Source organism: Azospirillum sp. A23, assembly GCF_042938965.1.
GTDB lineage: Bacteria > Pseudomonadota > Alphaproteobacteria > Azospirillales > Azospirillaceae > Azospirillum > Azospirillum melinis.
The window spans coordinates 447,887-504,151 of sequence record NZ_CP170664.1; the positions used below are offsets into that span (position 1 = coordinate 447,887).

The following is a 56,265-nucleotide window of genomic DNA, read 5'->3' on the forward strand; positions in this document are numbered from 1 at the left end:
CACCGCATCGTCCATGAGATCAATGCCGAGCCGGCGGGCCGCGAATATGCCCGGCTGGTCGGGCTGGAGGGCGAGCCGCTGACCCCGATGATCTTCGCCTCCCACCCGGTCGTGGTGCGGGTCGGCGGCCAGTATCATGTCCGCTCGATCCAGAAGGTGAACGACGACGAGAGCCTGACCTTCTTCTGCGCCATCGACGAGGGCATCGTCCTGACGGTGGCGGAGGGGGTCGATCCGGTTTCCAACTTCGACGGGCTGATCGAGGGCATCGAGGCGGAGGTCGGCGCCCCTGACCTGATCCTCGGCTGCGACTGTATCCTGCGCCGGCTGGAGATGGAGCAGCGGCAGCTGAACGCCGTGATGTCCGACCGGCTGGCCCGTCACCGCGTCGTCGGGTTCTGTGCCTATGGCGAGCAGGTGAACGGCATGCACGTCAACCAGACCTTCACGGGCGTCGCCATCGGAGGACGCTAAGCCATGGCCGGCATGCAAACCCGCAACTGGACACTCGACCCCGCCGACCGCATCGCCGAGCTGGAGCGGGAGAACGCCAAGCTCCAGCGCATCAACAAGGTGCTGATGGACCGCGTCGAGCGGTCGATGGACTTCCAGGGCGGCGCCTTTTCGCTGTTCCAGACCGCCATCGTGCTGGAGCAGAAGATCCGCGAGCGCACGCTGGAGCTGGAACGCGCCCTGCACAAGCTGGAGGACAGCAACCGCGACCTCGCCCGCGCCAAGGAGCTGGCGGACACCATGCGCACCCGCCTGTTCGAGGCGATCGAGTCGGTGAACGAGGGGTTCGCCCTGTTCGACTCATCCGACCGCCTGGTGCTGTGCAATCGCAAATACCTGTCCTACTGGCCGTCGGTGGCGGGCCGCATCCAGGCCGGCATCCGCTTCAACGATCTGGTGGCGATGGTCGCCGCCGCCGGTGCCGTCGCCGAGCCGCCGCCCGACGTCTGGCTGCGCGAGCGGATGGAGCACCGCCACGACCTGAAGGGCGTCTTCCTCAACCGGCTGTCCGACGGGCGCTGGATCCAGGTGAACGAGCGGCGCACCCGCGACGGCGGCATCGTCGGCGTCTACACCGACATCACCGTCATCAAGCGGGAGGAGGAACGGCGGCGCGCGTCCGAACAGGCGGAGAAATCCGCGCTGATGATGCTGAACGACCAGCTTCAGCAGGCGAAATCCCAGGCCGATCAGGCCAACCTGTCCAAGACCCGCTTCATCGCCGCCGCCAGCCACGACCTGTTGCAGCCGTTGAACGCTGCCCGGCTGTTCGTGTCGGCGCTGGCCGATCTGGAACAGCCGGCCGCCAATGCGGAGCTGGTGGACAACATCGACCTCGCGCTGGCGTCGGTGGAGGATCTGCTGTCGGCGCTGCTCGACATCTCCAAGCTCGACGCCGGGGCGGTGACGCCGGAGGTGAGCGACTTCCCGCTGCGCGGCATCCTGGCGCCGCTCGCCACCGAATATGCCGCCGTCGCGGCGGAGCGCGGCATCGACCTGAAGGTGGTGGGATCGGGGGCGGTGGTGCGCAGCGACATGCGGCTGTTGCGCCGGATCGTGCAGAATTTCCTGTCCAACGCGCTGCGCTACGTCCAGGGCGGCCGGGTGGTGGTCGGCTGCCGCCGGACCGGCGACGGCGGCATCCGCATCGAGGTGTGGGACAACGGTCCCGGCATCCCGCGCGACAAGATCGCCGAGATCTTCCAGGAATTCCGCCGCCTCGACACCCCCGTCACCAAGGGGCGCGACCGCGGCATGGGGCTGGGGCTCGCCATCGTCGACCGCGTCGCCCGCATGCTGGACCACCCCATCACTGTGCGCTCGGAGCCGGGCAGGGGCTCCGTCTTCGCCGTCACCGTGCCGCGCGGCACCGAGCGCCGCGCCGTCCGCCCGGCCAGCATCGCCGCCCGGCCGATGACCAACCGGCTGGCCGGCACCTCGGTGCTGGTGCTCGACAACGAGCCGGCGGTGGTGGCGGGGATGGAGGCGCTGCTGCGCGGCTGGGCCTGCGACGTGGTGTCGGCCACCAATGGCGACGAGGCGCTGGCGTTGTTGTCCGGCATGCCGCAGCCGCCGGATCTGCTGATCGCCGACTATCACCTCGACGACGGGGCGTTGGGCGTCAACGAGGTGGCGCGGCTGCGCGCCGCCTGCGGCCGCATCCTGCCCGCCGTGATCGTCACCGCCAACCGCACGCCGGAACTGGCGGACGAGGCCAAGGCGGCCGGCTGCCTGGTGCTGAACAAGCCGGTGAAACCGGCGCAGCTGCGCGCGGTGATGTCGGGGCTGGTGGGGTAGGGCTCTGTGGAAAAGAGAGCGCGATGATTTACCGGTAACGCCTTACCGGTTCGGCTGTTGTCGGTTTTCATGACCGACCCCGCTGCGTTGCGCGACAAGGCGCTCGAAATCCACCGGCTGCTGTGCACCGTCTACGGCTGCCCGGTCGCCTATTTCCACAGCCTCGATCCGCTGAGCGAGCTGGTGTCGTCGCTGCTGTCGCACCGCACCCGCAATGCGGCCTCCGGCGCCGCCTTCAAGGCGCTGCGGCGACGCTGGCCGGATTGGCAGTCGGTGCGCGACGCGCCGGTTGCCGAAGTGGAGGCGACCATCGCCGGCGTCACCTGGCCGGAGCAGAAGGCGCCGCGCATCCAGGCCATCCTGCGCCGCATCACCGAGCGGGTCGGCAGCCTGTCGCTCGACCTGCTGTCCGGCATGCCGGTGCCCGACGCCCGGGCGTGGCTGGAGGAATTGCCGGGTGTCGGACCGAAGACCAGTGCCGCGGTGCTCAGCTTCTCCACTTTGCGGCAGGCGGCGTTGCCGGTGGACAGCCACCATCACCGCGTCGCCGTACGCACTGGACTGATCCCCGCCAGTCTCGCCGTCGGCCCGTCCCACGCCGTGCTGTCGGCGCAACTGCCGGAGGGGTGGGACGCACAGCAGGTCTATGACAACCACGAGGTCATGATGCTGCACGGCCAGCGCTGCTGTTACCACCATGCGCCGGCCTGCGACCGCTGCGTGCTGCTGCGGCTCTGCCCGACAGGACAGGCGCTCCGCCCGCCCGAGGAGGAGCGGGAGAGGGCGTGAAGCCATCCGTTTTGTGCATTGCAACACGCAGCCATTCCCAGAATGCAGGGCCGTTCACCGGCAGCCGGGCGCATAAAAGATTGTGAGGGCGACGAAGACGCCGCTCCGATCTTCATAAGACGAGGCCTGAGGTGATTCACAAGATTTTGGACGCGATCGATGCCATCGTCGCGGAAAAACGGCAGAACGGCCAGCTTGAGGACTGGCTCAAGAGCGGAGCTGCACGCCGTTTCTGCGAGAAGATTTCGTCCGAGCGCAAGCACTATTACCCCGCCCTGCTTCTATACTTGGAGCGCAATAGCGGGCAGCATGTCTGACAGCATATGAGTAACGGGAACGGGCCGCGGCATTCCGCGGCCCGCCCGTTTTTGAGGGGTCCTATTCGGCCGCCAGCGGCGCCGGCATCATGCTGCCGGTCTGCTGGAAGCGGGTGTGCCAGGCGAAGGCTTCCTCCAGCAGGTGCGGGGTGTGGCCGCCGCGCTGAAGCGCCCGCCGGTGATAGTCGGCCGCCAGTTCGCGATAGCTGGGATGGACGCAGTTGCGGATGATCGTCTCCGCCCGTTCGCGCGGCGCCAGCCCGCGCAGGTCGGCCAGCCCGACCTCCGTCACCAGCACATCGACGTCATGCTCGTTGTGGTCGACATGGGTGACCATCGGCACGACGCTGGAAATGGCGCCGCCCTTGGCCAGCGACTTGGTGACGAAGATGGCGAGGTGGCTGTTGCGGGCGAAGTCGCCGGAACCGCCGATGCCGTTCATCATCTGCGTGCCGTTGACATGGGTGGAATTGACGTTGCCGTAGATGTCGCACTCCAGCGCCGTGTTGATGCCGATGACACCCAGGCGGCGGATCACCTCCGGATGGTTGGAGATCTCCTGCGGCCGCAGCAGCAGCCGGCCCTTGTAGGAGCCGATCTTCGGCAGCACCTCGGCATATTTCCCGGCGCTGAGCGTGATCGAGGAACCCGAGGCGAAATTCAGCTTGCCGGCGTCGAACAGCTCGAAGGTGCTGTCCTGCAGCACCTCGCTGTACATGGTCAGGTCGTGGAACGGCCCGTCGATCAGCCCGTGCAGCACCGCGTTGGCGATGGTGCCGATGCCGGCCTGGAGCGGCGCCAGCGACCGGCCGAGCCGGCCCTGCCTTACCTCGCGGCCGAAGAACCCGATCAGGTGGCCGGCGATGGCGTTGGTCTCGTCATCGGGCGGCAGGATGCTGGCGGAGCTGTCCTGTTTGCGCGTTACCACGATGGCGGCGATCTTCGACGGATCGATGGGGATGTAGGGCAGGCCGGCCCGGCTCTCCGCCGTCACCACCGGGATCGGCTCGCGGAAGGGGCGGCGCGTCGGGATGTAGACGTCGTGCATCCCCTCCAGATCCAGCGGCTGGGTCAGATTCAGCTCGATGATGATCTTCTCGGCCAGGATGGCGAAGGTCGCCGAATTGCCGATGGAGGTGGTCGGCACGATCCCGCCGGTGTCGGTGATGGCGCAGGCCTCGATCACCGCGACATCGACCGGCCCCATCTGGCGCGAGCGCAGCAACTCCACCGTTTCCGACAGATGCTGGTCGACGAACATCACCTCGCCGCGGTTGATCGCCTTGCGCAGCACCGGATCGGCCTGGAAGGGCAGGCGGCGCGACAGCACCCCGGCCTCCGTCAGGATCCTGTCGACGTCGTTGCCCAGCGAGGCGCCGGTCATCAGCGTGATCTTCAGCTTCTCCGACGCGGCGCGCTCGGCCAGCGCCAGCGGCACCGCCTTGGCGTCGCCGGCGCGGGTGAAGCCGCTCATGCCCACGGTCATGCCGTCCTTGATGAGAAAGGCGGCTTCCTCCGCCGGCACCACCTTGCCCCACAAGGATTTCAGGCGGATGCGATCTCGGTACATCGGGCGTTCCTTTTATGAGTGTTTTTTGTCGGATGACGAACGATCCGTGCCTTGGCGGTCGTTTTTCTTATTTGAAAATACTCATAAAGACGGGCTGTCCGATGCCGCAACTGTTCGTCCGGAATGTCAGATCACGGTGAAGTGAATGGGTGGGCGAATATCGCCATATCCGTTCGAAATGCGGACAAAGACTTCATTCGACTGCTATCGGGATTTGTCGAAACTCAGTTTCGCAAATCGGTATTTGGCGAGCCTTGTCCGGCAACAGGGTGGTTGCCGGCGGAATGGTCGAGGGCGTACCATCGGTCCCTCGAACCGATTTCAGGAGTCCGTCGGCGTGGCGTCCCCGCATCGGCCGACCGTCAGCACCCGCAGTTACGACGGGCACGAACGGCGGCACGCGCATGACCATCACCAGATCGTGCTGCCCATCGTCGGCACCCTCGACATGGAGGTCGGTGGCGCCTGCGGCCGGGTGGGAGACGGGCGCGGCGTTCTGGTGGCGGACGGGGTGCCACACAGTTTCCGCAGCGGCGGCGCCAACCGCTTCGTCGTGCTGGATGTGCCGGCCGCCGGGCTGGTGCCGGAGGCGGCGGTGCGCGCCTGCGATGCCTTCTTCGCCATCGACGGGGCGCTGGATGGGCTGGTGCGCTATCTGGCGGCGGAGGCGGCCGACCGGCCGCTCGACCCTGTGCTGGCCCATCACTCGGCGGGGCTGCTGCTGCGCGCCCTGGAGGCGCGCCAGCCGCCACCTCCCGTATCGCCCGTATCGAAGGATCCCATCGACCGCGCCCTGGCCCTGATGGCGGAGCGCTGCGGCGAAGCGCTGACGGTGGCGGAACTGGCCGCGGCGGCCGGTCTGGCGCCCAGCCGGTTCCATGAACGCTTCCGGGCCCGCACCGGCAGCACTCCGGCCCGCCTGCTGGCAGATCTGCGGCTGGACCGGGCGGAGGCGCTGCTGCGGGACGGTCGCCTGCCGCTGGCGGAGGTGGCGTTGGCGGTCGGCTTCTCCGATCAGAGCGCCCTGACCCGCAGCCTGCGGCGGCGGCGCGGTACCACGCCGGGGGCGGTGCGACGGTCTAGATAGCGCGGGCCGCTTCGACGATCACCGCCGCCACCGCATCGGGGCGCGACAGGTGGGGGGCGTGGCCGCTTTCGACCTCGACCGTCCGTGCGCCGATGCGCGAGGCGGTGGCGCGCAGGAAATCCGGCGGCAGCATGCGATCCTGGCTGGCGACGACATACCAGGCGGGTTTGGTCTTCCAGGCGGCGGTGCCGACCTTGCTGGCGAAGCAGGCTGCCGCGACCGGCCCCTGGGTGGCGGCCAGCAGGGCAGCCTCCTCCGCCGGCAGGTCCTGGGCAAAGTTGCGGGCCATGCCCTCCGGCGTCAGGGTCAGAAAGCGGCCCTTGTCCACCGACACGCCCGACAGGCCGGCCGACGGCGGGAAGGGCTTCAGCGTGTCGTTCGGCGACTGTCCAACATCGGGAGCGAAGGCGGCGACATAGACCAGGGCCTTCACCCGCTCCTGCTCGCCGATCTGGGTGATGACCGCCCCGCCCCAGGAATGGCCGACCAGCACCACCGGCCCCTTGGTCCGGTCGATGGCGCGCTGGACATGGGCGACATCGTCGTCGAGCGAGACCAGCGGGTTCTGCACCGCGACCGCCGCGAACCCTTCCGCCTGCAAGCGGGAAATCACCTGGCCCCAGGAGGACCCGTCGGCGAAGGCGCCATGGACGAGGACGATGGTCGGGTTTGGACTCATGGAAAGGCTCCCATAGGCGGTCGGACCGGCCAGTCAGAGCATAACGGGAACCGGACCGTCCAGCCGCGGAGATCCAGTTTTCCTCTGTGCGGAAAAGGGCTTGGCCGTTATTCCGCCGGCTGGCGGGCCGACCGCCGGCCGAAGGTGGCGACCCGGTAGACGTACCAGAGGGCGATCCCGGCGGCGACGATGTTGGACACCGGGTTCAGCCAGCCGGAGACCTGCTGGTACCGGTCCTCCAGCAGATAGCCGGCGCTCGCCAGGAAGGTCGTCCAGATCGCGGTGCCGACGGTGGTGTAGAGCAGGAAGGGGACCAGCGCCATGTTCGACACCCCGGCGGGGATGGAGATCAGCGTGCGCACCGCCGGGATCATCCGGCCGATCAGCACCGCCCGGCCGCCATGCTCGCGGAAATGGGCGGCGGCTTCATCGACCTCCTCCGGTGCGATGGTCAGCCAGCGGCCGTGGCGCGCGGCCCACTGCTTCAGCCGGCGGCTGCCGACCCAACGGCCGATCCCGTACCAGAACAGCGCCCCCAGCACGGCGCCCACGGTGCCCGAGACGATGATCATCGGCAGGCCGAGGTCGCCCCGCGCGGCGGTGAAGCCGGCCAGCGGCAGGATCAGTTCGGACGGAATGGGGGGAAACAGGTTCTCCGCGAACATCAGCAGAGCGACGCCGAGATAGCCCGTCTGCTCCACCATACCGACAATCCAATCGAACACGTTCTTCTCCTCGCGCCTGCCGACCCGCTACCCACCGCCGGAGCAACACCGGGACGGGGGGATTGGTTGCATGGAAGGGCTCGCACCCGATGTCGGCTCTGCTTATGTTTGCAGATGCAACGATTGGACGGACGGAGAGGATGCCAATGGCGGCGATCAAGCTCGACCGGCATGAGAAGGGGATCCTGGCGGCCCTGCAGGAGAATGCCCGCCTGACCATGCAGGAGCTGGGCGACACGGTCGGCCTGTCGGCCTCCCCCTGCTGGCGCCGGGTGCGGTCGATGGAGGAGATCGGCGTCATCCGCCGCTACACGGTGCAGCTCGACCCGCGCAAGCTGGGGCTCGGCGAATGCGTCTTCGCCCATGTCACGCTGGAGCGCCACAAGGAGAATGCGGTCGACCAGTTCGAGACCGCCATCGCCGGCATGCCGGAGGTGCTGGAATGCTTCGCGGTCACCGGCGACGCCGACTATCTGCTGCGCATCGTCGTGCCGACGACCGAGGATTACGGCCGCTTCCTCAGCGAACGCATCTTCTCCATCCCCGCAGTGTCGCACGTGAAATCGAGCGTCACCCTGAAGGAGGTGAAGTTCGAGACCCGGCTGCCGCTGGACCATCTGGAGTGAGCAAGAAGCTTTCCCGAACAGCACCAATGAAAAAGCCCCCGCTCCGGTGGAGCAGGGGCTTTTTCACATCACAACGACCGATGAGAGATCAGGCCATCTCGACGCGCTGAGCCTCGGGGCCCTTGGCGCCCTGGCGGATCGTGACGCGGACCTGCGCACCGTCGTCCAGACCGTTGATGCCCGACCGCTCCAGCGCACGGATGTGCACGAAGATGTCCTTGCCGCCGGTCGACGGGGCGATGAAGCCGAAGCCCTTCGACACGTTGAACCACTTCACCGTGCCGTCGACGACTTCGCCGCCGTCCGAATCGCCGTAGCTGTCGGCGCCGTAGCCGCCGCGGCTGCCGCCGCCGTAGCTGTTGCCGCCGCCGTAGCCACCGTCGTTGCCCCAGCTGTCACGCTCGCGCGGGGCGCGCGACGGACGGCTCGGAGCGGCGGTCGAGGTGTCGACCGCGTGGATGGTGGCGACCTGCGGGCCCTTCGGGCCGCGCGACAGATCGCAGGTGATGGTGGCGCCTTCGGGCAGGCTGTCGTGTCCGCAGAACTGCAGAACCGTGGAGTGCAGGAAAGCGTCGGGCGACCCATCGTCGGGGGTGACGAAGCCGAAGCCCTTGGTGGCGTTGAACCACTTGACGGTGGCACGGATGTCGCGCTGGGTGATTTCAGGAGCGCGGAAGGAAGAGCGCTGCGGACGGTCGAACATTAGTTATCGTCTCATCTGTCGTGTTAAACCCCATCCCGGCAAAAACCAAAGAAGGGACACCCGGAACAGGGCCAGCGAAGGATGATCGGTTCCGACCCATAATTCAATCGGGATTGCGAATTTTCACCATCCGCGCACAACAAAAACTCCGCCGCCGCCTATGGAGCAGGCGGGGGCGGGGCGATTGGGCCGTTTTTTTCGCAGATGCAGCGTGACGATTCAGCCGCGACTCAAGAGCCGAACCGGTCAGGCGCCGTGGCACTTCTTGTACTTCTTGCCGCTGCCGCAGGGGCAGGGGTCGTTGCGGCCGACCTTGGGGCCGCTGCGCGGACGGGCGCCCAGCTGGCCCTCGACATAGTACCAGCGACCGTCCTGGTGGGCGAAACGGCTGGTCTCGTGGTGGGTCATCGGCTTGCCGTTCATGCTGAAGCGGGCGACGAACTCGACGATTCCCTCGCTGTCGCCCGGCTGGCCGTCCTCGGTCGAGCGGATCTCCACGCCGGTCCACTGGCTGTTCTTGGCCCAGGTCTCGATCTCTTCACGGTTGAAGTCGTCGCGGGTGCTGGGCAGCAGCGTGTCGTGCAGATAGTCGATGTTGCCGGTGGCGAAGGCGGAATAGCGGGACCGCATCAGCGCCTCGGCCGTCGGGGCGGGCATGCCGGCCAGATAGGGTCCGCAGCAGGCGTCCAGCGGCTTGCCGGAACGGCAGGGGCATTCGGCGGCGGTCTGGGTCGTGTCGGTCATGGCCTGCTCTCGGGTGATGGCGGGGCGGGTTGCGGCAGAATCGCTGATGGTGGGGTCCGGCTTCGCGGGGCGCATCCATAGCGCAGCCGTGCGCCGCTTCTCAAGAGGCTGGTTGGCGCACATGGCCGCAATCTGCGGCTCGATCCGTGTCGGCCGCAATCCGCGGCGGCCTTGCGCGCGGACTCCGCCGCCGCTATCAAGCGGCCCCATCCCGATCCATAATCCACTGCTGCCCGGAAGGCTGTCCGCTCCCATGCCTGCCAAAGCGCCCCGCAAAGCCGCCATCCCCCGGCAACGCCCCGACCTGTCGCTGGAGGCCGGCTTCGGTCCCGGACGCCGCGTCTGCGGCATCGACGAGGTCGGGCGCGGCCCGCTCTGCGGCCCGGTGGTCGCCGCCGCCGTGGTGCTGCCGCCCGAAGGGCTGCCGCCGGAGATCGCCGGCCTGATCGACGACAGCAAGGCGGTCAACCGGCGCCTGCGCGAGGAGATCGAGCCGGCGATCCGGGCGCATGCGCTCGCCTTCGCCATCGCCGAGGCGTCGGCCGCCGAGATCGACGAGCTGAACATCCACAAGGCGACGCTGCTGGCGATGAAGCGGGCCTATCTGGCGCTGCCCGGTCCCGCCCCCGACGCGGCGCTGATCGACGGCAAATTCACCCCGGACGTCGCGTGCGAGAGGGTGGCGGTCGTCAAGGGCGACAGCCGCAGCCAATCCATCGCCGCCGCCTCTATTCTCGCCAAAGTGGCGCGCGACAGCGAGATGTTGCGGTTGTCGGTCCAGTATCCACACTATGGATGGGACCGAAACGCCGGCTATCCGACACCAGAGCATCTGGAAGCATTGACCCGTCATGGTGTCACGCCGCATCACCGAGTCAGTTTTGCACCAGTGAAACGCCAAAGGGCACTGAGCGGCTGAGCCGTCGTCACTTGGCAAAGAAAGCTGTTGACGGCGACTCGGCCGAGACTCATTGTCCGGCCGAGTCCCAGTTCTTTGCCGGTCGTAAAATGCTCCCTGAAAACCGTATCCTGGTCGGCGATTGCATCGCTCTCATGAACGATTTGCCGCCCGCTTCGGTCGATCTCATCTTCGCCGATCCGCCCTACAACTTGCAGTTGGGGGGTGAGTTGCTGCGGCCGAACCACACCCGCGTCGCCGGGGTGGATGACGAATGGGACAAGTTCGACGATTTCGAAGCCTATGACCGCTTCACCCAGGACTGGATGGCGGCCGCCCGCCGCATCCTGAAGCCGGAAGGCTCGCTGTGGGTGATCGGCAGCTATCACAACATCTTCCGTGTCGGCGCCACCTTGCAGAATCTGGGATTCTGGATTCTGAACGACATCGTCTGGCGCAAGACCAATCCGATGCCGAACTTCCGCGGCACCCGTTTCGCCAACGCCCACGAGACGATGATCTGGGCGGCCCGAGACAAGGATGCGCGCTACCGCTTCAATTACGACGCGATGAAGAGCCTCAACGAGGATCTTCAGATGCGCAGCGACTGGCTGCTGCCGATCTGCAACGGCGGCGAACGGCTGCGCGACGAGGACGGCAAGAAGACCCACCCGACGCAGAAGCCGGAATCGCTGCTGTACCGGGTGATCCTGTCCTCCTCGCGCCCCGGCGACGTCGTGCTGGATCCCTTCTTTGGCACCGGCACTACCGGGGCTGTCGCCAAGCGGCTGGGCCGCAAGTGGATCGGGCTGGAGCGCGACGACACCTACGTCAAGGCGGCCCAGGCCCGCATCGACGCGGTGGAGGAAGCGCCGGAGGCGGCGATCCTCGACACCCCGCCGAAGCGTGCCGCACCGCGCATTCCCTTCGGCTGGGTGGTCGAACGCGGGCTGCTGCGCCCCGGCTCGACCCTGTTCGACCACCGCCGCCGCGTTGCCGCCCGCGTGCGCGCCGACGGCACGCTGATCGGCTCCGGCCCGCGCGGCGACCATCGCGGCTCGATCCATCAGGTGGGGGCGGCGATGGCCGGCCTGCCGGCCTGCAACGGCTGGACCTTCTGGCACTATGAGGAGGGCGAGGATCTGCGCCCGATCGACGTGCTGCGCGAGCGCATCCGCTCGGAAATGCACTGAATCCACCCCAGACCTGTCCGTCCGGCATAGGCGCCAGCGGGGACGGTTGCTTGGCAGCGGTGGCGTTGCCGTGTTAGGGCTGTCGGCCATGAACAAGCTCTTCGCCACCGTCACCGCCCCGGTGCCGCGTTCGGCCCCGGCGACGCTGTCCACCCGTTGTTTCGTGCGCGATCTGGTGATGGACGCGCTGATCGGCGTCTATGCCCATGAACGGCTGAAGCCCCAGCGCATCCGCCTGAACCTGGATCTCGACGTGATCGCCCCCGGCGTCACCGGCGAGGACATGGCGACCATCGTCAAGGGCGTGGTCACCCAGGGCCACGTCACGCTGGTGGAAACACTGGCCGAACGCATCGCCGAGCGCTGCCTCGCCGACGCGCGGGTGACGGTTGCCAAGGTCCGGGTGGAAAAGCTGGACGTGTTCCCCGACGCCGCCAGCGTCGGCGTCGAGATCGAGCGCGCCCGCGGATAAGGGACGCGCAAGCGTGGGGGCGGGTTCAGCCCTCACCGAACTCTGTCTTACCGCAAAATTTCTTATCGCCGCAACGGCACCGCCCGCTTGACCAGCCGGCGGTCCATGTCGGCTGCCGCCACCGTCGGCTCGCCCAGGCTGCGCATGACGAAGGCGAAGGTGTCCATCACCCGGTCCAGCACGATCTCGTTGTCGTCCGGGCGGCGGCTGACCGACACCACGGCATAGCCGGCGGCGCGCGCCACCGCCGGTTCGCCGCGCAGGCCGCGCACGCCCCAGCCGGCGAGCGCATCCTTGCAGCGGAACAGTTCCGCGGCGAAACCGCCGGCCGACTGGGTGCGCCCGACCACATAGGCGGCGGCGACCGCCAGCGGCGCCAGCAGCCCGTCCCAGTCCAGGCAATCCTCCCGGCCGACCCACACCCCGCCGACAGAGCAGGCGGCGGCACCGACCGCCTCGCCCAGCCCGGCGCGGAAGGCGCGCAGCGACTCCACCGCGTCGGCCGCCGGCATCGGCTCCACCCGCCGCCCCTCCGGCATCAGCATCAGCCGGCCCGCCCATTCCGACGAGGGCGGCAGCTGTTCGGTCAGGCGCGCGAGCAGCGCCTCGCGGGCGGCGGCGAAGGGAACGACCTCGGACATCGGGGCCTGCGGCAATGGTGGGGAGGGGAGGCGAGAAAAAGCCTGAGATGCTTGGAACTGTCAAGAGCGAGCCTGAGCGCCGGCAACCCATGGCTGCGGCCCAGGTGCAATGTCACAGGCGAAGAGCGCGAAAGCCGCCTTTTTCCGGAAAAATGCAGAGCTTTGCATTTTTCCGCTTGCCAGCTTTCGCCATCAGCCATATAAGGCGGTCCTCCGTTCCCGGTTAGCTCAGTTGGTAGAGCAGCGGACTGTTAATCCGCTTGTCGCTGGTTCGAGTCCAGCACCGGGAGCCATAGCGCGGGTGTAGCTCAGTTGGTTAGAGCGCCGGCCTGTCACGCCGGAGGCCGCGGGTTCAAGTCCCGTCACTCGCGCCATTCTCTTCTATATCTCCCCAAAACGATGTAGCGGATGATGGCGACTGCCCCACAGGGCAGCTTCGCGCTATCATGCATTCTTCGCCGTGTTCACAATCTACGTCGTGTTCACGATGCGGCCGAAAGCGCCGGTTCCCTGTTGAACGGAGTCCGCGCGCCGCAACGGCCGTGCGCATCTCGGATCGAGAATTGCCGGGGAGGAACCGCTCATGCGTTTGTCTGACAAGGTCGCCGTCGTCACCGGTGGGGGATCGGGCTTCGGCGAGGGCATCGCCCGACGCTTCGCCGCCGAAGGGGCCCGCGTCATCGTCGCCGACCTGGACGAGGCCGCTGCCGGCCGCGTCGCCGACAGCCTGGGAGAAACCGCGCTCGCCGTCCGCGCCGACGTCGCGGTCGGGGAGGATTACGAGGCCATCGTCTCGGCGGCGCTGGGCGAGTTCGGGCGGCTCGACATCCTGGTCAACAATGCCGGCTACACCCACCGCTACGGCTCGATGCTGGACGTGGACGAGGCCACCTTCGACCGCATCTATGCCGTCAACGTGAAGTCGATCTACCACAGCGCCATCCACGCCGTGCCGGTGTTCCGCGCCCATGGCGGCGGCGTGATCCTGAACATCGCCTCGACCGCCGGGCTGCGGCCACGTCCGAACCTGACCTGGTACAACGGCTCCAAGGGGGCGGTCATCACCCTGACCAAGTCGATGGCGGCGGAGCTGGCGGCCGACAATGTGCGTGTCTGCGCCATCGCACCCGTGGCTGGCGAGACCGGCATGCTCCACCGCTTCATGGGCCAGGACACGCCGGAACGGCGCGAGCAGTTCCGCAGCAGCATCCCGCTGGGACGCCTGTCCACCCCGGCCGATATCGCCAACGCGGCGCTGTATCTCTGCTCCGACGAGGGAAGTTTCCTGACCGGCGTGTGCCTGGAGGTCGATGGCGGACGCTGTATCTGAGGGTGTTTAGCCCGCCACTTGGCATCCCCCTTTCCCTCTGGGGAGAAGGGGATGCCAAGGGAGGATTTTCGGGAAAGGGCCGCCGCGCGGCCCTCTCACCCTAACCCTCTCTCCGCGGGGGAGAAGGGATTGGTTCCCGGTCCGATGCGTCGACGGGAGGCCCTTCCAATCCGTCTGCCGTCGGGGGCTGCAAAGGCTCGGTCAGGATTTCGGCATCGGCCACCGCCAACGTCTCGACCGCCTCTTCCCGCTTCTCGTCGGGCAGCACGGCGTTCAGCAGGCGGGCGATGTCATCGGTGGGGCGCAGGGCGCCATAGCCGGGTGCGTTGTAGTCCCAGTCATATTCGGCGAAACCGCGGAAGCCGGCGATGACCGGGTCGCTCGCCCAGGCCCGGCGCAGGGCTTCACGCCGCAGGTCCGCCGGAACCTCTCGGCGAAGAAAGCCGGTGTAGTCGCTGTCGGAGCCCAGGCTGTCCAGCGAGGGCAGGTCCGCCACCTCCTCGCCGATCTCTCCAGGCGACGGTTCGGGCGGCACAGTCTCGGGCAGCAGGGCTTCCGGCAGTTCTTCCGCCGGCTCCAGCACCGGTTCCTCCACCCGCGCGTCGCGCTTCAGCCGCGACCAGCGGCCGAGGAAGCCCTCCTCCCCGCGCTCAGCCATGCTGCGGCAGTCCGGGCTTGCGGTGCCGCGCCAGGGCTTCCGGGTCGGCGCGGTCGCGCTTGCGCTTGTGGAAGGGGCGCTCGACGAAATGGCGGGCGACGAAGCCGTCCATCCACAGCACCAGCGGGATCGGCAGCGGCAACGCTTCGATCACGTCGTCGCCGGCTTCGGCATGGGCGTCGATCTCGCCGGGGTCGGCGGTGACCGCCAGCAACTGCATCCCCGGCGCTCGCCCGCCCGGCCGCAGGATGACGTAGGCGCTGGGCGTACCGCCGTCGAGATTGTGCTTGTAGTTCTCGGCCTCGGTCGGGAACAGGGCGATCTCCGCGGTGCCGGCATAATGGCGCGTCCAGTCCGGCCCTTCGGCCAGCACGCTCCAGTCGGGCAGGGTGGGGTCGGCCGGGACCAGCATCACCGGCTGCCAGCGCGCCTCGATCCACGGATTGTCGACGCGCCGTCGCTCCACCACCACGCCGACGCTGCGCCGTTCGGCGCGGTCCTGGGGCGAGGCGGGAGCGGTGGTGGGGGCAGTGGAGGGGGTGGCGGCGGAGGACGGGAACTCGCTGGGCATTGTCGGTGTTCCTGATGGGCTGGGACCGGACGGCCTGAAAGCCGGACTCTGTCCCCGGTACAACGCGCCGCCGGCCGTTTGGTGCCGTTGCGCATTGGACTCCAACGGCTTTCCCCGAAAGGCCCGCCGGCCCGACTGCCGATTCTCCAATGGAAGGATGCGCCATGCGCAAGTTCGCCGCCGCCCTGCTGCTGTCGGGGTTCCTGTCCGGCCTGCCGCTGGCCGGTGCCGCCGCACAGCAGGCGGATCAGCAGCAGAGCCAGCAGCCGGCAGCCGCTCCGGTCGAGTCCGGATCGAAGGAGTCCGCCGGCGATGCGCTCGCCCGCGACGGCAAGGTGCAGCAGAGCCAGGATCCGCAACCCAGCGCGCAGGGCACCAAGCCGCCCAACCCGTCCAGCTCCGCCGCCACGGGAAGCCAGGAATTGCAGCAGGCGCTCGCCGACGTGCGCCGGGCGCCGCCCGACCTGAACGGCAACCCGGTGCCACGCCCGAACCAATGGGCGAGCGAACCGGATCAGCCGAACGAGCCGACCCGGTCGCAGAACCCCTCGGACCTGACCAGCCAGGAAGTGAAGTAAAGGACGCTTACCCTGAAACCCGGCGGCTGCGGACGCGGATCAGTCCGCTGCCCTCGGGGTCGGCACGGTCGGGCTTCAGCATCGCCTCCAGCAGCCGGGCGTCGCTGGTCCAGTAGGGGACGTACCAGGCGCGGTCGGGATCCATCACCAGCGCGCGCTTGCCCACCGGGTCGTAGGCACCGAGCGGGGCGATGTGGCCGAGGCCGATGTCGCCGGTCAGGGTGCCCTGGTCGAAGGCCAGCAGGATGATGTCGTCGGCGCTGCGCTCATTGTCCGACAGGATGCGGCGCAGCTCCGCCAGCGTCGCGGGAGAGGTGTCGCGCGGGCGCCAGACCTCCACCTCGGCGTCGATGCCGTAGGCGCTCAGGCTGCGGCGGACATAGGTGATCAGCTCGCCGAAGGAAATGCCCTCGCCATCGTCGGCGGTGGCGTCGCGCCAATGATCGTCGTCCAGACGGTCGAGCAGCTGCTTGGCGGTGACCAGCCGTTCCGACGCCAGCCCGGGCAACCCGCGCAGCGCGTTCAGCATCATGGCCACGCTGGCCACCGAACAGGAGGCGCCGGTCGTCTGCGGCACGTAATAGGGGCTGAGCGCCCAGTAATCCGGTGCGGGCGTGGTGCGGACGAAATCGACCGAACGGGTGATCGGCACGGCGTCAGGGCCGAACTTGGGCTTCTTGTCGTCCTGTTGGGCCGAGGCCGGCCCCGCCGCACAGGCGGCCCACAGCAGGAGGCCGGCCCCCAGGGTCTTCGCCACGGCTCCTGCGGTCCATCCTGAGGTCCACGTCGCTTGCGTCATCGGAAACTGTCTCGGTCCGTCCGGTCTGGAATGGGAATGCGCCCCGATCCGTGCAGCTTGATCCTGTCCGCAGCGGAGCGCGGCCTGGATATGGTGCGCTGCGGCGCGGACGCCAAGCAGGGGGCACGGCTGCGCCGATTGCGCTTGTGCCGGGCGCCGGTGGTCATTTCTGAAAGGATTTTCGAAACGCATGTGGGCGGAGCCTCCGTCGCTCGACCTCGAGCAAAACAGGCTCCGCCCACCGCTGGGGCCGGCGCATCGAGGGCGTACCCCCGATGCGCCGGCTCCCTGTAAGCTGGCTTCAGGATCGGGCGATCAGACGCCGTCCCAGAAATGCTCCAGACCGACCGCCGCGACGCCGTCGACGCCCATCTTGGCCCAGGCGAGGTCGTGGATGCCCATCGCGAAGGCGGGCGAGGTCGGCAGCAGCGAGTAGTCGCCCCAATAGGCGTTGGTGAACATCGGCTTGCCGATCACGTCGTGATCGCCGTACTTCGGCACGTTGAAGACAAGGTTGTTGTCGATGACGAAGTCGTTGGCGCTCAGCAGCTCGATGTAGTCGTCCAGCGGCAGGGTCCCCATCACCACGTTCTTGGTGATCGTGTTGTTGTGCGGGTCGCCGGCCGTGCCGTGCACCGGCTGCCATTCGATGCGGATGAAGTCTTCCTTGTTGCTGGCGATGACCGAGAAGTTGTTGGTCACCACGTTGTTGTCGCCGCCATGGATCTGCACCGAAGCCCAGTCGGCGTCCTTGATGAAGTTGTCCTTGACGGTGATGCCGCCGGCCATGTCGTCCAGATAGATGCCGAAGCCCTTCTGGCCGAACATCCAAGTATCCTGGTTGCTGGTGGCGAGGCCGTTGGCATGCTCGATCCGGTTGCCCTGGATGATCATGCCGGTGTCGACGCTGGAGCGGCCGAGGATCTCGATGGCGCCGCCGTCGGCGGTCTCCAGCCCGGTGTAGGAGATGTTGTTGTACTGGATGATGTTGTTGTGGTTCACCGTGTTGGTGGTGCCGCCGTAATCCTTGAACGAGATGCCGTAGCGGGCGCTGTGGTCGATGTCGTTGTTGGAGATCAGGTTGTTGTCCACGCCGGTGCCGATGATGCCGGACACCGCCTTGCGCACTTCGCCGATGTTGCTGATGCTGTTGCCGTAGATGCTGTTGCCGTTGCTGCGGCCGTCCATCTCGATGCCGCTTTCCGCCATGTGGTTCAGCGTGTTGTGGGCGATGTCGTTGTTGGACGAGGCGGCGGTCAGCTTGATCGCGGTGCCGACGTTCAGGAAGCTGTTGTCGCTGATGTGGTTGCCGCTGGACTTCGTCAGCAGCAGGGCGTCGCCGCCGGTGGTGGTGTTCTTGAAGGTCAGCCCGTCGATGGTGACGTTGCTGGCACCGTTCAGCTTGATCAGCGTGTCCAGCCGCGGCACCTCGACGCCGCTGGAGACGAAGCCGGAACTGGCAGCCTTGTAGAGCAGCTTGCCGTCCGACGTCCGCCAGGCGAACTCGCCGGCCTGATCGACATAGGCGGCGTTGTTCAGCAGCTTGTAGGTGGTGCCTTCCGCGAACGGCAGGGACGCGCCGTTCTTCAGCATGATGGTGCGGGTGGAGGCGTTGAAGCTGGCGATGGTGCCCAGCGTGTCGCCCAGCCGCTCGGCATCCATGATCTGGATGAGCGTGCCCGGCTGGATGTCGGCGGCGGTCACGTCGGTGCCGTGCGAGCGGATCGACCAGCCGCTGGGCCCGCCCGAGGCGGCGTCGGCGAAGTGCCAGCCGCTGGTGACGTCGGCGGCGTCGTAGGCGAACTTCTCGGCCAGATGCTGGCGGACGTCACCGACGATCAGGTCGAGGTTGCTGGCGGTGCCGAGCTTGGCCGAATAGAGGCCGTTGCCCTCGCTGGTGAAGCTCTTCACCACTTCGCCGCCGCTGAGCACCGGCTTCTCGCCGGGATAGTTCTGGAAGCTGTGGCCGTTGTCGAGCGAGGTCAGCTCCAGCGTCTTGGTCAGGTGATAGGTGCCCTCGCGGACATAGGTGGTGTCGATGGTGGAGTTGGCCCGCATGGCGGCCTGCGCCTTCTCCAGGCTGGCGAAGGGACCGTCGGTGCCGTCGGCGTTGGGAGCGGCCAGCTTGCCGGACCAGGTGTCCTTGCCGTTGGCGGCGACGTAGAAGGCGGGCTTGGTCGGAGCGGTCGGAACCGGCGTCTGGGTGGCGGGCGTATCACTGAACAGGTCGGTGCCGGCCTTGATGTTGAGCGCGCCGCCCCAGTAGAGCCCTTCCTGGCCCTTCACCACGTCCTTGCCGTCGACGGCACCCTTGTCATAGGTGACGATGCTGTCGGTGGCGGCGACGGTGTGGCCGTTGATCGAGACCGACTTGACGAACAGGTTGCGGTCGACGCCGTTCACGGTGGCGTCGTTGTCGTACCAGACCTGGACCGTGTGGGCCTTGGTCGGGTCGATGTCGGCGGTGAACTTGTAGCCGGTGGTCGTCGCCGCCGCCTTGGCGTCGCCGATCACCTGCCCGTCGACCAGCAGCTTGAAATGCGCGGCCTGCCCGCCGGCCGAGGTGCCGTAGGCGTTGACGACGATGTCCACTGCCTTGCTCGGCGGCGGCGGGGGCGGCGGCACATAGGCCCCGCCGAAATACTCCTCCGGCACGCCGAAGGTCAGGGCGCCGCCCCAATAGAGGCCTTCCTGGCCGGCGACGACGAACTTGCCGTCCACCGGACCCTTGTCGTAGGAGGCCATGTCGGAGGTCGAGGCGATGGTCTGTCCGTCGATGTTGATCGACTTGACGAACAGGTTGCGGTCGACGCCGTTCACGGTGGCGTCGTTGTCGTACCAGATCTGGATCTTGTGGGCCTCGTTCGGGTCCACCTTAGCGGTGAAGGTGTAGTCGGTGGCCGAGGTGGCATTGACCCAGGCATCGCCGACCACCTGATCGTCGACCAGCAGCTTGAAGTGCGGCGCCTGCCCGGCGGCGCTGACGCCATAGGCCTTGACCTTGATGGTGGTGGTCATGGTGGCGGCCGTCTCGGCGTCCGGCACGGTGGCGGCGGACGGGAACAGGGTGGCGGGCAGCGGCACGTTCAGCGCGCCCGGCCAATACATCTCGGTCTGGCCGGAAATGACGTTCAGCCCGTCGATCTTGCCGGTGTCGTACTTGACCGAGGGATCGATCGACAGGATCGTCTTGCCATTCACCTCGAACGACTTGACGAACAGGTTGCGGTCCTCACCGTTAACCGTGTCGTCGTTGTCGTAGACCAGCTGCAGCGCATGCGCCTTGTCGGCCGGCACGGTCGCGGTGAAGACGTAGCGGGACTGGGTGGCTGAGGAAACGGTGGCCTCGCCGATGCTGGCACCATCCAGAAGCAGTTGAAAATGCGGCCATTTTCCGCCGGCTGCCGCGCCCCAGGCATTGACCGCAAAGGTTACCTGGATCGTGCCGTCGGTGTTGGTGGTAGCCATTTTGGAACTCCGCTTTATGGGTATCGCCTCGTTCCGCAGGCTCGTCTGTTAGCCTTAATCGGGTACTAACACTTATGGTTAGGAAATTATGAATGAGGGCGTTTCCCGTGGCATGAATGAGACAAATGTGAGACGACAAAAAAGTCTGCACATGGACAAAATAGTTTGCACTTAGGCAAAAATGTCTGCTCCTAGCTGAGCTTGCGCTCGCTCGGAATCTGCGTACTATCGAAAGAGGTAGTCCGCTTCCGGGGGGATGGCATGGGGCGCCGCCGGCACAGCTTCGACGAGAGCAGGATCTCCCGCTTCCAAGCGGAGGGACGCGGAACTGGGACCGGCGCGGATTACAAGCCCTGGCTCACTGTCCAGGACGTGCCGTCGATCGGTCGCACGCACCGGCCTCATGGTCTGAAGACCGGCCGCGTCCATCATCTGCTATCCGACATAGAACGCGACCTTTTCTACATCCTCGACTGGTCGTCCTCGGTGCTCGATATCCGCGAGCAGTTCCCCCTCGACCGCGCTGTAACCCAGACCATCGCCGAGCGGATCGGCGTCCAACATCCCCGTGACACCGCGACCCGGACCCCGCTGGTCATGACTACCGACTTCCTGTGCGATGTGATGCGTGAGGGGCGACGCGTCTTGATTGCGCGCTCGGTGAAGCCGGCCGACAAGCTCGAGGACGAGCGGGTCATCGAAAAGCAGGAGATCGAGCGCCGCTATTGGGTCGAACAGGGTGTCGATTGGGGCATCGTCACCGACGCCGATATTCCTGCGACTTATGCCGAGAACATCGGACGCATCCACAACTGCGCCTCGGTTGCCGACTTGGCGCAACCTTACCCTGGCTATTACGCCGAGATGGCTGCGCTGATCGCCCGGGAGGTGCCAATGCGCGCCTACCTAACGCTCCACCAGTTTTGCGCCGAGATGGACCTTCGGTTGGGCATGCCGCCGGCAACCGCCCTGATGCTGATCCGCCACCTCATTGTCACGAGGGTTGTGGTCTGCGACCTGATGCAGACCCTAGACTACGACGCTCCGCTGACGTGGCTGCGACCGGCGGTGTCTGGTCAGGGGAGGCAATCGGCATGACCGTCCTCCGCATCAATGCGCTGCTGTCGTTCGTCGCAGAATCCCGCACTGAACGAGTGCTATGGCTTGATCCCCTCAGCCGGGGCGGCTTTCTGATCGACATCGCCGACGATGCGGCGATGCCGGTGTTCCGGTCTTCGGAGGAGATCGACCGGCTGCGATCCGACGCTCTGCTGGCCGATGTCACCGACGATCCCTGGCTGGCCCCGCTGGCCGAACCCACGATCCCCGAAGGTCATCGGGCTCGCCGTGACGCTGCCTGGACCCTGATCCGTCCGCTCCTGACCGAACAGCCGGACATTTTCTACTCCGATCGGCGGGCGCTCCTGGTCCGGCGGATCATCGCCGAGACGGGCTCCAACCGCTTCACCCTCTACCGTCTGCTCAGACGTTTCTGGCAGCGCGGCATGTCACCCAATGCACTTCTGCCCGACTACGACCGTTGTGGTGGACGCGGTAAGACCAAGGCAGCATCCGAAAAGAAGCGTGGCCGGGTCAGCACTACCGGCATCGTCGGCGTCAATGTGGACGCCGACATGCGCCGCCTGTTCCGCGATACGGTGACACGCCATTTTGCCGTCAACCGCCAGCTCGACATGGCCGGCTGTTACGACGCACTGGTCAATGACCACTTCACCGATCTTCGGCTGGACGAGGACACCGGTCGGCAGAAGGCCATCGTTCGCGCAGACCTGCCGACGTTGCGCCAGTTCCGCTACTGGTTCGAAAAGGACAACGACGTCTTCCGCATCGAGCGCCAGCGGCGCACGGCCCGGATCTACGATAAGGATTTGCGGGCGCTGCTCAGTACCTCCACTGGCGAAGTCTTCGGCCCCGGTTCCCGCTACCAGATCGACGCGACGATCGCCGACGTCTACCTCGTCTCTCGGCTCAACCGGCGGCGGCTCGTTGGCCGTCCGGTGCTCTACGTCGTCATCGACGTGTTCAGTCGTATGATCACCGGTCTCTACGTCGGCTTTGAAGGGCCGTCCTGGGTCGGGGCCATGATGGCGATTGCCAACGCCGCCACTGACAAGGTGGCCTATTGTCGGTCGTTCGGCATCGAGATCGGCGAGGCCGACTGGCCCTGCCACCACATGCCCGACCGACTGCTGGGCGATCGCGGCGAAATGATCGGCTCCGCCGTGGAGACGCTGATCCAGAACTTCCACGTTGAGATCGAGAACACCGCTCCCTATCGGGCTGATTGGAAAGGCATTGTCGAACAGCGCTTCCGTCTGCTGCCGGCGCGGTTCCGCGCCTATACGCCCGGCTACATCGAAGGGGATTTCCAGCAGCGCGGCGCCCGCGACTATCGCCTCGACGGCACGCTCGACATCGACGAGTTCACCGCCATCATTATCCAGTGTGTGCGCTACTACAATACGCGGCACCTGATCCGCGGATACCCGCGGGATGCCCAGATGATCGCCGAAGAGGTCCAGGGAATCCCTATCGAGCTGTGGGAATGGGGCTTGGCGCGGCGGAGCGGCCAACTACGCGCTTATCCGTCTGATCTGGTCAGGCAGAGCGTGCTACCATCGGATGCTGCCATCGTTACCCCATATGGCATCCGCTTCTACGGCTGCTTCTATACCTGTACCAAGGCGATGGCCGAGCATTGGTTCGAGCGTGCTCGCCAGCGGGGGAACTGGACCGTGCGGGTGTCCTACGATCCGCGCTGTTTGAACGAGGTCTACCTGCACGACATGGATGGCGGTCGCATCCGCTTCATTCCCTGCGTCATGACCGACCGCAGCGCGGCCTACCGCGACCGCACCCTTTGGGAGATCGACCAAATCCGGCAGGAGGAACGCCGGGTCCAGAACGCCCACCAGCCCCAGGCGCTGCAAGGCCGCGTCGATCTGATGCAGTCGGTCAAGGGCATCGTCGCCGCCGCCGAGGCGAAGCAGATTGCGTCACCGGTGGGAACGGACAGCGACCGAGGCAAGCTGAAGGCCATTCGTGACAACCGTCGGCAAGAGCGCCGCGAGAACCAGGAGCGTGAAGCTTTCCGGTTCGGATCCCCTCCGGCCAAGACGCCGCCCGGCGGGAACGTGGTTCCCATCGTGCCGCAACCGACCGCTGAGGATTACAGCCTGTCCACTGCCGCGGAAATCCGCGCCCTGCTGACAAGGAAGCCGGATGGTGATGGACAACGCTGACGAACCATTGACCCTGCCGGAGTACCGCGACAACCCGTTCATTGAGCGGTTGCCGCCCATCCTGTCGACGGCGGAGGCTCTGGGGCAGCTGACCGATCTGCCCCAGTTCGACAAGGCGGAGCGGCGGTTTCCCGCCCACTTGCGCGCCCATTGTGTTCAGCGGCTGGGGCGTTACTTCGACCCGCTCGACCGCCATCTGGTCTTGGAGGCGCGGTTCTCGATGCTGATCCGCCAGGGCTATCTCGCCCGCAACCCGGCCAACGGCCACTATATCCGCCGGTTGCAGAACGCCCATGAGCGTCTTGAACAGTGCGACCTCGACACGGTCGTTCGTCACTCGATCGAGCCGACCGCCAACGGCTTTGCCATCGTCGGCTGCTCAGGCATCGGCAAGAGCCGGGGCATCGAACGGGTGCTGTCCCTCTACCCCCAGATCATCCAGCATTCCCGGCCGTTCAGCCTGAAGCAGGTGGTTTGGTTGAAGCTGGACTGCCCCTACAAGGGGTCACCCAAACAGCTCTGTATCAATTTCTTCGCCGCGATGGACCGCCTGCTCGGCACCCGTTACCAGCGTAAATACGGCTCCACCCGCCACGGGGTGGACGAGATGATGGCGCGCATGGCCTACGTCGTCGAATTGCACGCGCTGGGCGTCTTGGTTGTCGATGAAATCCAACATTTGCGCCAGGCGCCGGGGGCGAGTCGCGACGATCTGCTGAATTTTCTGGTGACGCTGGTCAACACCATCGGCATCCCGGTTATGATCATCGGCACGCTGGCCGCCGTTCCGCTGCTGCAAAGCGCTTTCCGTCAGGCGCGCCGTGCCAGCGGGATGGGCAGCCTAACTTGGGAGCGGCTGCCACCCGGCCCGGCTTGGGACGGCTTCGTCGAGCGCATGTGGAGTTTCCAGTGGACGCGGGAATACACCCCGCTGACCGACGATATCCGGCATGTACTTTACCAAGAGACGCAAGGGATCGTCGATCTGGTGGTGAAGCTGTTCATGCTGGCACAGGTCCATGCCATGCAGCTCGGTGTCATGCGCGGCCGTGACGAAAAATTGGACATTGGGCTGCTTCGCCACGTCGCCGGCGAAAACTTCGCACTGGTAGCTCCGATGATCGAGGCCTTGCGAACCAACAACGCCAAGGCTCTGGTCATGTTCGACGATCTCAGCCCGCTGCACGACTTGGTCCAGCAGACGATCGTCGATGCGACGGCACGATTGGCCACTTTCGCCGCTTCAGCCGCGCCATCACGTGGGGCTGCTCCAATGCCAACCGCGCCGGTGAACGAAGGGGATCGGGGCGCGCTGTTGCAGGCGATGGAGACGCTCGGGCTGGCGCCTGACATTGCCGAGCGCATCCTGTCCGAGATCCTTGCCGAAGCGCCAGGTCTCAACCCTATCGACGTGATCGGCCGGATTGCCGGCAAACTCCAGGATCGTGGACCGGAAATGCGCCCGGTGAAGCGGCGGGGCGTTCGGAAAGAGAAGGTCGATCCGCCGCCGCTCGACGCCGACGATTTGCGGTCGCTCGCGGCACGGGCGAAGGCTGAGGAGCGCTCCGCCCACGCCATCTTCCTTGATGCCGGGGTGGTGAAGCCGCCACTGGCGGATTTCGCCGCGTGAGGGCGGGATGCTGGCCTACTTCCCGGCTATCTATCCAGACGAAACGCTGTACAGCGTGGTAGCGCGTTATCATCGGCACACCGCATCCAACAGCGTGAAGGAAACGCTGATCGAGCTATTCGGCTGCCGGACTGTGCGCCTGACGCCGGTCTCGGTTGGATGCCTTGGGGAACTAGCCCGTCGTCTGCCGTCGAACCGGGGCTTGACGGCTGAGCGGCTGGCGCTCTCCAACACCTTCTATCCCTACTGCGTAGCCTACGAGCCGGCACCGGTGCGTCACGCCATATTGAGGGGGATGATCCATCCCGTCGCCGAGCGCGTCGACGCAGGTTGGGACATCGCCGCCAACCCCGCCCATTTCCCCGCCGTCCTACGCGGTTGCGCGGTGTGCTTGGCGGAGGCTGTCGAACGGTTCGGCGAACCTTATTGGCGACGGGTACATCAGTTACCCGGCGTGATGGTCTGCCCGGAGCATGCCATTCCGTTATCCATTGCCGATGCAGCTGGCCAGCTGACCGATGCCCAGGGCCTGATCCCGGCGGCGGCGATGTCTGACCTCACTGAAACGCCCATTCCGGCCTGGGCGCGGCACCGTCCGTGCGCCGCCTTGCTCCTGGACATCGCCCGTCGCTCTCACCGGGTGCTGTCGGCACTGCCGGCGGAGACGACAGCGTCGACCCGCCTCGACGCCTTGGCCGCAAGGGGACTAACCAAGGGGCCGACACGGGTGGATCATCGGATGCTGTGTGAGGCCTACGTCGGGTTCGTGGGTCCGATCCAGTCGGTGCTGCCGGAGGCGGGGAGCACCGGCTGGCTGCGAGCGATGACGAACCTCGCAGGTCCGCCGATCCACCCCTTGCAACATATTCTGTTCGATCTGCTACTGGAAACTCTTCCCGTCCTGGCCCGGTCGACTGTTCCGACGATGCCTCGCGGAGGGTAAGCGACCGCACGCGATACGCCCCGACCATTGTTCTTGATGGGAAAGTAGGGGTGCCGGAGCCGGGAGGTACAGAGAAGCTTGTGAGAAATGCAGCAGTCAGATGATTTTCCCTCTATCGAAGTGGCTGACGTTGCCGATGCTCAGCAGATGGCTGGACTGGGTCGAACGCGGACGAAGTCATGACACTGGTAGTGCAATTTCTCGAGCATCCAGGCGACGTGGAAATTTACTGGCTGGCCGGTTTCCGGGAGACTGTGGATCATAAATGGCAGGTCTGCGCTGTCACCAGCGAAATTGGCACCGGTACTTTGAAGAAATGGTGGTTGCCAATCGGTTCTCTACCATTGCTTGCGCCTGGCCACGCCTTTATCGGAGGCTACCGCTCTACCGTTCCGCGCTTCGGTCATACCATGTCGTTGCGGATTGACGATGTCGGAGCCGGTGAGGAGGTAACGACCGCGGCAATTTCACCCGAGGTCTATTCCTTTGGCGGGCGCCGCCGCGGCGTCCAACGTTTGCTGCGCTACCGGCAGGGCGAACGGGTGATCCTAGTGCCAACCATCGAGATGGTCCGCTACTTGTTCCTGCACAACAAGACCATGGCCAACGCCCTGATGTGTCCAGACGGAATCATGGAATTCTATTGCCCCGAAGAACCCGGCTTTCATTCGGACCTTCATCTGCGCTTTACCAAGAGAATGCCCCGCTCCTGCCTGTCCGAGGCCTTTGTGAGCGAGTTCGCCTGGATTGCGGTCGATCCGGAAGGCCGCCGTTCTTGGGACAGCGTCTGTGACCGGACGGCGGGGCGGGAATACGTGAGCATCACCCCGCCCCACCTGCTTAACTCCCGCTGGACGATACGTGCCGTTGAATGGGAAGGGACGATTCTGGTTCTTGAGATCCTGTCGATGACCGGCAAGCGCTTTCCTTGCGATGTGCTTCGCTATTCGCACCCGACTATCCGGAAAACCAAACTGTTCCGCCCAGTCGGCACCAGGTCATACCATCAGGACGAGGACGCTAGGGTCCGGACTCATAACCAGTAGGCCACGATTGCCACGATGTGGACGGCGGCCATGAAGTTGGTGGCGGAGCGGTCATAGCGGGTTGCGATGCGCCGGAAATCCTTGAGGCGTCCGAACATGCGCTCGATGACGTTACGGTTCCGGTAGAGGTAGGGAGAGAAGCAGTTTTTCCAGCGCTTGTTGGCGCGTGGCGGGATGTTGGGCGCGGCCCCGGCCACCTCGATCTTCCGGCGGATGGCGGCACTGTCGTAGCCCTTGTCGCCGTGCAGGAGATCGGTGGTGGGCATCTGGTCGAGCAAGCAGTCGGCGGCGGTGCAATCGGCAACCTGACCACCGGTCAGCAGGAAGGCGAGCGGCCGACCGCGCGGATCGCTCAGGGCGTGGATTTTGGTGGTTCGTCCGCCGCGGGACCGTCCGATGGCCTGGGCGCGCTCCCCCCTTTGCCGCCACTCGCCGAACGATGGGCGCGCACCGCCGTGGAGTCGATCATCACCTGGGCCGGTGGCCCACCCGCTGCGGCCAAGGCGTGGAAGATGCCTTCCCATACGCCCTTGGCCGCCCAGCGGACAAAGCGATTGTAGAGAGTCTTGCGGGGGCCATAAACCGGCGGAGCATCCGCCCAGCGTCCGCCCGACTTCAGAACATGGACGATGCCGCTGATCACACGTCGGTCATCCACGCGCGGCTTGCCTCGGGTGTCGCACAGAAGGTGCGGCTCAAGCCGTCCAAACTGCTCCACCGTCAACCAGAACTGACCGTCGCTCATCACAAAGCCCCTTTCCAGGGCTTTGAATCACAACGATCCCCTTCGGGAAAGGCTCTTTATAGGTCCAGACCCTAGTGGTGAGGAGTCAGGCTTTGTCGCAACCGGCGCGGGGAGGGACATGCGAATTGAAAACGACGTCACTATTCCGGTTGCCTGGGTGGTCGGCAGTGATTGGCCCTAAAGATGAGTGAATCCGCTGTCCAACAGCAAGTGCATGGCTATCAAAGTGGGCACGGGTTGCTCGGTGGAACAGTCAAGCTAGCCCGCGACGATCAAGACCTTGTGGATCGCCTCTCAGATATTGCTGGGCCATTGCGGCCTGGTGAAACCTTTGATCCATATATAACGACCTACCCTCTACCGAGCGGGCAGTTCTATGTCATTGCACGGACTTGGCAAGATCTTGAGTCGTCTCGAGCAGGCTGTGTGCGGACGCGGAGCCTGTTCATCCCCATGGAAATGTGGGAGCGAACGAATGCAGTTTCGGCATTTGCATATGCTTTAACACGCCCGTTACGGCCGGACCCTATACCTCCGATCGCAGTTCCAATTGAAACCGACGATTTCGGCCCAGTTCTTGAACAACGTCTTCCTGAGCTTGTCGAAGCACTTTTCTTGGAAAGTAGACAGCCCATCGTTGTGTTCGATTCTCCTGACGCTGAAAGCGTCGCCCTCCGCGTCTTGACAGCCCTGTGGCCAAGTCGACGTCGGACATTTGCGACTTGTACTTGGTGCTTGGCGCCTCGAAAGCTAAAAGGGAGAAATTTCGATCTCGTATTCGCTCCACGGGACGCTCGAAATCGCTTCAGCGATTGGGATGGTCGTCGCATTGAAGTCGTGAACCGCTCGCCTGAGGCAAGACATCGATGGACAACTGACCTTGTACAGGCTTTGTTTTTCGATCCGCATCCAAAACTGAGTGACTGGGATGAGCTTGGAATTCTTGAGGGTGACCAGGTAGGTGATGAGGCCGCGCTTCGCCTTTCGTTAATGTGGCGAGAGTTAGAGGCAAAAGCTCGAACGACGCCCAACGCTGTTCTCGGCATGCTGGACATTCTGAACTCGAAAAGTGTTCGCCCTACAATAGCGCGCACTCGCCTTGAACCGCTTGTTATGAATGCGATTAGGCTGGCTTCGGGCGAAGCAGCGCCCGATGGAATATGGCGTTTTTATCTCAATCTACTCGGCAAGTTTTCAGACAAACTGCCAAGCTCTCTGCTACTGCGACAACTACGCCACGCAAGCGCTCACTTAGCCGCGGATCATCCCAAAAGCGCTGTTTCGGTTTTGAGTGATTTAGAGAACCGGGGGCGCCACCTTCCTGCAGTGCTGGCTGCCGGTATAGGCGACGGCCTTTCGCATGCGTTATTCTGCTCTGAAGCTGCGTTGCGGCCCATTGAGATCGGCCGGCGGCCGCTTCTTCGCCTTGTAGCCTTTAGCAAGCGCTTCTCATTGTCATTGGCCAAAGGAGTCCGCGAGTACCCCCAGTGCTGGAGTTCGGTAGCCATTGAGGCCTTGCAGGCGCCAGACGCGGATTTAATCCGACGAGCTCGCCGCAATTTGCTTCCCAACTTGGACGCGGCCGCGCATGCACCATTGCTTCCACCACTGCTGACCGGCCTAAAGGCGAGCGAGTTAGCCACCGTAGTTCGGACTATTGGGAAAACGACCAACTTTGGAGTTGAGGATTTCGATCGGCCACTCATAGCGGCCGCGAGGGACGACGACGCACTCCGAAGCCTTCGAGAGGCGATCCTTGAAGGCCAGCCAGGAGTTGATGCGGACCGCTTCCTTCTAAGTGCTCTTCACCTTGATCCGCAAGACATCACTTGGCTGTTGACCAGCGTGCCGCATGATCGCGGACGTCTAATCCTTGCGAAGCTTGTGGATCGCGCCGACGACGGATCGATACAGATGTTTCTGCGAGATCAGCGTTGTGCCTGTGAGGCGCTGGATTGTCTTATTGCCGAGCCAGCTGAGAGCGCTCATCAGATCATGCGGATCTTGATGTCTGGTCGCCTGGATACGCCAGCATTTATCAACAAGGCTCTATTGGTCTACCCACACTTGTCGCACACAGAGAAAAGTCGGGCTGCCGTTGAAATGCTGAGGCGTAGTCTTGGAGAGCTTCCACCTAACAGTCCAGTCGATCTAAGTTCAATTCTCGCTGACGCCGCAGAAGAGGTTAATACGGGCGATTTGATCGTTCTACTAACCCAGCCCTCTGCAAGTGCAAATAGAATTGCGGCAAATATCTCTGCCGTCCTATCATCCAAAAAATCAATCCAGCACAAGGTCTTATCTCGAATAGATGAACTAACCAATCGGCTCATTTCTCGAGGAACTCACGGATTTTCTGAGAACACATATGCTCAATGGGCGAGCTTGATCGAAGAATCTCATTCGATCTCACCTGAATCCCACCTCCGCGCAGCGATTGAGGCGCTTTCCTATGCACTCAAACAGCCTCACTATCCATTGAGCAAGTTAATTGTTGTCTCGTTTCCAACCGTTTATCGACGAATTGTATCGGCACGAAGAGAAAGCGATCTTGATTTCGCAGTCTCCCTTTTTCTTTCTGCATTTACTTTGTTCGGTGACTGGGATCGCGGAAAGACTGCGAGAAAAGAACTTGTTGAAACTTTCTTATCCTCTGACTGGCCACCTTCCAATCTCTTATTGGCAGCATTAAATGCGGGAATTGATCAAAAAATTCTACGGCGCCTCAGCCGTATTTACGGAGGAAATCGTTATATCGAGATGATTTGGGATGACGCGAGCCAACTTCAGGAACAACAAAGGTGGTCCATTCGGAATGCAATCACGAAATTCACCGAACATCCAAACGCCGAAGACTGGGACTAGAGCGGACTCCGATCATTCTGGTTCGTAGCCGGCGGCGGTGAAGAAGGCTCGACTGTCGGTTGGCGTCACGTTGTCGATGGCATCGCGGATGGCCTCCCACAGATCGGGGAGCGTCCTTGCAGCGGCTTTCCTGAGGTTCGCCTTGATCTTCGAAAATGCCATCTCGATGGGGTTGAAGTCGGAGCTGTAGGGCGGCAGGAGCTTCAGGACGGCGCCTTTCCGTTCGATTGCCGCCCGCACAGCCGGAAGCTTGTGGGCGGGCAAGTTGTCCATCACGACGACGTCTCCGTGGCTCAGTGTCGGCCCCAGGACCCGCTCGACGTAAGCGAGGAAGGCCGCACCGCCCATGGCGCCGTCGAGCGTCATCGGAGCGGTGACGCCCGACAACCGGAGAGCGCCGGCGAAGGTCGTCGTCTTCCAGTGCCTATGGGGAACCGAAGCGCGGCAGCGCTCGCCACGTGGTTCGCGGCCGTACATGTGGGCAATTTTGGTGGAGGTGCCGCATTCATCGATGAACACCAGCCGCTCCGGGTCCAGGTCCGGCTGGGCGTCGAACCAGGCCTGACGGCTGGCGACTATGTCGGGAGTGTCAGGAATTCCGTGCTTGGCGGGGTTATCCTAGAACTGAAGGAGACCCGCCATGGCCCGACGCAAAGAGCCTGTTATCCCGGACGCGATCCTCGACCAGCTGCTGGGTGGAGCTGACGCCAAGACGGCTTTCGACCAGGACGGCTTGCTCGACCAGCTGAAGAAAGCGCTGACGGAGCGTAAGCATCCGGTGAGTGCCGCTGTCAGGCCACTTTCGTCTGCTCGCGGATTGCCTTCCAGTTCCAGGGCAGCAGTTCGTGCAGGCGGGTTTGGGGGATGTCGTTGATGCGGGCCAGCACGTTGGCGAGCCACACCTGCGGGTCAACGTCGTTGAGCTTGGCCGTGGTGATCAGGCCATACATGATCGCCGCCCGCTGCCCGCCGCGATCGGAGCCGCAGAACAGCCACGCTTTCCGGCCCAAAGCGATCCCACGCAGGCTGCGTTCGGCGGCGTTGTTCGTCAGGCATAGCCTGCCGTCGCCGAGGAACCGAGTGAAGCCGTCCCATCGGGTCAACATGTAGTCCATCGCCTTGGCCACGGGGGCATGGCGGGAGAGCCGGGCGCGCTCCGTCCGCATCCAATCCTCCAGCGCGGCTACCAGGGCGACGCCGTGCTCCTGGCGGGCCGCCAGCCGCTCGGCCGCCGGCTTGCCGTTCAGGGCGCGCTCGAGATCAAAGATGGCGTCGATGCGCTTCACGGCTTCCAGTGCCAGCGGTGAGAGCGGCGGGGCGTCCTTGCCGCGCCTGGTGTTCGCGGCGATGTCGGCCAGCTTGAAGAAGCCCCGCCGGGCATGCGCCCAGCACAGCACGTCGCGGATCGGCCCCGGCTTGCGGTCGGGTTCGTACAGCCGGTTGTAGCCGGCGAACGCATCGGCCTGCAGCCAGCCCGTGAAGCCGGCCAGGTGCCGTTCGGGATGCTCGCCCTTGCGATCTCGCGAATAGTGGAACAGTGCTGCCGGTGGGGCTTGGCCGGCAAACGGCCGGTCATCACGCACATACACCCACAGCCGCCCGGTGTCGGTCTTGCCCTTGGCCAGCACCGGCACCGGCGTGTCGTCTCCATGCAGGCGATCCGCCGCCATCACATGCGCGGCGATCAGGTCGTGCAGCGGCTTCAGCACCGCGGCGGCGGTGCCCACCTGGTCGGCCAGGGTGGACAGGCTGAGCGGCACACCCTCCCGCGCGAAGCGTTCGGCCTGCCGGTTCAACGGCTGATGCTGGCCGAACTTCTCGAACAGGAGGGTGGCCAGCAGGTGGGGGTCGGCCCAGCCCCGCGGGGTGGTGTGGAAAGGCGCCGGCGGCTGGCTGATCGTCTCGCAGGCCCGGCAGGAGAACCGCTCGCGCACCGTCTGGATCACCTTCCATTGGCGCGGGATCACCTCCAGCGTCTCGGTGATCGTCTCGCCCAGCTTGCACAGCTTGTCCGAGCCGCAGCACGGGCAGCTCACCGGAGCCGCCACAACGACGCGCTCGCGCGGCAGGTGGTCGGGAAAGGGCTGGCGCGACGGCCGCTTGCGGGTGAAGGCCGCCACCGCGGTGGTTTTGGCAGCGGCCTGCTCGGCCGCCAACTCGTCCTCGCTGGCCGTTGCTTCCAGCTCTTCGAGCTGGAACTCCAACTGATCCAGCAGGCGCGCCTTACGCTCGGAGCGCGTGCCATAGAGTTCGCGCCGGAGTTTCTCGATTTCCAGCTTCAGGCCGGCGATCAGCGCCTCGGTATTCGACGCTATCGCCTTGGCCCGCGCCGCTTCGGCTTCGGCCGCGTCCGCCCGCGCCTCGGCCTGCGCCAAGGCGGCGCGCAGGCTGGCAATGTCGTCGGGCAAGGCGTCCATAGGGCCGGATTATACCCTGAAACCCGTATCAATCCTTGCTCTTCCTGCCGGATGACGGCGGGCTGATTCACTGTGCCGCAGCCTATCCGGCCGAGCGTGGCCTCCAGGTTTGCTGGGGATTGCGCCAGTCGATTGCGTCGAGCAGATACGCGAGCTGAGACGCGGAAATGGCCACGGCTCCGTCAGCCGGACTGGGCCAAATAAAGCGGCCTCGCTCAAGCCTCTTCGCGTACAGCGACATGCCGAGCCCATCGTGCCACAGGCACTTCACCATGTCGCCGCGACGCCCACGGAAGACGTATAGATCGCCGGCATGAGGGTCCCGGCCAAGCCCTTCCTGGACCTTCAGCGCCAGCGAGTTCATTCCACAACGCATGTCGGTGACCCCGCCGGCCAGCCAGACCCGCACGCCTGACGGCACCGGGATCATGCTGACCGTCCCGACAACGCGGCGATCACCGTTCCGACCAGAGCCGGATCGGCCGGGCCGGTGATCCGCAGGCGGGCCGCAGCGAACTCAACCTCGATGATGCCGTCGGGCGGAGTGCAGGAGGCTGGGGTCGGTTCCGGCGCGTCCTCCAGCGACGGCTCATCGGTGGCGACGGTGATCGGCATGAAGGCCGGCAGCCGGGGTTGCGGACCGAAGAACTGGCGGCGCCAGCGGTACAGCAGGCTGACGTCCACGCCTTGGCGTCGGGCAACCTCAGTCGCTTTGACGCCGGGCTGGAACGCTTCTTCGACCAGCCGCAGCTTCTCCTCATCAGTGAACTGCCGCCGCTTCTCCAGACCCGTAATCACCTCGACGCGTTGGATAGTCATAGGGACTGCCATAGGGATAGCCATAGGGACAGGCCCCATGATTCAGCTTCCCCGCTCGGTCACAAGGCGGCGCTCGGCGGAGGGGTACGACGGAGCGAGCCCTGAAGGCGGAGCTGGATCACCACCTGGCCGGTGACAAGAGCGGCAACCGTCGCAACGGCTACGGCCACAAGACGGTGCTGACCGAGGGTGGCTCGATGGGCCTGTCCATCCCCCGCGACCGGACGGGGACGTTCGATCCGGCGCTGATCGGCAAGTACCAGCGCCGCTTCCCCGGCTTCGACGAGAAGATCGTGTCGATGTACGCGCGGGGCATGTCGACACGGGAGATCACCGGGCACCTGCGGGAGCTCTACAGCATCGAGGTGTCGGCCGACCTGATCTCCACGGTGACAGACGCGGTGATCGAGGAGGTGACAGCGTGGCAGAACGGCCCCCTGGAGGCGATCTATCCCCTGGTGTTCCTGGATGCCATCCGGGTCAAGAGCCGCGACGAAGGCTTGGTACGCAACAAGGCCATCCATTTTGCCATCGGCGTGCGGGCCGACGGCGCCAAGGAGGTGCTGGGGCTGTGGACTGAACAGAATGAAGGCGCCAAGTTCTGGCTGCGCGTGCTGAAGAACCGAGGCGTCGAGGACATCCTGCTGGCGGTGGTTGATGGGCTGAAGGGCTTTCCCGAGGCGATCGCCGCTGCCTATCCGGAGACGATTGTCCAGAAGGGGCGCGACTTGGTTCGCCGCTTCGCTGAACTGATCGGACGCGGTGGAGTGCGATCGGATGCGCGTCCTACCAATCCCTCCGCCATTTTGGGCAATTGGCTCACAGACGCGCTGTCCTGCGGCATCCAGGCCGTCGAAACCTTCGCCGTCGGCGTGAGGCAGGACGAGGCAGCCGTCATGGCGGCGCTCACCATGCCCTAGCAGCGGGCAGGCGGAGGGGCAAGTCAGCAAGCTGAAGCTCAGCAAGCGCCAGATGTATGGACGCGCCAGCTTCAATCTGCTGCGCCGTCGCGTCCTCCTCGCTGCCTGATCCACGAAAAATGCGGGAGAACCAACAGGAATCACCTCAAGTCTTGCGCTTCTTCTTGCAGAACATAATTATTGTAGATTACTTTTAGAGTCAATCTACAGTGAACTGTCCCTAAGATTGCATTTATTGGTGCGCATCCGCTGAGAATGGATTGTTTAATAAAGGATTACGCGATGAAGAACGACGTTGACAAAGGGCACATCGTTGTCAGCTTTAATTGGATGTTTATTGATGATGGCAGAGTGGTCATAGGAATGGCACTCCGAGTCCTGATGCTTGATGGCTCCATCAGGACAATGCAGTTGTTAGACATTCGACTGGTTGAAACTGGGGACATCCTCAACGCATTTGCTCTAAACGGCAGGCATAAGGATGAAAGAGAGCAGTACATTAGAGAGGACGATCCAGTTCCATTGCCGGCGCAACACCCGCTAATAGACTTTGTCGCAAATGTCCCAGTAGTGTCTCGGGCTGATGTTGCTCCGGATTATGGGAAGGCTGCTGTTTCGATGCACTGGGAAGAGTACAGTGACTGTCTTTCTCTAACAGTAGAATATGCCAACGGCTTAACAGGCCGTTATATATTTAATGAGTCAATCGCCTTTATACTTAGGGATTATGTGAATCAAGCGGTCAGGTATATTGGAGTAAGTTGTAGACCCAGTGCGGAGCAAAAGGTGCATTGATGTCATGTTGAATTTACCAACAATTGATCCGTATGACATATCATCGATCCTAGTGATCGGGTATTTGGTGCGGCGCAACTCGCCAATGATATTCCGGCTTTCTTTGGCGGTGTGAGTTATGTCTAGGATTAGCTTACTCATACGGCACCTCCTATTGCCTATAACACCTTTCGGCGTTGCGTTATTAAAAAGGTCAGCTTGTAACGGTTGCTACATAAAGCCGAGGATTATTATTGATGGTCGCGCGTGATCGAAACCGCCGTCCCACCGTGCCCAGAGCGATCCTCAAAGCCCATTGCATGGAACCGCGCGCTATCAGCGTGACCGCCTTGGCGGATGCGTTGGTTTGAGCCGGAAGCACGTCAGCCACATCGTGAACGGCCATAAGAGGGTAGAGCCGACGACGGCGGCTCGCTTGGCGCTGGTGCTTGGTACCACACCACGCTTCTGGATGAACCTCCAAGCCGCCCTCGACGAATGGGACGTCTCGGTGGAAATCCCTGGCTGGACGCCCAGTGCCACGTTCGCACCGCCGCAGCCGGCCAGCAACGATGCAGCCACACCGGCGACGTAGGGCCGTCTACCAAAGGCGGGAAATGTAAGAGCAAACATTTTTGTCGGATATCCATGGCGTATGCCGTTCACATAGGAGCTTGAAGAGCAAACTTTCGTCACGCTAGGCATAGAGCGCTCTAGAAAACTCAATGATTTAGCGTGCAATTAGGAGCAAACATTTTTGTCAGCCTACAACAAAAAACGGACGATTGTTTTTTAGGCGAATCAGAGAAAAATGAAACTCCGGCCATTTGGCCGGCCAGGCAGAAACTGACCGGCAAATTTTGCCCGGTTACCTGGGGCTTGGCCGCTTCTATTTGATGGAAGCCTTATGATTGAAGGACGATTAGCCGTTTTTAGGCTGCCCAACTTGCAAATGCCGGTTGCATGCGTCGTCCGGATATCGCGCTTGAAGAATGGAACCGGAGGCCCTGCTTGCGCGTCCAGCTTGGCGTCCCTGCGGCGCATCGGCAGGGGGGCCGTCGCTACAGCGTCGACCAGAGCAGAATCGCCCAATTCCATGCGGAGAGGCCGTGAGGGTTGAGTAGTGCCGCCGCCGTCCACAGCATCATTTCCGTCCATCGTAGACGGTCTGGCGACATAGGCTTGGTTTCCGGCTGGTCGTTCACCAAACGCCTCATGGCTTGGCGGATCAGCCATCGCTCACCTGACCAGCAGGGGCTGTACCAACCCGTCGCGATAGATCAGATCGAGCGGCACATCGCCGGAATGACGGTGCGGGAAACAGTCTGGTTTCGAGAGACGTAGGAATTCGCCAAAGCCCTCAACCATGGGCAGGTCGACAAGGCTGGTGCTCCATACCGGATGCATCTGGAGCGGGTCGCCACCGTCTGGTCGAGGGCATTGCCACATGAAAAAAAGAATAGCTCCTCCACAAGCTTGGAGTGGGTCGCCCGGTGGGCGATAGTGGGCAGGTGGGTCCGTCGCCAAGACCGCCTGCGCTTAACACCCGTAAAGGAAAATCGAAAGTGATGTTGAACACGGACTTCGGGGAACCCCTCGACAAGCTCTGCCCGAAGTGCGGGAGCGCAAACCTCGTCCACAGTGTGGAAACGCAGGCGGTCCGTTTCCCCTATGGACCAGGGGACGTTCTGATGGCGACCGTCGATGTTCGGGTCCCCGTTACCACGTGCGGTGCCTGTGGGGACGCCTGGACTGATGCCCGAGCAGAGAGCGTCCGGGAAGAAGCCGTTTTGCAGCGCCTTAATGAGTTGAAGGCCTGAGAGGACAGCCGCAACTGAGGCTGTATCGGGATCGCGGCCTTCGGAGGGTGGGTATATCGGTGGAGGGGCAGGGGAGGGCTGAGTGGGTTGCGGACGGATCGGACAGCGGCTGGTTGACGGCTGCCGGGATCGGCGCGTTTCGGTCGTCTCGAAGCCACCAGCCGGGCGGCTGGTGGTTCCTGCCTGAATGACTTCATGATGAAGCCCAGCACGACGTCGGTCCATTCCCGACACGGTGAGCGGCAATCGCTGCGGCCGAGGCCGCCGGTGCCGCTCACCAGTTCCAGTAAAGGAGCGTTCTCCATCCTAATCCCGCTGGTCTTCGCCTTCTTCGTCGCCGTTGCGGTGGCTCCGTCATAAGGCGACAAAAAACACATAAGTAGAATTATGGAAATAATTGACGCAAATCCGCCATTCTGAACGCAGAAACGCCGCCCGGTCGCAAGACCGGACGGCGTCCGAAAACCTGTCTATGAAAACATCTGACGCTCAGGCCGCGTTCTCGCTCAGCACGCCGCGGCGGATCTGGTCGAGTTCGATGGATTCGAACAGCGCCTTGAAGTTGCCCTCGCCGAAGCCCTCGTTGCCGATGCGCTGGATGATCTCGAAGAAGATCGGGCCGATGACGTTCTGGGTGAAGATCTGCAACAGCAGGCCCTGGCCCTCGGTCGGAGCGCCGTCGACCAGGATGCGGTTGGCCTGGAGGCGCTTCAGGTCCTGGTTGTGGCCCGGCACACGGGTATCGACGCGCTCGTAATAGGTGTCGGGCGTATCCTGGAACGGGGTGCCCATGCCGCGCATCGTCTCCACCGTGCGGACGATGTCGTTGGTGCCGAGCGCCACATGCTGGATGCCTTCGCCCTTGTAGTCGCGCAGATACTCGACGATCTGCGACTTGGTGTCGGCGGATTCGTTGATCGGGATGCGGATCTTGCCGCAGGGGCTGGTCATCGCCTTCGACCGCAGGCCGGTCAGCCTGCCCTCGATGTCGAAGTAGCGGATCTCGCGGAAGCCGAACAGGCGGGTGTAGAACTCGGCCCACTCCTCCATCCGTCCGGTGTGGACGTTGTGGGTCAGATGGTCGATGTAGGTCAGGCCGGCGCCCTGCGGATGCTGATCCACTCCCGGCAGCGGCACGAAATCGACCTCATAGATGCTGCCGCGGTCGGCATAGCGGTCGACGAGGTAGATCAGCGAATCGCCGATGCCCTTGATGGCGGGAATGTTGAGTTCCATGGCGCCGACGCGGGTCTCGACGCCCCAGGCGCCGAGGTCCAGCGCCCGGCGATAGGCGAAGGCGGCGTCGCCGACGCGAAAGGCGATGGCGCAGATCGACGGACCATGCTGGGCGGCGAAGTTGCGCGGGAAGCCCGACGGTTCGGCATTGACGATGAAATTCACGTCGCCCTGACGGTAGAGCGTCACATCCTTCGACCGGTGGCGGGCGATTGCCGTGAAGCCCAGCTGCTCGAACAGGCGGCCCAGCGCCACGGTGTCCGGCGCCGTGAATTCGATGAACTCGAATCCGTCGGTCTTCATCGGGTTGTCCCACATGTCGGCCATGATCGCCTCTCCCTTGGATCGTTCTGCGATCAGTATGCCGGACTGTCCGTGGAAATAGCTTTCAAAGTGAGGCGGGCACACCTATGATTTTGGGAGGATTTTTCGGTGTTCCGCCTGTGATCGGAGATTCTTGCCGTTGCCCGCCGCGCTATCGGAAATCGACATCAAAATCCTCGTCGCCTTGCAGGAGGATTCGCGCCTGACCGTGCAGGAGCTGGCCGATCGGGTCGGCACCTCGCCCTCCTCCTGCTGGCGTCGCCTGAAGTCGCTGGAGGAAACCGGGGTGATCCGCCGCTACACGGCGCTGGTCGATCCCAAGGCGGCGTCGGTCGGCGAGTGCGTCTTCGCCCATGTGACGCTGGACCGCCATTCCGCCGAGACCGCCGCCATCTTCATCGACGCGGTGCGCAAACGGCCGGAGGTTCTGGAATGCTACGCAGTGTCGGGCGACGCCGACTATCTGCTGCGGGTCGCGGTGCGGGCCATCGCCGACTACAACCGCTTTCTGGAAGAGTTCGTGTTCCAGCTGCCCTTCCAGGTCCGCATCCGCTCCAACTTCGCCCTGAAGGAAATCAAGTTCGAGACGGCACTGCCGTTGGGGGGCGGCGGGGCGTAAAGCCGCCCCGACCGTCTCCCCTACCCCGCCACGCGGCGCTTGGCCGGCACTGCGGCGGCTGCGGCGGCCGGGTGCGGGCCGGCGATGCGGTCCAGCAGCAGGTCCAGGCCGCTGCGGCTGGTCTCGAAGGCCACGCGCGCACGGGTCAGCGTCTGTGCCGAGGCGGAGGCGAGCGCCTCGCGGTCGTCGGCCCAGGCCGACAGGATCGGCAGGGCCGCCTTCACGAAGTCGGCATTCTGCGGCACCAACCCGTCGGCCGGGATGTCGGAACCGATGCAGCCGCGCTCATAGGCCAGCACCGGCACGCCGGCGGCCATCGCCTCGAACAGCACCAGCGGCTGCGCCTCGTTGCGGTAGCGGGTCGGGAAGACGAAGACGTCGATGTCGCGGTAGAAGGCCTCCTTGGCCTCGCCATGGACCGGGCCGTGATACTCGACCGCCCCGTCGAAGGCCATCAGCCCGGCGGCGATCATCGCGTTGTCCTTCGGCTTCAGCCCCGGACCGGCCAGCACCAGCCTGGCGTCCACCCCCTCGAGTTGCAGGGCGCGCAGCAGGGCGAACAACGTGTCCAGCCCCTTCTCGCTGCACAGGTTCGACAGATGGCCGATGCGCAGGGGACCGTCGCGCCGCGAACGCGGGAGGACGCCGGGAGCCGAGAAGATGGCGTTCGACATGGTCATGCAGGTGCGTGCCGCCGGATAGATCGACTGGAAGCGCATCTGCATCGCCGGGCACAGCAGGACATGGGTGCAGTCGCTGCCGGCGACGCGGGTCAGCAGCCGCATCCGCCAGGTCGGCTTGGAGATGGTGGCGAAGGAGTGATGGTGCAGCACCCGCTCATAGCCGAACAGCCGCGCGGTCCCGGCCAAGGCGGCGGTGTAGAGCGCGCCCCAGCCCGAATCCACCGGCATGTAGAAACGGCGGTCCTGCTTGCGCAGCCCGGCGGCGAGCCGGCCCATGGTGCCGAACACCCGCGTCATCTTGCGCAGATGGTAGACGGCGCCGCCGCCGTTCCAACCGGGCGACAGGTCGGCGACCTCCACGCGGCCGCGCCCCCGCATGCGGTCCTGCAGACGCTCCAGCACCAGGGCCGTCACCCGGCTCATCCCGTCCACCGGCGGCGGCAGGCGCCCGGAGACGACCACATGGGTGCGCGCGTTCCGTTCCATCGTCAACTCCCGGTCAGTGCCGCTCCGGTCGACCGGCCATGCTGGCCACCCTCCGGGTCGGCGGAATAGTCGGACACATAGTCCGTGTCCGCGCTGCGCTCCGCCTTCGGGCCGCCCAGCGCCACCACGGCCTTCTCCACCGACAGGGCGAAGAAGCTGGCGTCGGCCAACGCCTGGAAGGGCCGCCCGTTCAGGCTCAGGCGGCGCCACTCATCCTCGTCGCCCGCAACCGACAGCATGTAGCGCGCCAGCCCCTCGGGGTTGTCCGGCTCCACGATGTGGCCGTTCAACCCGCTGCGGATCAGCACGTCGCGCGCCCCGCACTGGTCGGACAGGATGGTCGGAACGCCCATGGCGAGGGCCTCGTTCACCACCAGACCGAACTGCTCCTCCAGCGACGGCAGAAGCAGGCAGAGCGTCGACCCCAGCGTCTCGGCGATCCCCTTTTCCTGCAGGAAGCCGCGGAAGACGATCGACCCGTCCAGCCCGCGCCGCGTCACCTCGGCCCGCAGCTCCGCCTCCAGCGGACCGGATCCGCAGAGGTGGAGCGGTCGGGCGGCGGGACCGGCCAGCCGCCGGTAAATGTCATAGGCTTCGACCGCCCGGAACAAGTTCTTCTTCGGGACGAACCGCGCGATGATGGTGAAGTGGCGGTCGGCGAAGGGTACTCCCCCAGGGGCCGGTTCCATCCCGGACAGGCGGCGGATGCGGTCCAACGACAGCGTGTCGTACCCGATGTAGAGCCGGTCCTTCGGGAGTCCCAACAGACGGAAGTAATCCACCGTGCGGTGGCTGCCGCCGATCCCCGCCTGATAGGGGGAGTAGAAGACGCTCTTGACCATTTCGCGCCACAGGATGCGCGGCTTGTCGTCGTATTTGGAGGCGTTCATGTTGATGACCTTGCGGCCCATCAGCCGCATGGTCAGGGCGAGCGCGAAGACGTCCGGGTCCTCGTAATGGCAGAGGAAGACATAGCGGGCGTCGGCGTTGCGGCATTCGCGCAGCAGGGCGCGGTAGACCGCGGCCTTCGACAGGTCGGCCTTCGACTGTCCGGGGAACAGGGTGATCTTGCGGAAATTCTGCCCCGTCCCGGTCGAATCCCAGGCGTAGGTGTGCGACTTCGACCCGACCTCCAGCCCGATCACATCGTAGACATGACCCAGCCGACGGCCGACCGCTTCCAGCCGGTCCATGTGGTAGGGGCCGAACATCTCCCAACTGAAGACCAGCGCGGGCTTCTTCATGCTGCCTCTCCCAACAGAAGGCGGGCGTAGCGGTCGAGCGCCACGGCGCGGGTGGCGTTCGCCTCGACCCAGGCGCGGCCACGGCGGCCCATGGCGGTGGCGCGGGCGGGGTCCGACAGCAGGGCCGCCACCGCCTCGGCCATCGCGCGCGGCTCCTCCGGCGGGGTGCACAGGAAGGCGCCGACCTGCGCCTCCAGTGTGGCGAGCGCCGATCCCGGCAGGCAGGTGCTGACGAAGGGCCGGCCGGCGGCGAGGATGGTCACCGCCTTGCCGGGCATGGCGAAGGCCGCCCCCTCGGGCCGCTGGGGCACGAGATGGACGTCGCCCTCCGCCATCGCCTCGTTCAGCTGGTCCTTGGGCGCCAGCGGCTGGAAGATCACGTTGCCGAGCCCCATGGCGCGGGCACGCGACTTCAGCTCCTCCTCCAGCCCGCCCTGGCCACGCATCTTGATGCGGGCCTGCGGCATCAGCTCGGCCAGATGACCGGCCATGTCCAGCACCTGCTCCAGCCCCTGCTTGCGGGCGAAGGCACCGCTGTAGAGTGCCGTCGGCGGCTGGTCGGGGCGCGGCAGCGGGTGGACCGCGTCGGCATCGACATGGGGCGGGATCACATGGATCGGCCGGGTGACGCCCAGCTCCTCCAGCACGCCGCGCATCGGCTCCGACAGCACGACGATGGCGTCGGCCCGGTTCAGCGCGGTGCGCTCCATGGCGCGGATCGCCTTGACCGCCGCCTTGCCGCCCATGCCCAGCGCCCCGGCAAGGCCCGACTGGATGTCATGGACGATGGCGACGTGGCGGCCGCCCGGCGCCTTGAAGCGGTTGGCGATGGCCACCGACAGGATCGACGGGCAGAGCGACAGCACGGCGGCGTGCCGCCCGACCCGGCCGCGGGTGCGGGCGGCGGCGAAGCCGGCGTGCAGGACGCCCTCGTGGATCAGCCGGGCCTTCATGCCGCCGCCGGCCGGCGGGATGGTGTGCAGGCGCTCGATCAGCACGCCCTCCACCGTCTTGCTGTCCTGCGACCCGTCGGCGTAGCCGTCATAGACCGTGTTGCCGGGATAGTTGGGACGCGCGGTCAGCACCGTGGTCTCGGCCCCGGCCGCCGCGAAGGCGGTGGCGAGGTCGGTCATCATCGGCGCGCTGCCGGCCGGTTCCGGCCAATAGCTCTGCGCCACGAGCAGCAGTTCTTCCGGCACGGGCACCCCCGCCAGGGAGGGCGCGCCCGCTGAAGCCTTGGAAGCCGGCCGGTCGAAAACCGGCGGCCGCAGATGGATGGAATCGTCCGGCATCGGGCGTTACTCCGCTGCCTGCTTGGGGACTTGTCGACGCTCTGGAGCGGCATTCTCCAGGAACCAGTCGTAGGTGCGGCGCAGCCCCTCCTCCAGCGACACCTTCGGGCGCCAACCGGTGGCGAGCAGGCGCGACACGTCCATCAGCTTGCGCGGGTGGCCGTCGGGCTTGCTCAGATCGTGGGTCAGCGTGCCGGTGTAGCCGACGGTGTCGCGGATCAGTGCTGCGAGGTCGGCGATGGCGATGTCGTCGCCGGGGCCGACATTGATGATCTCCCCGCTGTCGTAATGGTCCATCAGATGCAGGCAGGCGTCCGCCATGTCGTCGACATAGAGGAACTCGCGCCGCGGCGTGCCGGTGCCCCACAGGGTGACCGTCGGGTCGCCGGCCACCTTGGCATCGTGGAAGCGCCGGATCATGCCCGGCAGCGCATGCGAGGTCTCGGGCTCGAAATGGTCGCCGGGGCCGTACAGGTTGGACGGCATGGCGCAGATGGCGTTGAAGCCGTACTGGCGCCGGTAGGCCTGGCACATGGTGATGCCGGCGATCTTGGCGACGGCGTAGGGCTTGTTGCTCGGCTCCATCTCGCCGGTCAGCAGCGCCTCTTCCTTGATCGGCTGCTCGGCATGCTTGGGATAGAGGCAGGAGGAGCCGAGGAACAGCAGCTTGCTAACGCCGGCGCGCCAGGCGGCGTCGATGACGTTGTTCTGGATCAGCAGGTTGTCGCGGATGAAATCGCCGCCGAAGCGGTCGTTGGCGAGGATGCCGCCCACCTTCGCCGCGGCCAGGATCACCTGTTCGATGCCCTCGCGGTCGAAAAAGGCGCGCACCGCCGCCTGATCGGTCAGGTCGAGCTGCGACCGGTCGCGGATCACGAGGTCGGTATGCCCGGCCTCGGTCAGCCGCCGCAGAATGGCGGATCCGACGAGTCCCCGGTGCCCGGCGACGAAGATGCGGCTGTTGCGGTCCATGCGGGCCGTCTCCTTAAGATCTTGTGCGAACGAATGCCTCATCGGCCGTCATCCCCAGGAAGGCGGAAGTCCGCATTCACAGGGGTGACGGATGGGAGCGCGACCACCGGTCACGCCCCCTGATGACGCCCTACTCCGCCGCCTGCCCCATGCGCCCCAGATCGGCACGGGCGCGCTCCGCGTACCACTCGACCACGCCGGGCAGGCCGGCGGAGAGCGGGATGCGCGGGGTGAAGCCCAGCGCGGTCAGCTTGGCGATGTCGGGGCTGCGGCGGTCGGTGCCGCCGGGGGCGGCGGGGCCGGGCATCACCTGGGCCTCGCGGCCGAGGCAGGCGACCGTCTGGCGGGCGAGGTCGGCGATGGTGACCTCCTCCGGGTTGCCGACATGGTAGATGCCGAGATGCTCGCCCTTATCGACCACCGTCACGATGCCGTCGATGGCGTCGTCGATGTGGACGAAGGCGCGGGTCTGGCGGCCGTCGCCCTGGATCTTGAAGGGCACCGTGCCGCTCGGGTGGCCGGCGATGGCCTCCACCGCGCGGCGGGAGAATTCCGGCACCACATGCTCCCAGCCCATGTCGGGGCCGTAGACGTTGTGCGGACGGAAGATCGCCACGCGGTCGAAGCCGCTGCGGCCCCAGTTGACGGCCAGCAGTTCCGAGATCAGCTTGGAGCCGCCATAGCTGTAGCGGGCGTTCAGCACGTCCGGCACCACCAGCGGCACATCCTCCGGCGTCGGCACCATCGGCGGGGTCTGGTAGGCTTCCGAGGAGGAGGCGACGACCAGGTCGCCCACGCCGTCGGCGCGGCAGGCGTCCAGCACGTTCAGCATGCCGCGTACGCCGACGTCCAGCACCACTTCCGGCTTCTCGTAGAAATGCTTGGTTCCGTTGACGGCGGCCAGGTGAAGCACGCCGTCGACGCCGCGCACCGCCCCGCGCACGGCGTCAGCGTCGCGGATGTCGCCTTGGACGAATTCCACGTCGTCGAGCACGCCGGCCAGCCGCCCGGTATGCCCGCGCGAGTTGTCGTCCAGCACGCGGACGCGGTGGCCGTCACGGACCAGACGGTGGACCAGGGCGGCGCCGATGAAGCCGCTGCCGCCGGTGACGAGATAGTGTTTCATGTCGGTCAAATTCCTCTTCACGCCCGGATATCGTCAGGCCACATGCGCGTAGCGGGCGGCGCCATGGCTGCCGAGCGCCACGTAGGCGGTGCCGTCCGGCAGGTCGACATCGCGGCTGTTGAAGTTGTTCCAGAAGTCGTAGATCACGCCCGGACGATCCATCCGCTGGGCCAGATCCGGCAGCGGCATGGAGGTGAAGACCGGGTGGTTGTTGAGGATCACCGCCAGATTGGCGCCGGACACCGCCTCAGCCATGTTGGCCGCCGGCTCCAGCCCGAAGGAGCGGATGTCATCGGGGCGCACCACGGCGTCGAAGCCGCGCAGCCGGGCGGTCGGGAAGCGCTGGCGCAGCTCCTCCAGCACCGGCTTGGCCATCGTGCCACGCAGATCGTCGGTCGCCGGACGGCCCTTGAAGGCGAGGCCCATCAGGCTAATGGTCGGCACCTCCGGGAAGCCCTGCATCGAATTGGCGAGCTTGCCGAGGAAGTCGGCGACCTCGACCGGCTGGCTTTCGTTGACCAGACGGCCGGCGGCGGTGATCGCCATCTCGACGCCGACCTCGCGCGCCGCCTCGATCAGGATATGGGGATCCTTCTCAAGGCAGGGGCCGCCGACCGGGCCGGGCAGCGGCAGGTTGGTGCGCGGATAGCCCAGCTTGCCGGCACGCGCCACCTCGACCGCCGAGATCTCCATGGCGTTGCACAGCTTGGCAATTTCGTTGGAGAAGGCGAAGGTGACGTCGCGGTAGGTGTTGTCGACCAGCTTGATCAACTCCGCCGTCTCCAGGGTGGAGACCTTGACGGTGGTCGGCGTCAGGAAGCCGAAGATCTGCGCCGCACGGGTGGCGACGTCCAGGCTTTCGGCGCCGATGATCTGCGGCAGCTGGTTCAGCTCCAGCAGCGCCTGCCCTTCCAGGGTGCGCTCCGGGCAGAAGGCGATGTCGAACTTCTTGCCGGTGGCGCGCAGGATCGGCGCCACGACGTTGCGGGTGGTGCCCAGCTTCACGGTGGAGCGCAGGATGACCAGGTCGCCGTCATGCAGGCTGCCGGCGACCTGACGGGTCGCCGCCTCGATCATGTCGGTGCGGACCCGGCCATCCTTGCTGAGCGGCGTGCCGACCGTGATGATGAAGACGCTGGCCTTGCTGCAATCCTCCTGGCTGCGGCTGAAGGTCAGCCGGCCGCGTGCGATGACGTGGCGCAGCTTCTCCGTCAGGCCCGGCTCGTGGAAGTGCGGGTTGCCCTGACCGAGCTTGTCGAGCACGTCCTGCCGCACCTCGACCCCGTGCACCTGGAAGCCGGCGTCCGCCATCGCGACCGCCAGCGTCAGGCCGACATAGCCGAGCCCGAGGACGCAGACGTTACGATCGGAAAAAGTCTTGGGAAGCATCGTCGCTCCTGCGGTTTGCTGAGGCCCCGCCACCGGCGGCGGGTTGCCGAGAGTTTGGAGACGCCCCGCGTGCCATGCCCTGTTGCCAAGCATGCAGACGGAGAAACCTCGAAATTCGAAATTGTTTTCTTGTTGTGACTTCGCCGTGACGATGAAGTACCTCGTTACCGGCGTTGTGCAGCGCGAAGTGTTTCAGAAATCACCGTCCGATGAAAAGACCATGATTGCAGATCTCAGCCGTATTAATGGTACTAACCCTCGCCGGGGCCAAATGAATGCTTGGAGGCACCAACAGAGACGTTCGAAAGTGGTGCAATAGGCGCATTCCGTTCCTGCTGCCGGTATCCCTCGACCCGGCCTTGCAGAATTGAGGGTTGAACCATCCATCCAGCCACGACCCGCCCCTCTCAGGCCGTGGCGCTGGTCAGCCGCCGCAGCCGTTTCAGGTGGACCAGCCCCGTCAGCACGGCCATCGCCGCATAGACCGCGACCATCGCCACGCTGCCGGCAACGAAATGCACCAGCGCCGGCAACCGGTCGAACAGCGGGGCGGCGAAGCTGTCGAGCGCGAGCGCCGCGGCTATGGCCGCGCCGGCGCACAGCAGAGCCCGCGCGGCGATCCCGCCATACAGCTCTCCGACCGTCTGCCGGTGGATCCAGGCGATGGCGACGGTGGCGGCCAGTTCCGCGGTAAAGGTCGCCATCGCGGCGCCCTCGATGCCGTAGCGGGGGATCCACCAGATGTTCAGCAGGGCGTTCAGCGCGCCGCCCGACAGCATGGCGACCATGTAACCGGTCTGCCGGTGCCAGACGAGCAGCGGATTGCCCAGGATCATGTTGGCGTAGACCACCGCCGAGGCCAGCATCAGCAGGCGCAAAGCCAGCGTCGCCGGGGCGTAGGCGTCGCCGAACAGCGTGCCGAGGATGGACGGCGCCAGGGCGAAACCGCCGGCGATGACCAGCCCGCCGACCGCCAGCATGACGCCGGCATAGGCCCGCATCCGGTCGCGCATCGGGCCGAGCTCGCCATAGGCGGCGGCCAGCTGCGGCAGGAAGGCGTTCATCACGATGTTGCCGACCAGATTGGCCAGGGTCTGGATCTTCACCGCCGCGCTGTACCAGCCGACCTCGGTGTGCGGAGCCAGGAAACCCAGCATCACCACGTCGAGATGGGTGAAGATCGCCCAGGCGAAGACACCGACCGCCATCGGCGTCGCCGCCGTCAGGATCTCGCGCCACACCTTCAGGTCGACCCTGGGGCGCAGATGGCCGAAGTCGCGGCGGAAGCGGCCGATCATCACCAGCGCGTTGACGGTGATGGAACCGCCGGTGATGGCGGCTGCGGTGATGGCGTCCTCAGGCCCACGCACCAGCAGGAAGACGAGAAGCATCGAGCCGATGGAGGTGCCGATCTCGCGCGTGGCGATCACCCCCATCTTCTCGGTCGCCTGATAAACAAAGTCGAGGACCAAGGCGTTCCCGAGCAACTGGACCGCCTGCACCAGAAGAACCGCCTTCACCTCCATCGGTTTGTCCAGCGAGAGGACGAAGGCCGCGTAGAGGACGCCGACCACCAGGGCCAGCACGGTGCGCAGGGTCAGCACATGTTCCGACAGTTCGGCCGCCCGCTCGCGGTGGTCGTCCTGCTCGCGATTTCTCGCGATTTCACGGATTGCATAAGTTGACAGGCCCATGTTCACGAACAGCGCCGCATAGGCCATCAGCGAAGTGCCGAAGCCCAGCACGCCGAAACTGTCCGGTCCCAGAACCCGCGCGGTCCAGGCCGCGGTGACCAGCCCGCTCGCCATCGTCGCCGTTTTCGCGGCGGCAAGGGCGCGGATGTTCCGGAAGATGCGGTGTCCAGCGGACATTCATGGGCTCTTCGGTGGTTGATAGAATCGTGACGCACTGCGCAAAAGATCCTCGGCCGGCTTTCGGCCGGCCGAGGGGGCCTTTCCTCAGTTCGCGTAGTAGCGGCGGTAACCGTGGTAACGCCCGCTGTCCGGGAACTCGTACTGGGCATGGCGCCGGGTATCGACCTGACTGAACAGGACGCCGACCACCTCGCCGCCGGCCTCGATCACCTCCTTCAGGCCGGCCATCGCGGTGCCGCGCTTGGTCATGCCCCAGCGGACGATGAAGACGGTCTGGTCGGCAAGCGCCGCCAGCAGCTTGCCTTCCGACACCGCCAGCACCGGCGGCGAATCCAGCACGATGCGGTCATAATTGACCGACAGGCGCGACAGCAATTGATGCATGCTGGACGAACCGAGCGTGTCCTGCGGCAGCGTCCGGCCATGACCGGCGGAGATGACGTGCAGGCCGGTGCGCGGATCGACCTGGATCACCTCCTCCAACGTCGCGGTTCCGGCCAAGACCTCCGACAGGCCGCGGTTGTTGGGCATGCCCAGCATCTCGTGCAGGCACTTCCGCCGCAGGTCGCAGTCGACCAGGATCGTCCGCTGGCCGGCGTTGGCGCAGGTGCGGGCGAAGGCCGCGGCGACGGAGCTCTTGCCCTCGCCCGGAACCGAGGAGCTGAACAGGATCACCCGGTGCCGCCCGTCCGGATTGGCGAGCAGCAGCGAGGTGCGCAGGTTCTGCATCGATTCCGCGAAGGCGGAGATCGGCTTGTCCACCACATAGGCGGCCGGCGACCCGCCGAAGCGCGGGATGCGCGGCACGATGCCGAGGCTGCGGACGCCGGTCGCCGTCTCGAACTGGTGCGGGCTGCGGAATCCGCTCTCGGCCCGTTCGCGCAGCATGGCCAGCAGCACGCCCAGCGTGCCCGACGCCACCAGCGCCAGCAGCAGGATCAGCTTGCGGTTCGGCTGCGACGGGTCGAGCGGGATCGAGGCCTCCGACACGATGCGGGCGTCGGGCTGGCGCATGTCGTTCTGCGTCGCGATCTGCTGCGAACGGGTCAGCAGTGCCTCGTACATCGACTGGGCAGTGGTGGCGTCGCGCTCCAGCGTGCGCAGGCCGACGGTCGCCTGCTGCTGCTCGTTCTGCTTGGCCTCGGCCTGGTCCAGGCTGGCCTTCAGCCCCTGCTCGCGGCCCTTCGCCAACTCCACCTCGTTGCTGAGGTTGGAGACGATCTTGCCGACATCGGACTTGATCTGGCCTTGCAGGTCGCGCAGCTGGCTCTGCAGCGCCTGCAGCATCGGGTGCTTGCTGCCGTAGCGGTTGGTGGCGTCGGCGATCTGGCGCTGCAGATCGACCTCGCGCTCGCGCAGGGCCTGGATCAGCGGCGAGCCCATGACATCGCCGACCGCCGAGGCGCCGCGCGGCGAATTCGCCATGGCGGTGACGTCGCGCAGCTTGGTCTCCGCCTCCTGCCGCTTGGTGCGGGCCAGGATATAGTCGGCGTTCAGCTGGCTCAGCTGCTGGCCGACCACCGTGCTCTCGTTGTTGGACGAGGTGGTCAGGCCATGCTGGGTCCGGTACTTCTCCACCGCGTCGCCGCTGGTCTGCGCTTCCCGGCGCAGGTCGGTCAGCCGCTCCTCCAGCCACTGGGTGGCGCGCTTGGACGCCTTGAACTTCTCGTCGAGCTGGTCGACCAGATAGAGGTCGGCCATGGTGTTGGCGATCAGCGACGATTTGCGCGGATCCTCGCTGTCGAAGCTGACGGCGATGACATAGGAGCGCCCCTGCGGACGCACCGACGTGTTGTCGAGCACGGCGTTGACCACGGAGGTCAGGTGGTTGCGCTCGATCTCCTCCGGCGACAGCGGCACGCCGCTGGACGCCTTCCAGCTGTCGGGGATCCAGTTGCGCGGGTTCAGAGCCGACACCCATCCGGGGGGCGGCGGACGCAGCGAGGCATTGAACTCCGGATCGTTCATCAGCTTGAGCTTCGCCACCACCTTTTCGGCGAAGGCCGGCGACTTCAGGATCGCGACCTCGCTCTGCAGCGCGCTGATGTCGGGGGTCATGTCGGACACCACCCCCTCGAAGTTGAGGACGGTGTTCTTCCGGTGCTCCACCATGATGAGCGTTTCGGCGGTGTAGAGCGGCGTCATCCGGAAGGCGACCAGGGCCGCCAACCCGGTGCCGACCACGATCACCGTACCGATCAGCAGCTTGTGCCGCCGCAACAACCCCGTGGTCCGGCGCACCGCGCTGGCGGCGCTTGTCGACAGATCGTACGAAATGCCGGGCGACATGGACCCGGGGCCCCGCCGAGACTCAGGGTTGTTGCGTCGGGGTTGTTCCTGAAGTTCCTGGGTGGCCAAAGGGTCCTCCTCGCGTAACGACCAGAAAGCGCGGCCATAGGACCATCCGTTTGCCCGATCCTTCCTTCCGGGCAGCGGATGCTGTCCGGTGGGCAGGCTCGGCGGTTCGTCCGATTGGCTGAAACGCAGTGTTAGTCCAGCCGTTGCATCGGCCATCCAGTGCATGCGGCGAGCAATGGGCGCGCAGTGGGTAGCCTTCCTGACCCTGTTGCAGTGCAGTATGAACCGTCGATGCAGGTCGGGGGATAATGGGGGTTACCCGGAAGGACAGGTTGCCAGACGTTCGATCGCACCGGCCGGCCTGCGGGCAAACCCGTGATTTTTCCTGGTGCCGACGACGCTGTGACCGGTTACGAGGACCCATCCCGGCAACGCCGGACACACGGCGACGTTCCGCGCCGGAACGGTTCCGCGCCGTTCCGGCTGCCGTTGTCACACTTTCCCGACGATTTTAGAGGGTGCGGCCCACCGGTGAATGATGCCGGGCACCGGGTGCCGAACCATGATTCCCCGCGTCGGATCGTGGGCGCCGGACAGACCGAATTCCCGATCCCGACTTGCGGCAGATTGTTCTGTACACGTATTTTTATGCTATAACGGATACTGAGAAAGGTATAGAGTAGTTATGTCTTTTGGACGGAGATTGCGTCATGCCATACCGTCAGGAATCCGCCACCGTCAGCGCGATCAGGTTGATCCGCGACCATAGCCGTACGTGTCACAATCTTTCCGCCCGGGAGGTTCTGCTCCGGGTCGAACGGCGGATGATCGAATTTCTTGAAGATTGCCCTGCCCTGCCGACGTGCAATTGACGCCCGGCTGAGCGACAGGACGACCCATCGCGTCCCGATGACCGACAGGGGGCGAGCCGGACGCTATGTCCGGCTTTGCCAGCGTGACGGATCACGGCTGGTATGGGCACAGGCAATCATGAAGACGGCAGCCGCTTCCACGCGGAAATAAAGCGCATAGGGGAAACGGCGGACCAAGGCCCGGCGGGAGTTGGTATGAACCAACGGGAACTGAAACGGGCTCTGCCCGATCCGCATCACTGCCGTCGACTGCGGCAAAGAAGCGGTCGCCCAGACCGAAGGCGCGGCTGTCGTACCAAGCCTGGGCGTCACGCAGGTCCGTCTCCGCTTCGGGCAGAAAGAAAACCGGGAGGCTCACGCGTCGCGCTGCCTCACTCGAGCGCGCACCGTCTCCCATGGAACCGCATGTGCGCTGGTCTCGGAGAAGCTGGAGTTGCGCCGGTCGAGTTCGGCCCTCATGCCCGCCGTCAGCGGAATGTCGGCGTCTTTGAGGCTATCCAGCAAATCCTCCGCCAGTTCCAGGCGCTCCTGCGGTGAAAGATGACTGAAGTCGATCCTGGACATGGCCTCGTCTCTCCTGTGCAATTTGAAGATGGCACTGCCGAACGAGCCTGTCGAGGAATGCCAAAGCGATCTCTCCCCATGCCTCCAACACGAACGGCAAGCACCGCTACCCGACATGCGAACGGCCCGCTCCCGATCCGGGGCGGGCCGTTCGCATGTTCGACCTGAACCGTGCCGGCTCAGGCGCGCGGGGCGTGCTTGTTCAAGATTCGCTGGAGCGTGCGGCGGTGCATCTTCAGGCGGCGCGCGGTTTCCGACACGTTGCGGTCGCACTGTTCGAAGACGCGCTGGATGTGTTCCCAGCGGACGCGGTCGGCCGACATCGGGTTTTCCGGCGGCTGGGGCAGCGGGCGGCCGTCGGCCAGCAATGCTGATTCCACCGCGTCGGCGTCGGCTGGCTTCGGCAGGTAATCGACGGCGCCGGCCTTCACCGCGGCGACGGCGGTGGCGATGTTGCCGTAGCCGGTCAGCATGACGACACGGGCGTCGGGACGGGCGTCGCGCAGGGCGGATACCACGTCCAGCCCGTTGCCGTCGCCCAGACGCAGATCGACCACCGCGAAGGCGGGTGCCGATTCCTGCGCCACCTCGATGCCGAGCTGGACGCTGTCGACCGCGACGACGTTGAAGCCGCGCTTCTCCATGGCGCGGGCCAGCCGCGTGCGGAAGGGGGCGTCGTCGTCGACGATCAGGAGGCTGCGGGTGACGTCGCCAGTGAATGTCAGTTTGACGGCATCGCCCGACAGCAGGTCATCGGATGTTTTGAGGGTGTCCACCGTGAAACCTCATTTCTTGGCGTTGATGGTCTTCCAGCGCACGGAAATCCGCGCACCGGTTCCGCCCTGATTGGAGTGCCCGCCGGCGGCCTGATCAGCGGGCGGCGCGCCGTCCGGCGGATTGTTGGTGTAGCGCACGGTCGCGCCGGTCTTTTCCAGCAGCGTCTGCGCGATGAAAATGCCGAGGCCCATATGCCCGCCGCCCGCCTGCCCCTTGGGGCCGGAGCGCTCGCCGCGCACCGACAGGTACGGCTCGCCGATGCGGCCCAGCAGATGGGACGGGAAGCCCGGGCCGTCGTCCATCACCGTGATGGTGACGGAGCAGCCGTCCCAGGCGGCGGCGACCGTCACCTTGTGGCGGGCGAACTGGTGGGCGTTCTGGATGAAGTTGCCGATGCCGTGGATGATCTCCGGGCTGCGGCGCAGGAAAGGCTCCTCCGCCTCGCCGACCGGGTGCGGTTCCACGGCGAACTGGATATGGCCGAGACGGTGCGGGGCGGCGGCAGCCTCGATCAGCGCGGTCAGCGGCAGCCGTTCGAACGGATCGCCGCCATCGGCCTCCGGCTTGCGCGCCAGATCGGCCAGGATCTCGCGGCAGCGCATCACCTGGCTTTGCAGAAGCTCGACATCCTCGCCATAGGGGCTGTCCGGCGGCAGGTCGCGCGCCAGTTCCTTCGCCACCACGGCGATGGTGCCGAGCGGCGAGCCCAGTTCGTGCGCGGCGGCGGCGGCGAGCGCGCCGAGCGCGCCCAGCCGCTGTTCGCGGGCAAGCGCCACCTGCGAGGCGGCGAGCGCATCGGCGAAGCGCCGCGCCTCCGCGGCGACGCGGAAGACGTAGCCGGCGATGAAGACCGACGACACCGTCAGCGACAGCCAGACGCCGAAGGCATAGAGCGGCGCCATCGAGCGCACCGGCTCCTCCCACGGCAGCGGGAAGTGCCAGAGGGCGAGCGCCGTCAGGCAGATCAGGTTCAGCCCGGTCAGCAGCACCGTGCTGTAGCGCGACAGGATGGCCGCACCCACGGTCATCGGCGCCAGCAGCAGGATGGCGAAGGGGTTGCTCAACCCGCCGGTGAGATAGAGCAGCAGCGTCAGCTGCAGCATGTCGTAGCTGAGATACAGCGCCGCGTCGCGGTCGGCCAGCCGCAGCCGGCCGCCGCGCTGGGTCATCGCCACCACGTTCAGCAGGGCCGACGCGCTGATGGCGGCCAGCACCGGCCCCAGCGGCAGCGGGAAGCCCAGCCCGAGATTGACGAAGGTCACCGCGGCCAGTTGCCCGAGCACGGCGACCCAGCGGATCAGGATCAGCGTGCGCAGCGTGATGCGGCCGTCGGGCTGCGCCCAGTGCGGCGGCGCCGGGGAGGCCGGGACCGGTGCGGTCAGCGCGCTGGCGAGCGTCACCATGATCCTTGTCTCCGGACGGCATGCCCCTGGCGGTTGCGGCGCTTGCCGCCATATTCTGTGCCCATGACCGAACGAACCATCCCACAGCAGCAGCCGGCCACACCCGCCATTCCCCCGGCCATCGCCCCCGCCATCCGGGCGGAGAGGCTGACCAAGCGCTTCCCCACCCCGGACGGGCGGGACGTAACGGCGGTCGACGCCATCGGCTTCACCGTGCCGCGCGGCAGCGTCACCGGCCTTCTCGGCGGCAACGGCGCGGGCAAGACGACGACCATCTCGATGCTGCTGGGGCTGTTGCTGCCGACGGCCGGGACAGTGGAGATCCTGGGCGTCGACATGGCGCGCCATCGGCATGCCGTGCTTCCGCGCATGAACTTCTCCTCCCCCTACGTCGAACTGCCCCATCGGCTGACGGTGCGGGAGAACCTTACCGTCTATGCCCACCTCTACGGTTTGACATGCGTCAAAAAGCGCGTCCAAGAATTGGCTGAGCATCTTGACCTGTCGCGTTTTCTGGATCGGCCGTCGGGCGGACTGTCGGCGGGGCAGAAAACCCGCGTGGCGTTGGCCAAGGCTTTGCTGAACGACCCCGAGCTTCTGCTGCTGGACGAGCCGACGGCGTCGCTCGATCCCGACACCGCCGATTGGATCCGGACCTACCTCGAACGCTACCGGCTGCGCACCGGCGCCACCATCCTGCTTGCCTCCCACAACATGCTGGAGGTGGAGCGGCTGTGCGACGGCGTGCTAATGATGCGGCAGGGGCGGATCGTCGATCGCGGCGCGCCGTCGGCCCTGCTCGCCCGCTACGGCCGTCAGACGCTGGAGGAGGTCTTCCTCGACATCGCCCGCGCCTCCGACGACCGCATCCTGACCGGGGAGACAGCCGATGCAGCCGAATGAGGGGACGATTCCACGCGCGGATTTCTCGCTGCGCCGGGTCGGCGCCATGGTGCTGCGCTACTGGTATCTTCTGCGCGGGTCCTGGCCGCGTATCCTGGAGCTGGCCTACTGGCCGACCATGCAGATGATCCTGTGGGGCTACATCAACCAGTTCATGGCCTCATCCAGCGGCGGCGGCAGCGGCTGGGTGGCGCAGGGCGCCGGCGTGCTGGTCAGCGCGGTTCTGCTGTGGGACGTGCTGTTCCGCGGCCAGCTCGGCGTCTCCATCTCCTTCCTTGAGGAAATGTGGTCGCGCAACCTCGGCCATCTGTTCGTCAGCCCGCTCCGCCCCGGCGAATGGGTGACAGCGCTGATGACCATGAGCCTGCTGCGCACCCTGATCGGCGTGCTGCCGGCGGCGGGGCTGGCGATTCCCTTCTTCGGCTATTCGGTCTTCGCGCTGGGCCTGCCGCTCGCCGCCTTCTTCGCCAACCTGATCGTGCTGGGCTGGTCGTTGGGGTTGCTGATCGTGGCGCTGATCCTGCGCTACGGCATGGGGGCGGAGGGGCTGGCCTGGATCGTCGTCTTCATGCTGGCCCCGGTCAGCGCGGTCTATTACCCGGTGTCGGTCCTGCCGGCCTGGCTCCAGCCGGTGTCGCTCGCCCTGCCGTCCGCCCATGTGTTCGAGGGCATGCGGGCGCTGGTGTTCGACGGCACGCTGCGCTGGGACCATCTGGCCTGGGCGGTCGGGCTGAACATGGTCTACATGGCGGGCGGCATCGCCGTGTTCCTCTACGCCTTCCACCAAGCGCGGGTGCGCGGTG

General features: G+C 65.4%; 48 protein-coding genes, 2 tRNA genes and 3 pseudogenes (2 of these 53 only partly in view). 26 read left to right on the forward strand and 27 right to left on the reverse strand.

Annotated features, from left to right (window positions below; genetic code table 11):
- From nosP to ABNQ40_RS07475, 4 genes are all read left to right on the forward strand, one after another.
- A protein-coding gene (gene nosP, locus ABNQ40_RS07460; protein ID WP_247880015.1) for a nitric oxide-sensing protein NosP crosses the window boundary here: on the forward strand, positions 1 to 474 show its 3' end. 663 nt of this gene lie to the left of the window's left edge; 474 of the gene's 1,137 nt are visible here — the last part of the coding sequence; its start codon lies off the left edge, out of view; its stop codon occupies positions 472 to 474.
- 3 nt (positions 475 to 477) lie between these two features.
- Complete coding sequence (locus ABNQ40_RS07465; RefSeq protein WP_391345955.1) at positions 478 to 2,310, forward strand: hybrid sensor histidine kinase/response regulator; 1,833 nt, start codon at positions 478 to 480, stop codon at positions 2,308 to 2,310.
- 69 nt (positions 2,311 to 2,379) lie between these two features.
- Entirely contained in the window at positions 2,380 to 3,099 is a 720-nt protein-coding gene (gene nth / locus ABNQ40_RS07470; RefSeq protein ID WP_109490837.1) for an endonuclease III, read from the forward strand.
- Positions 3,100 to 3,230: 131 nt separating this feature from the next.
- On the forward strand, positions 3,231 to 3,416 hold the full coding sequence (locus tag ABNQ40_RS07475) for a hypothetical protein (protein ID WP_109048984.1): 186 nt from the start codon (positions 3,231 to 3,233) through the stop codon (positions 3,414 to 3,416).
- A gap of 61 nt (positions 3,417 to 3,477) precedes the next feature.
- Here the strand turns inward: ABNQ40_RS07475 and ABNQ40_RS07480 are convergent, their stop codons facing one another.
- The gene (locus ABNQ40_RS07480; protein WP_109048985.1) at positions 3,478 to 4,986 is read right to left on the reverse strand and encodes an acetyl-CoA hydrolase/transferase family protein; all 1,509 of its coding nucleotides are present in this window, start codon (positions 4,984 to 4,986) and stop codon (positions 3,478 to 3,480) included.
- 337 nt (positions 4,987 to 5,323) lie between these two features.
- On the opposite strand from ABNQ40_RS07480, the gene ABNQ40_RS07485 reads away from it, so the two are divergent.
- A complete protein-coding gene (locus ABNQ40_RS07485) occupies positions 5,324 to 6,073 on the forward strand; it encodes an AraC family transcriptional regulator (RefSeq protein ID WP_109048986.1) in 750 nt (249 codons plus the stop codon).
- Here the strand turns inward: ABNQ40_RS07485 and ABNQ40_RS07490 are convergent.
- Together ABNQ40_RS07490 and ABNQ40_RS07495 are read right to left on the reverse strand one after the other, a co-directional pair.
- Positions 6,066 to 6,752: an alpha/beta fold hydrolase gene (locus ABNQ40_RS07490; protein ID WP_109048987.1), complete on the reverse strand. Its 687-nt coding sequence runs from the start codon at positions 6,750 to 6,752 to the stop codon at positions 6,066 to 6,068. The genes ABNQ40_RS07485 and ABNQ40_RS07490 overlap by 8 nt on opposite strands.
- Positions 6,753 to 6,859: 107 nt before the next feature.
- The gene (locus ABNQ40_RS07495) at positions 6,860 to 7,477 is read right to left on the reverse strand and encodes a DedA family protein (RefSeq protein ID WP_211100336.1); all 618 of its coding nucleotides are present in this window, start codon (positions 7,475 to 7,477) and stop codon (positions 6,860 to 6,862) included.
- Positions 7,478 to 7,623: 146 nt separating this feature from the next.
- Between ABNQ40_RS07495 and ABNQ40_RS07500 the strand changes: the two genes are divergently transcribed.
- Positions 7,624 to 8,103 carry an Lrp/AsnC family transcriptional regulator gene (locus ABNQ40_RS07500; protein ID WP_109048989.1) on the forward strand — a complete coding sequence of 160 codons (480 nt, stop codon included), beginning with the start codon at positions 7,624 to 7,626 and terminating at the stop codon, positions 8,101 to 8,103.
- An 88-nt stretch (positions 8,104 to 8,191) separates the two neighbouring features.
- On the opposite strand, the gene ABNQ40_RS07505 is transcribed toward ABNQ40_RS07500, so the two are convergent.
- Positions 8,192 to 8,806, reverse strand: a complete 615-nt coding sequence (locus tag ABNQ40_RS07505; RefSeq protein WP_098736162.1) for a cold-shock protein — start codon at positions 8,804 to 8,806, stop codon at positions 8,192 to 8,194.
- Positions 8,807 to 9,052: 246 nt separating this feature from the next.
- Entirely contained in the window at positions 9,053 to 9,550 is a 498-nt protein-coding gene (locus ABNQ40_RS07510) for a YchJ family protein (protein ID WP_109490838.1), read from the reverse strand.
- 253 nt (positions 9,551 to 9,803) lie between these two features.
- Here ABNQ40_RS07510 and ABNQ40_RS07515 point away from each other — a divergent pair, with 253 nt between their 5' ends.
- The 3 genes from ABNQ40_RS07515 to ABNQ40_RS07525 all read left to right on the forward strand — a co-directional run bounded on the left by ABNQ40_RS07515 (position 9,804) and on the right by ABNQ40_RS07525 (position 12,113).
- Positions 9,804 to 10,469, forward strand: coding sequence for a ribonuclease HII (locus ABNQ40_RS07515; protein WP_109048990.1), 666 nt, complete (start codon positions 9,804 to 9,806; stop codon positions 10,467 to 10,469).
- 89 nt (positions 10,470 to 10,558) lie between these two features.
- Positions 10,559 to 11,641 (forward strand): DNA methyltransferase, encoded by a 1,083-nt coding sequence (locus ABNQ40_RS07520; RefSeq protein WP_098736160.1) that lies wholly within the window; start codon positions 10,559 to 10,561, stop codon positions 11,639 to 11,641.
- 88 nt (positions 11,642 to 11,729) lie between these two features.
- Positions 11,730 to 12,113 carry a dihydroneopterin aldolase gene (locus tag ABNQ40_RS07525; RefSeq protein ID WP_109048991.1) on the forward strand — a complete coding sequence of 128 codons (384 nt, stop codon included), beginning with the start codon at positions 11,730 to 11,732 and terminating at the stop codon, positions 12,111 to 12,113.
- A gap of 62 nt (positions 12,114 to 12,175) precedes the next feature.
- Here the strand turns inward: ABNQ40_RS07525 and ABNQ40_RS07530 are convergent, their stop codons facing one another.
- The gene (locus ABNQ40_RS07530) at positions 12,176 to 12,754 is read right to left on the reverse strand and encodes a hypothetical protein (RefSeq protein WP_098736158.1); all 579 of its coding nucleotides are present in this window, start codon (positions 12,752 to 12,754) and stop codon (positions 12,176 to 12,178) included.
- A 217-nt stretch (positions 12,755 to 12,971) separates the two neighbouring features.
- Between ABNQ40_RS07530 and ABNQ40_RS07535 the strand changes: the two genes are divergently transcribed.
- The 3 genes from ABNQ40_RS07535 to ABNQ40_RS07545 all read left to right on the forward strand — a co-directional run bounded on the left by ABNQ40_RS07535 (position 12,972) and on the right by ABNQ40_RS07545 (position 14,084).
- Positions 12,972 to 13,047: transfer RNA gene (locus tag ABNQ40_RS07535), tRNA-Asn, on the forward strand.
- A gap of 4 nt (positions 13,048 to 13,051) precedes the next feature.
- Positions 13,052 to 13,128, forward strand: a tRNA-Asp gene (locus ABNQ40_RS07540).
- Between the two features lie 209 nt (positions 13,129 to 13,337).
- A complete protein-coding gene (locus tag ABNQ40_RS07545; RefSeq protein WP_109050838.1) occupies positions 13,338 to 14,084 on the forward strand; it encodes a glucose 1-dehydrogenase in 747 nt (248 codons plus the stop codon).
- A gap of 100 nt (positions 14,085 to 14,184) precedes the next feature.
- Here ABNQ40_RS07545 and ABNQ40_RS07550 read toward each other — a convergent pair whose 3' ends face one another.
- Positions 14,185 to 14,742: a DUF3306 domain-containing protein gene (locus ABNQ40_RS07550; protein ID WP_109050837.1), complete on the reverse strand. Its 558-nt coding sequence runs from the start codon at positions 14,740 to 14,742 to the stop codon at positions 14,185 to 14,187.
- The gene (locus ABNQ40_RS07555) at positions 14,735 to 15,313 is read right to left on the reverse strand and encodes a DUF3305 domain-containing protein (protein ID WP_109050836.1); all 579 of its coding nucleotides are present in this window, start codon (positions 15,311 to 15,313) and stop codon (positions 14,735 to 14,737) included. The genes ABNQ40_RS07550 and ABNQ40_RS07555 overlap by 8 nt, the downstream gene beginning before the upstream one ends.
- Before the next feature lie 164 nt (positions 15,314 to 15,477).
- On the opposite strand from ABNQ40_RS07555, the gene ABNQ40_RS07560 reads away from it, so the two are divergent.
- Positions 15,478 to 15,891, forward strand: a complete 414-nt coding sequence (locus ABNQ40_RS07560) for a hypothetical protein (RefSeq protein ID WP_109050835.1) — start codon at positions 15,478 to 15,480, stop codon at positions 15,889 to 15,891.
- 7 nt (positions 15,892 to 15,898) lie between these two features.
- Here the strand turns inward: ABNQ40_RS07560 and ABNQ40_RS07565 are convergent, their stop codons facing one another.
- Both ABNQ40_RS07565 and ABNQ40_RS07570 read right to left on the reverse strand, forming a co-directional pair.
- Positions 15,899 to 16,648, reverse strand: coding sequence for a phytochelatin synthase family protein (locus ABNQ40_RS07565; protein WP_247879910.1), 750 nt, complete (start codon positions 16,646 to 16,648; stop codon positions 15,899 to 15,901).
- Positions 16,649 to 17,005: 357 nt separating this feature from the next.
- Positions 17,006 to 20,158, reverse strand: a complete 3,153-nt coding sequence (locus tag ABNQ40_RS07570; RefSeq protein ID WP_391345968.1) for a carbohydrate-binding domain-containing protein — start codon at positions 20,156 to 20,158, stop codon at positions 17,006 to 17,008.
- A gap of 261 nt (positions 20,159 to 20,419) precedes the next feature.
- Here ABNQ40_RS07570 and ABNQ40_RS07575 point away from each other — a divergent pair, with 261 nt between their 5' ends.
- From ABNQ40_RS07575 to ABNQ40_RS07595, 5 genes are all read left to right on the forward strand, one after another.
- Positions 20,420 to 21,256, forward strand: coding sequence for a TnsA endonuclease N-terminal domain-containing protein (locus tag ABNQ40_RS07575; protein ID WP_109049002.1), 837 nt, complete (start codon positions 20,420 to 20,422; stop codon positions 21,254 to 21,256).
- Positions 21,253 to 23,421: a Mu transposase C-terminal domain-containing protein gene (locus tag ABNQ40_RS07580; protein WP_109049001.1), complete on the forward strand. Its 2,169-nt coding sequence runs from the start codon at positions 21,253 to 21,255 to the stop codon at positions 23,419 to 23,421. Before ABNQ40_RS07575 ends, ABNQ40_RS07580 begins: the two co-directional genes overlap by 4 nt.
- Positions 23,408 to 25,051: an ATP-binding protein gene (locus ABNQ40_RS07585; protein WP_109490840.1), complete on the forward strand. Its 1,644-nt coding sequence runs from the start codon at positions 23,408 to 23,410 to the stop codon at positions 25,049 to 25,051. The genes ABNQ40_RS07580 and ABNQ40_RS07585 overlap by 14 nt, the downstream gene beginning before the upstream one ends.
- Positions 25,052 to 25,058: 7 nt before the next feature.
- Entirely contained in the window at positions 25,059 to 25,994 is a 936-nt protein-coding gene (locus tag ABNQ40_RS07590) for a TniQ family protein (RefSeq protein WP_109049000.1), read from the forward strand.
- Between the two features lie 179 nt (positions 25,995 to 26,173).
- Positions 26,174 to 27,040: a hypothetical protein gene (locus tag ABNQ40_RS07595; protein ID WP_146255426.1), complete on the forward strand. Its 867-nt coding sequence runs from the start codon at positions 26,174 to 26,176 to the stop codon at positions 27,038 to 27,040.
- Here the strand turns inward: ABNQ40_RS07595 and ABNQ40_RS07600 are convergent.
- Positions 27,028 to 27,785 (reverse strand): IS5 family transposase gene (locus ABNQ40_RS07600; protein ID WP_391345974.1). Its coding sequence is split into 2 segments (ribosomal slippage): positions 27,028 to 27,452 and positions 27,452 to 27,785, totalling 759 coding nucleotides; the frame shifts between segments, so codons are not numbered across the junction. The genes ABNQ40_RS07595 and ABNQ40_RS07600 overlap by 13 nt on opposite strands.
- Before the next feature lie 183 nt (positions 27,786 to 27,968).
- On the opposite strand from ABNQ40_RS07600, the gene ABNQ40_RS07605 reads away from it, so the two are divergent.
- Positions 27,969 to 30,650: a hypothetical protein gene (locus ABNQ40_RS07605; protein ID WP_146255425.1), complete on the forward strand. Its 2,682-nt coding sequence runs from the start codon at positions 27,969 to 27,971 to the stop codon at positions 30,648 to 30,650.
- Positions 30,651 to 30,662: 12 nt separating this feature from the next.
- On the opposite strand, the pseudogene ABNQ40_RS07610 reads toward ABNQ40_RS07605, so the two are convergent.
- Positions 30,663 to 31,217 (reverse strand): annotated as a pseudogene (locus ABNQ40_RS07610) (IS630 family transposase); the annotation flags it as partial.
- 73 nt (positions 31,218 to 31,290) lie between these two features.
- Between ABNQ40_RS07610 and ABNQ40_RS07615 the strand changes: the two are divergent.
- A pseudogene (locus ABNQ40_RS07615) lies at positions 31,291 to 31,419 on the forward strand (IS256 family transposase); the annotation flags it as partial.
- A 22-nt stretch (positions 31,420 to 31,441) separates the two neighbouring features.
- Here the strand turns inward: ABNQ40_RS07615 and tnpC are convergent.
- The 3 genes from tnpC to tnpA all read right to left on the reverse strand — a co-directional run bounded on the left by tnpC (position 31,442) and on the right by tnpA (position 33,886).
- Positions 31,442 to 33,067 (reverse strand): IS66 family transposase, encoded by a 1,626-nt coding sequence (tnpC, locus tag ABNQ40_RS07620; protein ID WP_391345977.1) that lies wholly within the window; start codon positions 33,065 to 33,067, stop codon positions 31,442 to 31,444.
- Positions 33,068 to 33,149: 82 nt separating this feature from the next.
- A complete protein-coding gene (gene tnpB, locus ABNQ40_RS07625; protein WP_109047194.1) occupies positions 33,150 to 33,497 on the reverse strand; it encodes an IS66 family insertion sequence element accessory protein TnpB in 348 nt (115 codons plus the stop codon).
- Positions 33,494 to 33,886 carry an IS66-like element accessory protein TnpA gene (tnpA, locus tag ABNQ40_RS07630; RefSeq protein ID WP_158285515.1) on the reverse strand — a complete coding sequence of 131 codons (393 nt, stop codon included), beginning with the start codon at positions 33,884 to 33,886 and terminating at the stop codon, positions 33,494 to 33,496. Before tnpA ends, tnpB begins: the two co-directional genes overlap by 4 nt.
- Before the next feature lie 77 nt (positions 33,887 to 33,963).
- Between tnpA and ABNQ40_RS07635 the strand changes: the two are divergent.
- The 3 genes and pseudogenes from ABNQ40_RS07635 to ABNQ40_RS07645 form a co-directional block, all read left to right on the forward strand.
- A pseudogene (locus ABNQ40_RS07635) lies at positions 33,964 to 34,602 on the forward strand (IS256 family transposase); the annotation flags it as partial.
- 486 nt (positions 34,603 to 35,088) lie between these two features.
- Positions 35,089 to 35,601, forward strand: a complete 513-nt coding sequence (locus ABNQ40_RS07640; RefSeq protein WP_146255485.1) for a hypothetical protein — start codon at positions 35,089 to 35,091, stop codon at positions 35,599 to 35,601.
- Positions 35,602 to 35,974: 373 nt separating this feature from the next.
- Positions 35,975 to 36,175 carry a transcriptional regulator gene (locus ABNQ40_RS07645; protein ID WP_391346082.1) on the forward strand — a complete coding sequence of 67 codons (201 nt, stop codon included), beginning with the start codon at positions 35,975 to 35,977 and terminating at the stop codon, positions 36,173 to 36,175.
- Between the two features lie 1,714 nt (positions 36,176 to 37,889).
- Here ABNQ40_RS07645 and hppD read toward each other — a convergent pair.
- Positions 37,890 to 38,963 carry a 4-hydroxyphenylpyruvate dioxygenase gene (gene hppD, locus ABNQ40_RS07650; protein ID WP_109049721.1) on the reverse strand — a complete coding sequence of 358 codons (1,074 nt, stop codon included), beginning with the start codon at positions 38,961 to 38,963 and terminating at the stop codon, positions 37,890 to 37,892.
- 136 nt (positions 38,964 to 39,099) lie between these two features.
- Between hppD and ABNQ40_RS07655 the strand changes: the two genes are divergently transcribed.
- Positions 39,100 to 39,579, forward strand: a complete 480-nt coding sequence (locus ABNQ40_RS07655) for an Lrp/AsnC family transcriptional regulator (RefSeq protein ID WP_109049720.1) — start codon at positions 39,100 to 39,102, stop codon at positions 39,577 to 39,579.
- Positions 39,580 to 39,599: 20 nt separating this feature from the next.
- Here ABNQ40_RS07655 and ABNQ40_RS07660 read toward each other — a convergent pair whose 3' ends face one another.
- From ABNQ40_RS07660 to ABNQ40_RS07710, 11 genes are all read right to left on the reverse strand, one after another.
- Positions 39,600 to 40,748, reverse strand: coding sequence for a glycosyltransferase family 4 protein (locus tag ABNQ40_RS07660; protein WP_109049719.1), 1,149 nt, complete (start codon positions 40,746 to 40,748; stop codon positions 39,600 to 39,602).
- 2 nt (positions 40,749 to 40,750) lie between these two features.
- The gene (locus ABNQ40_RS07665) at positions 40,751 to 41,992 is read right to left on the reverse strand and encodes a glycosyltransferase family 4 protein (RefSeq protein WP_109049718.1); all 1,242 of its coding nucleotides are present in this window, start codon (positions 41,990 to 41,992) and stop codon (positions 40,751 to 40,753) included.
- Positions 41,989 to 43,284, reverse strand: coding sequence for a glycosyltransferase family 4 protein (locus ABNQ40_RS07670; RefSeq protein ID WP_109049717.1), 1,296 nt, complete (start codon positions 43,282 to 43,284; stop codon positions 41,989 to 41,991). The genes ABNQ40_RS07665 and ABNQ40_RS07670 overlap by 4 nt, the downstream gene beginning before the upstream one ends.
- Before the next feature lie 6 nt (positions 43,285 to 43,290).
- A complete protein-coding gene (locus ABNQ40_RS07675; protein WP_109049716.1) occupies positions 43,291 to 44,256 on the reverse strand; it encodes a GDP-L-fucose synthase in 966 nt (321 codons plus the stop codon).
- Between the two features lie 130 nt (positions 44,257 to 44,386).
- Complete coding sequence (locus ABNQ40_RS07680; protein WP_109490915.1) at positions 44,387 to 45,382, reverse strand: NAD(P)-dependent oxidoreductase; 996 nt, start codon at positions 45,380 to 45,382, stop codon at positions 44,387 to 44,389.
- 33 nt (positions 45,383 to 45,415) lie between these two features.
- Complete coding sequence (locus tag ABNQ40_RS07685; protein WP_109049715.1) at positions 45,416 to 46,771, reverse strand: nucleotide sugar dehydrogenase; 1,356 nt, start codon at positions 46,769 to 46,771, stop codon at positions 45,416 to 45,418.
- A 407-nt stretch (positions 46,772 to 47,178) separates the two neighbouring features.
- Positions 47,179 to 48,642: a flippase gene (locus ABNQ40_RS07690; RefSeq protein ID WP_109049714.1), complete on the reverse strand. Its 1,464-nt coding sequence runs from the start codon at positions 48,640 to 48,642 to the stop codon at positions 47,179 to 47,181.
- Between the two features lie 87 nt (positions 48,643 to 48,729).
- On the reverse strand, positions 48,730 to 50,934 hold the full coding sequence (locus tag ABNQ40_RS07695) for a polysaccharide biosynthesis tyrosine autokinase (protein WP_247879764.1): 2,205 nt from the start codon (positions 50,932 to 50,934) through the stop codon (positions 48,730 to 48,732).
- Positions 50,935 to 52,169: 1,235 nt separating this feature from the next.
- Positions 52,170 to 52,379, reverse strand: coding sequence for an addiction module protein (locus tag ABNQ40_RS07700; RefSeq protein WP_109049712.1), 210 nt, complete (start codon positions 52,377 to 52,379; stop codon positions 52,170 to 52,172).
- A 179-nt stretch (positions 52,380 to 52,558) separates the two neighbouring features.
- A complete protein-coding gene (locus ABNQ40_RS07705; protein ID WP_109452816.1) occupies positions 52,559 to 53,128 on the reverse strand; it encodes an ActR/PrrA/RegA family redox response regulator transcription factor in 570 nt (189 codons plus the stop codon).
- Between the two features lie 36 nt (positions 53,129 to 53,164).
- Complete coding sequence (locus ABNQ40_RS07710; protein ID WP_109049711.1) at positions 53,165 to 54,559, reverse strand: ActS/PrrB/RegB family redox-sensitive histidine kinase; 1,395 nt, start codon at positions 54,557 to 54,559, stop codon at positions 53,165 to 53,167.
- Positions 54,560 to 54,622: 63 nt separating this feature from the next.
- On the opposite strand from ABNQ40_RS07710, the gene ABNQ40_RS07715 reads away from it, so the two are divergent.
- Both ABNQ40_RS07715 and ABNQ40_RS07720 read left to right on the forward strand, forming a co-directional pair.
- The gene (locus ABNQ40_RS07715; protein WP_247879763.1) at positions 54,623 to 55,462 is read left to right on the forward strand and encodes an ABC transporter ATP-binding protein; all 840 of its coding nucleotides are present in this window, start codon (positions 54,623 to 54,625) and stop codon (positions 55,460 to 55,462) included.
- Positions 55,449 to 56,265 carry the 5' portion of an ABC transporter permease gene (locus ABNQ40_RS07720; RefSeq protein ID WP_109049709.1) on the forward strand. Its footprint extends 23 nt past the window's final position, so only the first 817 of its 840 coding nucleotides appear in the window; the start codon lies at positions 55,449 to 55,451; its stop codon lies beyond the right edge, outside the window. The genes ABNQ40_RS07715 and ABNQ40_RS07720 overlap by 14 nt, the downstream gene beginning before the upstream one ends.

What these genes read in the sequence shown, in the direction of transcription:
- tnpB (WP_109047194.1), bottom strand. Translation starts at nt 33,497, where the DNA reads ATGATCCCGGTGCCGTCAGGCGTGCGGGTCTGGCTGGCCGGCGGGGTC.
- ABNQ40_RS07675 (WP_109049716.1), bottom strand. Translation starts at nt 44,256, where the DNA reads ATGGACCGCAACAGCCGCATCTTCGTCGCCGGGCACCGGGGACTCGTC.
- ABNQ40_RS07665 (WP_109049718.1), bottom strand. Translation starts at nt 41,992, where the DNA reads ATGAAGAAGCCCGCGCTGGTCTTCAGTTGGGAGATGTTCGGCCCCTAC.
- hppD (WP_109049721.1), bottom strand. Translation starts at nt 38,963, where the DNA reads ATGGCCGACATGTGGGACAACCCGATGAAGACCGACGGATTCGAGTTC.
- ABNQ40_RS07570 (WP_391345968.1), bottom strand. Translation starts at nt 20,158, where the DNA reads ATGGCTACCACCAACACCGACGGCACGATCCAGGTAACCTTTGCGGTC.
- ABNQ40_RS07680 (WP_109490915.1), bottom strand. Translation starts at nt 45,382, where the DNA reads ATGAAACACTATCTCGTCACCGGCGGCAGCGGCTTCATCGGCGCCGCC.
- ABNQ40_RS07500 (WP_109048989.1), top strand. Translation starts at nt 7,624, where the DNA reads ATGGCGGCGATCAAGCTCGACCGGCATGAGAAGGGGATCCTGGCGGCC.
- ABNQ40_RS07575 (WP_109049002.1), top strand. Translation starts at nt 20,420, where the DNA reads ATGGGGCGCCGCCGGCACAGCTTCGACGAGAGCAGGATCTCCCGCTTC.
- ABNQ40_RS07510 (WP_109490838.1), bottom strand. Translation starts at nt 9,550, where the DNA reads ATGACCGACACGACCCAGACCGCCGCCGAATGCCCCTGCCGTTCCGGC.
- ABNQ40_RS07505 (WP_098736162.1), bottom strand. Translation starts at nt 8,806, where the DNA reads ATGTTCGACCGTCCGCAGCGCTCTTCCTTCCGCGCTCCTGAAATCACC.
- ABNQ40_RS07715 (WP_247879763.1), top strand. Translation starts at nt 54,623, where the DNA reads ATGACCGAACGAACCATCCCACAGCAGCAGCCGGCCACACCCGCCATT.
- ABNQ40_RS07595 (WP_146255426.1), top strand. Translation starts at nt 26,174, where the DNA reads ATGACACTGGTAGTGCAATTTCTCGAGCATCCAGGCGACGTGGAAATT.
- ABNQ40_RS07525 (WP_109048991.1), top strand. Translation starts at nt 11,730, where the DNA reads ATGAACAAGCTCTTCGCCACCGTCACCGCCCCGGTGCCGCGTTCGGCC.
- ABNQ40_RS07660 (WP_109049719.1), bottom strand. Translation starts at nt 40,748, where the DNA reads ATGGAACGGAACGCGCGCACCCATGTGGTCGTCTCCGGGCGCCTGCCG.
- ABNQ40_RS07550 (WP_109050837.1), bottom strand. Translation starts at nt 14,742, where the DNA reads ATGGCTGAGCGCGGGGAGGAGGGCTTCCTCGGCCGCTGGTCGCGGCTG.
- ABNQ40_RS07560 (WP_109050835.1), top strand. Translation starts at nt 15,478, where the DNA reads ATGCGCAAGTTCGCCGCCGCCCTGCTGCTGTCGGGGTTCCTGTCCGGC.
- ABNQ40_RS07710 (WP_109049711.1), bottom strand. Translation starts at nt 54,559, where the DNA reads ATGGTGACGCTCGCCAGCGCGCTGACCGCACCGGTCCCGGCCTCCCCG.
- nth (WP_109490837.1), top strand. Translation starts at nt 2,380, where the DNA reads ATGACCGACCCCGCTGCGTTGCGCGACAAGGCGCTCGAAATCCACCGG.
- ABNQ40_RS07695 (WP_247879764.1), bottom strand. Translation starts at nt 50,934, where the DNA reads ATGTCGCCCGGCATTTCGTACGATCTGTCGACAAGCGCCGCCAGCGCG.
- ABNQ40_RS07640 (WP_146255485.1), top strand. Translation starts at nt 35,089, where the DNA reads ATGAAGAACGACGTTGACAAAGGGCACATCGTTGTCAGCTTTAATTGG.
- ABNQ40_RS07580 (WP_109049001.1), top strand. Translation starts at nt 21,253, where the DNA reads ATGACCGTCCTCCGCATCAATGCGCTGCTGTCGTTCGTCGCAGAATCC.
- ABNQ40_RS07520 (WP_098736160.1), top strand. Translation starts at nt 10,559, where the DNA reads ATGCTCCCTGAAAACCGTATCCTGGTCGGCGATTGCATCGCTCTCATG.
- ABNQ40_RS07530 (WP_098736158.1), bottom strand. Translation starts at nt 12,754, where the DNA reads ATGTCCGAGGTCGTTCCCTTCGCCGCCGCCCGCGAGGCGCTGCTCGCG.
- ABNQ40_RS07585 (WP_109490840.1), top strand. Translation starts at nt 23,408, where the DNA reads ATGGACAACGCTGACGAACCATTGACCCTGCCGGAGTACCGCGACAAC.
- ABNQ40_RS07685 (WP_109049715.1), bottom strand. Translation starts at nt 46,771, where the DNA reads ATGCTTCCCAAGACTTTTTCCGATCGTAACGTCTGCGTCCTCGGGCTC.
- tnpA (WP_158285515.1), bottom strand. Translation starts at nt 33,886, where the DNA reads ATGACTATCCAACGCGTCGAGGTGATTACGGGTCTGGAGAAGCGGCGG.
- ABNQ40_RS07690 (WP_109049714.1), bottom strand. Translation starts at nt 48,642, where the DNA reads ATGTCCGCTGGACACCGCATCTTCCGGAACATCCGCGCCCTTGCCGCC.
- ABNQ40_RS07590 (WP_109049000.1), top strand. Translation starts at nt 25,059, where the DNA reads ATGCTGGCCTACTTCCCGGCTATCTATCCAGACGAAACGCTGTACAGC.
- ABNQ40_RS07480 (WP_109048985.1), bottom strand. Translation starts at nt 4,986, where the DNA reads ATGTACCGAGATCGCATCCGCCTGAAATCCTTGTGGGGCAAGGTGGTG.
- ABNQ40_RS07545 (WP_109050838.1), top strand. Translation starts at nt 13,338, where the DNA reads ATGCGTTTGTCTGACAAGGTCGCCGTCGTCACCGGTGGGGGATCGGGC.
- ABNQ40_RS07465 (WP_391345955.1), top strand. Translation starts at nt 478, where the DNA reads ATGGCCGGCATGCAAACCCGCAACTGGACACTCGACCCCGCCGACCGC.
- tnpC (WP_391345977.1), bottom strand. Translation starts at nt 33,067, where the DNA reads ATGGACGCCTTGCCCGACGACATTGCCAGCCTGCGCGCCGCCTTGGCG.
- ABNQ40_RS07670 (WP_109049717.1), bottom strand. Translation starts at nt 43,284, where the DNA reads ATGCCGGACGATTCCATCCATCTGCGGCCGCCGGTTTTCGACCGGCCG.
- ABNQ40_RS07605 (WP_146255425.1), top strand. Translation starts at nt 27,969, where the DNA reads ATGAGTGAATCCGCTGTCCAACAGCAAGTGCATGGCTATCAAAGTGGG.
- ABNQ40_RS07515 (WP_109048990.1), top strand. Translation starts at nt 9,804, where the DNA reads ATGCCTGCCAAAGCGCCCCGCAAAGCCGCCATCCCCCGGCAACGCCCC.
- ABNQ40_RS07700 (WP_109049712.1), bottom strand. Translation starts at nt 52,379, where the DNA reads ATGTCCAGGATCGACTTCAGTCATCTTTCACCGCAGGAGCGCCTGGAA.
- ABNQ40_RS07490 (WP_109048987.1), bottom strand. Translation starts at nt 6,752, where the DNA reads ATGAGTCCAAACCCGACCATCGTCCTCGTCCATGGCGCCTTCGCCGAC.
- ABNQ40_RS07555 (WP_109050836.1), bottom strand. Translation starts at nt 15,313, where the DNA reads ATGCCCAGCGAGTTCCCGTCCTCCGCCGCCACCCCCTCCACTGCCCCC.